We start from the raw sequence: 56565 nt of genomic DNA, 5'->3' as shown, positions 1-56565 counted from the left end.
CCCCACCACCACCGATCCCAGCAAAAATGGCTGCCACAACGTCGAGAGTTGGCCGCTGATCCACTCCCAGGTCAATTCATCCGGCAAATGCCGGGCAGGGACATCCATCAACCAGGCACCGGTCTGGTACGTACAGAAGAACACGGCCGGCATGGTGATCGGATTGGTCAGCCAGACCAGACTGACGGCGATCGGCATGTTGCCGCGCACGATGATGGCGAGGATGGCGGCCACCAGCATTTGCAAGGGGATCGGCAGAAAAGCCGCGAACAGACCCACTGCCATGGCCCGGGCGACGGAGTGTCGGTTGAGGTGCCAAAGGTTCGGGTCATGCAGCAAAGTGCCGAGAAAGCGTAAGGACTTGTGTTCCCTGATGCTCGTCGGGTCTGGCATGTAACGTTTGAATAAGCGCCGGGGCATAAGGCTTCTCGGTCGGTTAAGGCGGCAAGTATGTCTGGATTCCATGAACCGCCCATTCAGACTTTGTGACAATTGATAACCGCGCTCGTGCGATAAGCCGGCTATGCCTAGGGATGGAACTCTCAAGGACGGGCTTATGCGCATAGGGATGATGGCGCTGGCGCTGGGTCTGCTGACCCTGCGTTTTTTACCAATACTACCGCCGGTCTGGTTTTGGCTGTCGTTGCCGGTTGCGGCTTTGATGATGTTGCCGTTCAGGACTTATCCATTGGCATTTTTCCTGTTCGGCTTCAGTTGGACGTGTGCGAATGCGCAATGGGCGCTGGATGATCGCCTGCCCGTCAATCTGGATGGCCAAACCCGTTGGGTGGAAGGAAGGGTGGTGGGACTGCCGCAGAATGGTGGGGCGGTCGTGCGTTTCGAACTGGCAGACGCCCGCTCGCGACGCGAGGCCGTCCCGCCATTGTTGCGCCTGGCCTGGTACGGCGGGCCGCCGGTCAACAGCGGTGAACAGTGGCGACTGGCAGTGAAGTTGAAACGCCCCGCCGGGCTGCTCAATCCCCATGCCTTCGATTATGACGCCTGGCTGCTGGCGCAACGCATCGGCGCCACCGGGACGGTCAAGGATGGTATCCGTCTGAAGGAGGCCCGGTGGGCCTGGCGCGACGGCATCCGCCAACGCTTGCAGGCGGTGGATGCCCAAGGCCGAACGGGCGCGCTGACGGCCCTGGTGCTGGGGGATGGCGCCGGGCTCAGTCGTGAGGATTGGCAGGTGTTGCAAGACACCGGCACCGTGCATTTGCTGGTGATTTCCGGGCAGCACATCGGCTTGCTGGCGGGGCTGGTGTACCTGCTGATCGCCGGTCTGGCCCGTTATGGCCTGTGGCCGGGCCGTCTGCCCTGGCTGCCATGGGCGTGCGGCCTGGCCTTCACCGCAGCGCTCGGTTATGGGTTGTTGGCCGGCTTCGACGTGCCGGTGCGGCGGGCCTGCGTGATGATCGGTCTGGTGCTGTTGTGGCGGCTGCGCTTTCGTCACCTCGGAGCCTGGTGGCCGTTGTTGCTGGCGCTCAACGCCGTTCTGCTGCTGGATCCGCTGGCGAGTCTGCAACAGGGCTTCTGGTTGTCTTTCGCAGCGGTGGCCGTGCTGATCTTCATTTTCGGCGGCCGCCTGGGTCCCTGGCGCTGGTGGCAGTCCTGGACTCGCGCCCAGTGGCTGATCGCGATCGGTTTGGGCCCGATATTGCTGGTACTGGGATTGCCGATCAGCTTAAGCGGGCCCCTGGTCAATCTGCTGGCCGTGCCCTGGATCAGTCTGGTGGTGCTGCCGCCTGCCTTGCTGGGGACGCTGATGTTGCCCATCCCTTATGTGGGCGAAGGGTTGCTGTGGGTGTCGGGTGGCTTGATCGATCTGCTGTTCAGGGGCCTGGCTCTGATGGCCGGGCGTTTTCCCGCGTGGATGCCAGCGGCGGTACCCTGGTGGACAGGAGCCTTGGGCGCACTCGGTGCCTTGTTTCTATTAATGCCTCGAGGGGTGCCCCTTCGCCCGTTGGGTTGGCCGCTGCTGTTATTGCTGGTATTTCCACCCCGGCAGCTGTTACCGGAGGGCACGGCCGAAATCTGGCAACTGGACGTCGGCCAGGGGCTGGCCATTCTGGTGCGTACCCGTCATCACACGCTGTTGTACGACGCCGGGCCGCGTTTCGGTGATAACGACCTCGGCGAACGTGTGGTACTGCCGACGTTGCGCAAACTGGGCGTGAGCGGCCTCGACCTGATGCTGATCAGCCACGCCCATGCCGATCACGCCGGCGGGGCGCAGGCCGTCGCCAAAGGGTTGCCGGTGACGCGCGTACTCAGCGGCGAACCCTTGGAGTTGCCCGCCGAGCTGCAAGCCGAGGCCTGCGAGAGCGGCCGGCAATGGACCTGGGACGGCGTGCAGTTCGCGCTCTGGCAATGGGCGCAGGCCCGCGAAAGCAATCCAAAATCCTGCGTGTTGCAGATCGAAGCCAACGGCGAGCGGTTGCTGCTGACCGGCGACATCGACACCGCGGCCGAGCGGGCCCTGCTCGACAGTCCCCTGGCGGTGACCACCGATTGGCTGCAGTCGCCGCACCATGGCAGTCGCAGTTCATCTTCGCCGGCGCTGCTGGCCGCGTTGCAACCTGCGGCGGCGCTGATTTCCCGTGGGCAGGGCAATGCGTTCGGTCATCCCCATCCCACGGTCATCGCGCGTTACAGACAGCGTGGCATGGCGATTCATGATAGCGCCGAACAGGGTGCCATCCGTCTGCAACTGGGACAATTCAAGCCGGCCTGGACAATGCGTCAGGAACGGCGTTTCTGGCGGCCTGCACCCTGATCGCGGGTGAACGAAGCCAACCGGAGGCGACATCCCGGCCTTCGGTGCGCCCACCCCCTATGTTAGAGTGGCGCACTTTTTCGAGGGGACTGACACTGTGTGGGAATTGGTCAAATCCGGCGGCTGGATGATGCTGCCGATCATTCTGAGTTCCATCGCGGCCATGGCGATCGTTGCCGAGCGTCTCTGGACCCTGCGCGCCAGCCGTGTGACCCCGGAGCATTTGCTCGGGCAGGTCTGGGTCTGGATCAAGGACAAGCAACTCAATAAAGAGAAACTCAAGGAATTGCGCGCCAATTCGCCGTTGGGTGAAATCCTGGCGGCCGGACTGGCCAACTCCAAACATGGTCGCGAGATCATGAAGGAGTGCATCGAAGAGGCCGCCGCGCGGGTCATTCACGAACTCGAACGCTACATCAACGCCCTGGGCACCATCGCCGCCATGGCCCCTTTGCTGGGCTTGCTCGGTACGGTGCTGGGCATGATCGACATCTTCAGTGCGTTCATGGGCTCGGGCATGGGTACCAACGCTGCCGTGCTGGCCGGCGGTATTTCCAAGGCACTGATCACCACCGCCGCGGGCTTGATGGTCGGCATTCCGGCTGTGTTCTTCCACCGCTTCCTGCAACGCCGGATCGATGAGCTGGTGGTAGGCATGGAGCAGGAAGCGATCAAGCTGGTCGAGGTTGTGCAGGGTGATCGTGACGTGGACCTGTCCGAGGGCAAAAAAGCGTGAAATTCCGCCGCAAGCAACGGGAGAATGTGGACATCAACCTCGCGTCGCTGATCGACGTGGTGTTTATCCTGCTGCTGTTTTTCGTCGTGACCACCACCTTTACCCGTGAAACCCAGTTACGCGTCGATCTGCCGGAAGCGGTCAGCGGCGCGCCTGCCGAAGACCGACAGGTCAAGCAGCTGGATGTCGCCATCAGCGCCGAAGGGGTGTTCTCGCTGAACAATCAGGTACTGCCCAAGAATGACCTGGCGACCCTGATGGACGCGCTGCAGAAAGAATCCAGCGGTGACACCACGCTGCCACTGTCCATCAGCGCCGACGGCAAGACCCAGCACCAGGCTGTCATCACCGCCATGGACGCCGCCGGCAAACTCGGCTTCAGTCACCTGCGCATGACCACTGTCGAGGCGGCGCCGCCCGCACCCTGATGGCCATGTCCGATCGCTTGCTCGCCGCGTGGTACCAGGGTCATCCGGCCCTGAAGCTGTTGCAGCCGCTGGAGTGGTTGTATCGGCGCGTGGTCGACAACAAGCGCAAGCGCTTCCTGGCGGGTGAGGGCGAGATCTATCAGCCGCCGGTGCCGCTGATCGTGGTCGGTAACATCACCGTCGGCGGCACTGGCAAGACGCCCTTGATCCTGTGGATGATCCAGCACTGCCAGCGCAGCGGATTGCGGGTGGGCGTGGTCAGCCGCGGTTATGGCGCCAAACCGCCACACCTGCCGTGGCGGGTCGAAGCCGAGCAGGGTGCCGAAATCGCCGGGGATGAGCCTTTGTTGATCGTCCAGCGCACCGGCGTACCCTTGATGATCGATCCCGACCGCAGCCGCGCGGTCAAAGCCTTGCTGGCGAATGAACCGCTGGACCTGATCCTGTCCGACGACGGCATGCAGCATTATCGCCTGGCCCGCGACCTGGAACTGGTGCTGATCGACGCCGCACGCGGCCTTGGCAATAAACGCTGCCTGCCGGCCGGACCATTGCGCGAGCCGGCCGAGCGCCTGCAAAGCGTCGACGCGGTGCTGTACAACGGTGCCGCCGCCGACCGCGACGGCGGTTTTGCCTTTCAGCTGCAGCCCACCGCGCTGGTTAACCTGCACAGCGGCGAACGGCGTTCCCTCGACCACTTTCCCGCCGGCCAGGCCCTGCACGCGGTGGCGGGGATCGGCAATCCGCAGCGTTTCTTCACGACCCTCGAAACGCTACACTGGCAGCCAGTCCCCCACGCGTTTGCCGACCACGCCGAATACAGCGTCCAGGCCTTGAAATTCACCCCGTCGTTGCCGTTGGTGATGACTGAAAAGGACGCGGTGAAGTGCCGTGCCTTCGCCGCCGCCGATTGGTGGTACCTGGCGGTCGATGCTGCGCCATCACCGGCCTTCGTGGCCTGGTTCGATACGCAGCTGATGCGCCTGTTGCCGGCCCGACTTTTGCCTTGAAACCGATTTTATCCAGGGAATGCACATGGACACCAAATTGCTCGACATCCTCGCTTGCCCGGTCTGCAAAGGCCCACTCAAGCTCAGCGCCGACAAAACCGAGCTGATCAGCAAGGGTGCCGGCCTGGCCTACCCGATCCGCGACGGCATCCCGGTGATGCTCGAAACCGAAGCCCGCACCCTGACCACCGACGAGCGCCTGGATAAATGACCACAGCCTTTACCGTTGTCATTCCGTCGCGTTACGCCTCGACCCGTTTGCCGGGCAAACCGCTGCTGCTGATCGCCGGCAAGCCGATGATCCAGCACGTCTGGGAACAGGCCAGCAAGAGCAGCGCCGAGCGCGTGGTGGTGGCCACTGACGATGCGCGCATCGTCGAGGCTTGCCAGGGGTTTGGCGCCGAAGTGGTGCTGACCCGTGAAGATCACAACTCCGGCACTGACCGTCTGGCCGAGGTCGCGACGAAGCTGGGCCTGGCGCCGGACGCGATCGTGGTCAACGTCCAGGGTGACGAACCGCTGATCCCGCCAAGCGTGATCGATCAGGTCGCCGCCAACCTCGCCGCCCACACCGAAGCGCGCATGGCCACCCTGGCCGAGCCGATCGTAGACGTGCAAACCCTGTTCAACCCCAACGTGGTCAAGGTCGTCAGCGACCTCAACGGCCTGGCGCTGACGTTCAGTCGTGCCACTTTGCCATGGGCCCGGGATGCCTTCGCCAAGAGCCTCGAGCAATTGCCGGAAGGCGTGCCGTATCGCCGCCACATCGGCATTTATGCCTACCGCGCCGGTTTCCTGCATGACTTTGTCAGCTGGGGCCCGTGCTGGCTGGAAAACACTGAATCCCTGGAACAGCTGCGAGCCCTGTGGCATGGCGTGCGGATTCACGTCGCCGATGCCATGATTGCACCGCCCACCGGCGTCGACACCGTTGAAGACCTCGAGCGCGTTCGTCGCCTGTTGGAGGCCTGATGCGGGTCCTGTTCGTGTGTCTGGGCAATATCTGCCGTTCCCCCACGGCGGAAGGCGTGCTGCGGCATAAGCTGCGCGAAGCGGGGCTGGCCGATCACATCGAAGTCGCCTCCGCGGGCACCGGTGACTGGCACGTCGGCAAGGCGCCGGACCAGCGCAGCCAGGCCGCGGCCAGGTTACGCGGCTACGACCTGTCCGCGCAGCGCGCCCAGCAAGTCACCCGTGCCGATTTCGCCGCCTACGACCTGATCCTGGCAATGGACAACAGCAACCTGCGCAACCTCAAGGCCCTGCAACCGGCCAAGAGCAAGGCCGAGCTGGACCTGTTCCTGCGTCGCTACGAGTCGGAAGTCGACGAAGTCCCCGATCCGTATTACGACGGCGACCAGGGCTTTGAGCAAGTGCTCGACTTGATCGAGTGCGCCAGTGATCGGCTGGTGATCGAGTTGAAGGGGCGGTTATGAGTTTGCAAGTACTGCCCCAGGTGTCGCTCAAACCGTTCAACACCTTCGGCGTGGACGTTCAAGCCCGGTTGTTCGCCGAGGCCCACAGCGACGCCGACGTGCGCGAAGCCTTGGCCTATGCGGCGCAACATCAGGTGCCGTTGCTGGTAATCGGCGGCGGCAGCAACCTGCTGCTCACCGCCGATATCCAGTCGCTGGTGCTGCGCATGGCCACCCGCGGGATTCGCATCCTGAGCGATGACGGCAGCCAGGTCGTGATCGAAGCCGAGGCCGGCGAGCCTTGGCATCCGTTCGTGCAACACACCCTGGCCCAAGGGTTGTCGGGGCTGGAGAACCTCAGCCTGATTCCCGGCACCGTCGGCGCGGCACCGATGCAGAACATCGGCGCCTACGGTGTGGAGATCAAGGACGTGTTCGCCGGCCTGACCGCGCTGGATCGCCAGACCGGCCACCTGCGGGACTTCAGCCTGGAAGAATGCAACTTCGCCTATCGCGACAGCCTGTTCAAGCAGGAACCGGGGCGTTGGTTGATCCTTCGGGTGCGTTTCCTCCTCGACCGCGCCGCGCACCTGCATCTGGAATACGGCCCGGTGCGTCAGCGCCTGACCGAGCAGGGCATCGATCATCCTACGGCCACCGATGTCAGCCAGGCGATCTGCAGCATCCGCAACGAAAAGCTGCCGGACCCGGCGGTGCTCGGCAATGCCGGCAGTTTCTTCAAAAACCCCCTGGTGCCCGCCGCGCTCGTGGCGCAGCTGAAGGATGAATTCCCGGACCTGGTGGCCTACGCGCAACCCGATGGGCAAATGAAACTGGCGGCGGGCTGGCTGATCGAGCGCGCGGGATGGAAAGGTTTCCGCGAGGCCGACGCCGGCGTGCATAAACTGCAGGCGCTGGTGCTGGTCAACTACGGCAACGCCACCGGCCTGCAATTGCTGCATCTGGCGCAGCGTATCCAGAAAGACATTTGCGAGCGCTTCCACGTTGACCTGGAAATGGAGCCCAATCGTTATTGAGGCTAAGCTTCAATGGATGATTCCCAAGCCCTGCCCACTTTCAACTGTGCAGGGCTTTTTTGTTAATGCTGGGTTAACTTAGCCACCTAACGATGCAAACGTTTGCTCCACCAAAGGCCCGATGCGGACACTGCCGTGCGCATAAGAGAGCCCCTTTAGCCTGAGCCGATCTGCGTGATGCCAACCGCCCACCCCAGGCGGCAGATTGCTCGACCCCATAACCGATAACTATGCGGGCGTGCCCATGATTACCCTGAAGCTCAACGGTCAAGACCATCAACTCGACGTCACTGAGGATATGCCGCTGTTGTGGGCTATTCGCGATGTGGCCGGTTACAACGGCACCAAATTCGGCTGCGGCATGGGCCTGTGCGGCGCCTGCACCATTCATATCGAAGGCGCTCCGGCGCGCAGTTGCATCACGCCGATCGGCTCGGTGGTCGGCCAGAACGTCACCACCATCGAAAACCTGCATGCCGACCCGGTCGGCCAGGTCGTCCAGCAAGCGTGGCTCGACACCGCCGTGGCCCAATGCGGTTTCTGCCAGGGCGGGCAGATCATGTCCGCCACAGCGTTGCTCAAGATTCATCCGACCCCCAGCGACGAACAGATCGAAGAGGCGATGGTCGGCAACATTTGCCGTTGCGGTACTTACAACCGCATCAAGACCGCCATCCGCCAGGCATCCACTCACCTGAAGGAGGCCAAGGCATGAGCCGGTTACCCGATGATTTCGCCCTGAGCAACTTCAGTCGCCGTGGTTTTCTCAAAGGTGTCGGTGCCACCAGCGCCCTGGTGCTGGTGGCCAGCTGGGGCTGGCAGGACGCGTTCGCTGCCGAAGAACAGAAGAAATTCGGCGCCGACGGCATGCCCCACGGCTGGATCGATGATCCGAAGGTGTACATCAGCATCGCGGATGACGGCACGGTGACCGTGGTTTGCAACCGCTCGGAAATGGGGCAGGGGGTGCGCACCAGCCTGACCATGGTGGTGGCCGATGAGCTGGAAGCCGACTGGGCGATGATGAAGGTGCAACAGGCACCGGGCGACGAAGTACGCTTCGGCAACCAGGACACCGACGGTTCGCGCAGCATGCGCCACTGGTACGAGCCGATGCGTCGCTGCGGCGCGGCCGCACGGACCATGCTCGAACAGGCGGCCGCGCAGCAATGGAAGGTGCCGGTCAGCGAGTGCCGGGCGCAGCTGCATAAAGTGATTCACCAGCCAACCGGTCGCGAACTGGGGTACGGCGCCCTGGCCGCCGCTGCCGGAGCGCTGGCGGTGCCGGCCCGTGACAGCCTGCGGCTCAAGCAACCGTCGGAATTTCGCTACATCGGCAAGGAAGGCAGCAAGGCTATCGACGGTGACGACATCGTCAACGGTCGCGCGGTCTACGGCGCCGATGCGCATTTCGAGGGCATGCTCTACGCCACCATTGCCCGACCTGCGGTGTATGGCGGCAAGGTCAAATCCTTCGACGCCAGCGCGGCGATGAAAGTCCCCGGTGTGATCAAGGTCATTCAGATCGAAGATCGGCCGCTGCCGCTGGAGTTTCAACCGCTGGGCGGCGTGGCGGTGGTCGCCAGCAATACCTGGGCGGCGATCAAGGGGCGCGATGCGCTGAAAATCGAGTGGGATGACGGCCCTCACGCCAGTTACGACTCGATCGCCTACCGCAAGGAACTGGAAGCCGCGTCCCTCAAGCCCGGCAAAGTGGTGCGCAATACCGGCAACATCGAAGAGGCCATGGGCAGCGCCGACGGTACCCTGGAAGCGTCCTACTACCTGCCGCACCTGACTCAGGCACCGATGGAGCCGATGGTCGCCATCGCGCGCTTCAAGGACGGCGTGTGTGAAGCCTGGGCACCGAGCCAGGCGCCGCAAGTCACCCGTGAACGCATTGGCGAACGCCTGGGCATTCCCTTCGAAAAGGTCACCTTCAACGTGACATTGTTGGGCGGCGGTTTCGGCCGCAAGTCCAAACCGGACTTCATCATCGAAGCGGCGATTCTCGCCAAGGAATTCCCCGGCAAGGCGGTACGGGTGCAATGGACCCGTGAAGACGACATCCATTGTTCCTATTTCCATACGGTGTCGGCCGAATACCTGAAGGCGAGCCTGAGCAAGGACGGCCTGCCGTCCGCCTGGCTGCACCGCACCGTAGCGCCGAGCATCACGGCGCTGTTCGCGCCGGGGATGAATCACGAAGCGGCCTTCGAGTTGGGCATGGGCTTTACCAACATGGCGTACGCGATTCCCAACGTGCGCCTGGAAAATCCGGAAGCGGCGATCCACACCCGGGTCGGCTGGTACCGCTCGGTATCGAACATCCCCCACGGCTTTGCGATTCAGAGTTTTGTCGATGAGCTGGCGCACAAGGCCGGGCAGGACCCGCTCAAGTACCAGATCAAATTGCTCGGCCCGGACCGGCAGATCGATCCGCGCACACTGAGTGAAGAGTGGAACTACGGCGAATCGCCGGAGCGCTATCCGATCGACACCGGGCGGATGCGCACGGTGCTGGAAACCGCGGCCAAAGCCGCCGGTTGGGGCCGTGAATTGCCCAAGGGCCGGGGCCTGGGGCTGGCGGTGCACTACAGCTTCGTCACCTACGTGGCCGCGGTGATCGAGGTCGAAGTCAAAGACGACGGCACCTTGATCGTGCACAAGGCTGACATCGCCGTGGATTGCGGTCCGCAAATCAACCCGGAGCGGATTCGCTCGCAGTTCGAAGGCGCCTGCGTCATGGGCCTGGGCAACGCGGTGCTGGGCGAGATCAGCTTCAAGGATGGCAAGGTCCAGCAGGACAACTTCCATATGTACGAAGTGGCGCGCATGTCCCTGGCACCGAAGGACGTCGCGGTGCATCTGGTGACGCCGCCGGGCGATGTACCGTTGGGCGGGGTCGGCGAACCGGGCGTGCCGCCGATTGCGCCGGCGCTGTGCAACGCGATCTTCGCCGCAACCGGCAAGCGCATCCGCGATCTGCCGGTGCGTTATCAGCTGCAGGGTTGGCAGAAGGCTGAGGCCTGATGGACAGCGTCGATCTGAACGTATTGCGCAGCGTGCTGCAGTGGCGTCGCGCCGGTCAGCGGGTGGTGTTGTACAGCGTGGTCCAGACCTGGGGCACCGCGCCCCGGGCCCCTGGGGCCATGCTGGCTTTGCGTGAAGACGGGGTGGTGATCGGCTCGGTGTCGGGAGGCTGTGTCGAAGACGATCTGATCGCCCGGCTGCACGACGGACGGATTCCGGCCGATGGGCCGCCGGTGCAACTGATCACCTATGGTGTCACCCGTGAGGAAGCCGCGCGATTCGGTTTGCCCTGCGGCGGCACCTTGCGTCTGACCGAAGAGCGAGTCGCGGATCCGGCCTGGGTGGCCGATTTGCTGACACGTTGCGAGGCCCACGAAATCGTGGCGCGGGTGTTGGATCTCGCGACCGGTGAAGTGATCTTGCAACCGGCCAGCAAGACCGACGCGCTGACGTTCGACGGCAAGACCTTGCGCGCCATCTATGGTCCGCGCTGGCGGTTGTTGTTGATCGGTGCGGGGCAATTGTCCCGGTACGTCGCCGAGATGGCGCGGCTGCTGGATTTCGAAGTGCTGATCTGCGATCCACGCACCGAGTTCGTCTACGGCTGGGAAGAACAGCACGGGCGCTTCGTATCGGGTATGCCGGATGAAGCGGTGCTGAACATCCAGACCGACGAACGCACTGCCATCGTTGCCCTGACCCACGATCCTCGACTGGACGACATGGCGCTGCTCACGGCCCTGGACTCCAAGGCTTTTTATGTCGGTGCATTGGGTTCCCGGGTCAACAGCCAGAAACGCCGGAATAACCTGGCTCAGCTAGGCTTGTCTCAACAAGCTATCGAGCGCCTGCATGGCCCGATCGGTTTGCACATCGGCAGCCATACCCCGGCGGAAATCGCCTTGTCGCTGCTGGCGGAAATTGTCGCGATCAAGAACGGTATCGAGTTGAAACAGAAGAGGCCCTTGCAGGAGGACGTATGAGCGAACCCATCGGCGTGATCGTGCTGGCGGCGGGGCAGGGCAGGCGTTTCCGCGAGGTGGCGGGTGCCGGGAAGGACAAGTTGTTGGCGGACTGCACCGGGCGTGATGGCGCGGTTCATTCGGTGATCGAGCAGGTGTTGGTGAATTTACCCGCCAGCCTTGAAAAGCGCGTCCTGGTGACGACCGTCGATCGCCCGCAGGTGAGTCGCATGGCCAAGGCTTATGGGTGCGAGATAGTGCTGGTCGAATCCACCGGCCTGGGTGACAGCATTGCGGCCGGGGTGACGGCGTGTTCGCAGCTCGGTGGCTGGTTGATTGTGTTGGGGGATATGCCGTTTATTCTGCCGTCGAGCATTGAGCGGGTGGTGGCGGGGATTGCTGATGATTCTGTCTGTGTGCCGGTGCATGAAGGCCAGTATGGGCATCCGGTGGGTTTCGGGCGCACGTTCGGGTCGGGGTTGATGGCGTTAATGGGTGATCATGGCGCGAAACCGTTGTTTGCCCAGGCGCGGGTGGTTGAGATGGCGGTGGATGATCCCGGGGTGTTGTGGGATGTGGATGTGCCTGAGGCGTTGGTCTTTAAGTAGGCCTGGCGCCGCTCCCACACTGGTTCTCGGATGTTCAACGACATAAAAAAAGCCCCGCCTGGATCACCAGGCGGGGCTTTTTAATGGCCGATGGAATCAGGCGAGGGGTTTAGTCTCGTGCTCTTTTTCCAGGGCTTGCTCGCGTTGCTCTACCGCTTCCTGAACGGAACGCGGCGCTTCGTCGATCGCGGACTCGACCGGCTCGGCGGCGACTTCGGCGGCCGGGGCAGGAGCCGCCTCGACCACATCAGCAACAACCGGCTCGGCTTCGACCACAGCCGGTGCAGCAGCGGCCGCCAGTTCGGCTTCCTTCTGCAGACGCTCGGCTTCACGCTTGCGGCGACGCACTTCACGTGGGTCGTTCGGCGCACGGCCGCTCGGCGTCAGGGCGCTGACAGGCGTCGCTTCGACTTCAGGTGCCGCCACTTCGGCGACAACCGGCGCCGCAGCCTCGACTGCCGGAGCAGCTTCGATTACCGGGGCAGGCTCGGCAGCAGTCACCACGGGTTCGGAAACCATGGCTTCAGCTTCTGGCGCTTCGGCGGCGGTCGGCTCGGCAACCCAGTTGAACGCGGTTTGCTCTTCGCGAACTTCACGAACAGTTTCGGTCACGGTTTCGGCGACTGTCTCAGCGGTCGGCTCTGCAACCACGGCTGGTGCTTCGGCGGTTACTGCCGGCTCAGCCACAGCTTCAGCTTCAGGCTGGGCTTCAGGAGTCGGCGCGACTTCGATTTCCGGGGACGCGCTGGCTTCGATCGGCGTGGTCGCTTCAACCACTGGCGCTTCCACCGGAGCGGTTTCCTGGACGGCGGCAGTGGCGCGTTCGGCTTGCTCGTTGGCCTGGGCCTCTGCTGGCGCACTGATCACGCTGCTGGCAACGGCAGCGGTCACCGCCAGGCCAGCGGCCAGGTCGTCGGCGCTTGGCGCTTCGCGGGTTTCGCTGGTTTCGCCTTCGGCGGACTCATCCGAACCTTCGATCACATTGCCGTTGGCATCGCGTTGACGCTCGCGGCGGTTGCTGCGACGACGCTGGCCACGGGAGCGGCGGCGTGGACGATCGCCTTCGGCGCCTTCCTGACCGTCTTCCTGCAGCTGCTCTTCGTTACCGGTCAGCTCTTCTTCGGCAACGGCGGCAGCCGCTTGCTCGGCACGTGGTTGACGTTCTTCACGCGGTGGGCGTGGAGTGCGTTCTTCGCGTGGTTGACGGGCTGGACGTTCTTCGGCGGTAGCGGTAGCGGTGGCGGAAGCGGCAGCAGCGGCAGCGGCAGCAGCCGGAGCGGTGGCATCCAGAGGCTCACGCAGTTCACGAACCCGCTCTTCACGCTCGCCACGGGGCTTGCGGTCCTCGCGAGGAGCACGCGGTGCGCGTTCTTCACGAGGGGGGCGTGGCGCGCGTTCTTCGCGAGCGACGACGACCGGGGTCTCTTCACGGGCTTCGCGTGGTTGACGCTCTTCGCGTGGCTCGCGGGGTGCGCGCTCTTCACGCGGTGCACGTTCCTCGCGAGGCTTGCGCTCTTCGTCGCGGCGACCGTTACGGTTGCGGCTTTGCTGACGACCGTTGCGACGCTCTTCGTTGCGGGCCGGACGCTCAGTGGTTGCTGGCTTTTCAACCACAACCGGAGCGGCTGGCTCTTCCTTGGTCGCGAACAGGCTGATCAGCGACTTCACCAGGCCTTTGAACAGGCTTGGCTCTGGCGCGGCGGCCGGTGCGGCAACAGGCGCGGCAGCGACGACTTCGACTGGAACCGGAGCGTTGGCGCGGGCGGGTGCGGTCTTCACAGCGGCTTCCTGGCGAACCAGGGTGCGGGTCGCGGCGGCCGGCTGGACTTCTTCGACCTCGGCAGCGGCAGCAGCGATTTCGTAGCTGGACTGGCCGACTGCGGCTTCCGGGCTGTCATCGCGCAGACGCTGAACTTCGAAGTGCGGCGTTTCGAGGTGATCGTTCGGCAGGATGACGATGCGGGCCCGGGTGCGCAGTTCGATCTTGGTGATCGAGTTGCGTTTTTCGTTGAGCAGGAACGCGGCCACCGGGATCGGCACCTGGGCGCGAACTTCGGCGGTGCGGTCTTTCAGGGCTTCTTCTTCGATCAGGCGCAGGATCGCCAGCGACAGCGATTCGACGTCACGGATGATGCCGGTGCCGTTGCAACGCGGGCAGACGATGCCGCTGCTTTCGCCCAGGGACGGACGCAGGCGCTGACGGGACATTTCCAGCAGGCCGAAGCGCGAGATGCGACCGACTTGCACGCGAGCGCGGTCGGCTTCCAGGCATTCGCGGACTTTCTCTTCCACGGCGCGCTGGTTCTTGGCCGGGGTCATGTCAATGAAGTCGATGACGATCAGCCCGCCGATGTCGCGCAAGCGCAACTGACGGGCGATTTCTTCGGCGGCTTCAAGGTTGGTCTGCAGGGCGGTTTCTTCGATGTCGCTGCCTTTGGTGGCGCGCGCCGAGTTGATGTCGATGGACACCAGGGCTTCGGTCGGATCGATAACGATGGAACCGCCGGAAGGCAGTTCGACGACGCGCTGGAAGGCGGTCTCGATCTGGCTTTCGATCTGGAAACGGTTGAACAGCGGCACGCTGTCTTCGTACAGCTTGATCTTGCTGGCGTACTGCGGCATCACCTGGCGGATGAAGGTCAGGGCTTCGTCCTGGGCTTCAACGCTGTCGATCAGCACTTCGCCGATGTCCTGGCGCAGGTAATCGCGGATGGCGCGGATGATCACGTTGCTTTCCTGATAGATCAGGAACGGCGCGGAACGATCCAGCGAGGCTTCTTTGATGGCGGTCCAGAGTTGCAGCAGGTAGTCGAGGTCCCACTGCATTTCTTCGCTGCTGCGGCCAAGGCCGGCAGTGCGCACGATCAGACCCATGTCAGCCGGGGCAACCAGGCCGTTCAGGGCTTCACGCAACTCGTTGCGCTCTTCGCCTTCGATGCGACGGGAGATACCGCCGGCACGCGGGTTGTTCGGCATCAGTACCAGGTAACGACCGGCCAGGCTGATGAAGGTGGTCAGGGCGGCGCCCTTGTTGCCACGTTCTTCTTTTTCGACCTGAACGATGACTTCCTGGCCTTCGCTCAGGACGTCCTTGATGTTGACGCGGCCTTCAGGGGTTTTCTTGAAATATTCGCGGGAGATTTCTTTGAGGGGCAGGAAGCCATGGCGCTCAGAGCCGAAATCGACAAAGGCAGCCTCGAGGCTTGGTTCGATGCGAGTAATCCGGCCTTTATAGATGTTGGCCTTTTTCTGCTCGCGTGCACCGGATTCGATGTCCAGGTCGTAGAGGCGCTGGCCATCTACCAGTGCAACACGCAACTCTTCGGGTTGGGTTGCGTTAATCAGCATTCTTTTCATGTAGTACCGTCGGTTTCCGGGCTGCCGGAAACGGCGTTCGGCACACACGACTTCTCACGGTCGGTGTCAGGTGCGTCGGGAATGGTTGGCCATTCCCGTGTCCAGCGAAGTCCGGCCAATGTGGGCCTTCATCGCGACGTACGCGTCCTGCTTGCTGTGGCTACTTAAGCACTCAGTCAGGAGGAGGAATCAACCGGCGGCTGTGGACGAGATGAAGCGTCTTGATAAAGCCTAATGCTACACAGTCCAGCGGTTGTGCATCTCCACCCTACACGTATCCCTGATAATTCGGGTGCTGCCGCGCGCAGAATCCGCAGCGGGTTGGCATTTACCGTGAGCTCCGAAGGGGGAGGTCACGCATCATGGCTAATTTAGGCGTTGTTTCCGAAGCGTTCGCTCGGGGTTGTCCGTAGCTGACTGCACTTTGTGAACTGGCCGTGAATATTTGCTCGCAAGGCGAGTGAAAACTCTGCTTTGCGGCATGATTCAGGCCTCATGTCACCTGCGCTTGTTACACCTGCGAACTCTACCGTTACGTAGCGAAAGCCCCGTAGGACGGCCTCTCGTCCTCGTGAATTGCGATGGTCAGGGCCGGTTTTTGACCGTTGGTCCGCTGTCCAGGCCACTTTTGGCGGCGTTCGCGACTATAGCAGCAATGATTAAGTGCTTCAATTCCATAAAAAATTGTTATCATCGCGGCATGACGACTACTGCCCCTTCGACCCCAGCGGTACAACTGCTGGAGGTCTCGCCGGAATATGCCGGCCAACGAATTGATAATTTCCTGCTCGCTCGGCTCAAAGGCGTGCCCAAGACCTTGATCTACCGCATTTTGCGCAAGGGCGAAGTGCGGGTGAACAAGGGGCGGATCAAGCCCGAATACAAGCTGCAGGCGGGCGATATCGTCCGCGTGCCGCCGGTTCGCGTGCCTGAACGCGACGAACCGGTGCCGCTGGCCCAGGGCCTGTTGCAGCGGCTTGAAGCCTCGATCGTCTTCGAGGACAAGGCGCTGATCGTGATCAACAAGCCTTGCGGCATCGCGGTTCACGGTGGCAGCGGCTTGACTTACGGGGTGATCGAAGCCTTTCGTCAGTTGCGTCCCGATTGCAAGGAGCTCGAACTGGTTCATCGTCTCGACCGTGATACCTCCGGCCTGCTGATGATCGCCAAGAAGCGCAGCATGTTGCGCCATTTGCATACGGCCTTGCGTGGCGACGGTGTCGACAAGCGCTACATGGCGCTGGTTCGCGGTAACTGGGCGGCCTCGATCAAGCAGGTCCGGGCGTCGCTCGGCAAGAGCAACCTGCGCTCGGGCGAGCGCATGGTCGAGGTCGACGAAGAGGAAGGCAAGGAATCTGTGACCGTGTTCAAGGTCCTGCGTCGCTTCGGCGACTTTGCCACGATGGTCGAAGCCAGGCCGATCACCGGCCGCACCCACCAGATTCGGGTTCACACCTTGCATGCCGGGCATTGCATCGCTGGCGATACCAAGTACGGCGATGAAGGTTTCAGCAAAGAGATTCGCGACCTGGGCGGAAAACGCCTGTTCCTGCACGCCTACCTGTTGACCGTGCCGCTGCCCGATGGTGGCGAACTGAAATTGCAGGCGCCGGTCGATGAGATGTGGGCCAAGACCGTGGAGCGATTGAGTGCGCCCATCTGATTACAAGCTGCTGATTTTCGATTGGGATGGCACGCTGGCCGACTCCATTGGTCGGATTGTCGAGGCGATGCATGTGGCGTCCGAGCGATCCGGGTTTCCGTTGCGCGATGATTTTGCCGTCAAGGGCATCATCGGTCTGGGTTTGCCGGAAGCGATTCGTACGCTGTATCCGGAAATTGGCGACAATGAATTGGTCGCCTTTCGCCAGCACTATGCCGATCACTACATCGCCTCCGAAGCCGTGCCCTCGCCATTGTTCGAAGGTGTGGTCGAGTCCATGGAGGCGTTTCGCGCCGATGGGTATCACTTGGCAGTGGCCACCGGCAAGGCTCGTCGAGGGCTGGATCGGGTGCTGAAGTCCCATGGCTGGGAAGATTATTTCGACATCACCCGGGCCGCCGATGAAACGGCGAGCAAGCCCCATCCTCTGATGCTGGAACAGATCGTCGCGCATTGCGGTGTCCGTCCGGAGCAGGCGTTGATGGTGGGCGATTCGTCCTTCGACCTGCAAATGGCGCGCAACGCCGGCGTGGACTCGGTGGCCGTCAGTTACGGCGCGCAATCGATCGAGGCGCTGAAGCTGTTCGAGCCGCGCCTGGCGATTGACCGTTTTTCAGAATTGCATGCCTGGCTGAGCCAGGCTTAAACCGTTTTTGCTGGGGTAGATGTCATGGTTGACGAATGGAAAGCACCCGCCAAGGCGAGCGCAGAGAGCGGTGAAGAGAAAAGCTGGAAGCTGCTGGAGAAGACCTTGCTGGCCAGCGTGCAAGAGCAGCGCCGGTCCCGTCGCTGGGGGATCTTCTTCAAGTTGCTGACTTTTGTGTACCTGATTGGCGCGCTGATGCTGTTCTCGCCACTGATGGACATGGAAAAAGCCGCGACCCGCAGTGGCAACTACACCGCGGTGATCGACGTGACCGGCATGATTGCCGACAAGGAGCCCGCCAGCGCCGACAACATCGTCGGCAGCCTGCGTGCCGCCTTCGAGGATGAAAAGGTCAAGGGCGTCATCCTGCGAATCAACAGTCCGGGCGGCAGTCCGGTGCAGTCGGGTTACGTCTATGACGAGATTCGCCGTCTGCGCGGTCTGCATCCGGACACCAGGCTCTACGCGGTGATCTCCGACCTGGGCGCCTCCGGCGCTTACTACATCGCCAGTGCGGCCGATCAAATCTATGCCGACAAGGCGAGCCTGGTGGGCTCCATCGGGGTGACGGCGGCCGGTTATGGTTTTGTCGGGGCCATGGAGAAGCTGGGTGTCGAGCGACGTACTTATACCTCGGGCGAGCACAAGTCGTTCCTTGACCCGTTCCAGCCGCAGAAGCCTGAAGAAACGCAGTTCTGGCAGGGCGTGCTCGATACCACTCATCAGCAGTTCATCGCCAGCGTCAAGAAAGGGCGGGGCGAGCGCCTCAAGGACAAGGAGCACCCGGAGCTGTTTTCCGGCCTGGTCTGGTCGGGCGAGCAGGCGCTGCCGTTGGGGCTGATCGATGGCCTGGGGAGTGCCAGTTCCGTGGCGCGTGATGTGATCGGCGAGAAGGAATTGGTGGACTTCACCGTTCAGGAATCGCCGTTCGATCGCTTCTCGAAGAAGCTCGGCGCCAGTGTGGCGGAGCATCTGGCGATGTGGATGGGATTTCAGGGGCCGTCGCTGCGCTGAATTTTTGGATGTGTGGTGGGTGTCTCCCCCATTTGGGCCTCGCACCGATTAACTGTAGGAGCTGGCAAGCCAGCTCCTACAGGGGGGGGGCGGTGGGTCAGTTGATGTAAACATCGCCTGGATGGACGCTTTCGCTGGCAAGCCAGCTCCTACAGGGGGGCGGTGGGTCAGTTGATGTAAACATCGCCTGGATGGACGCCTTCGCTGGCAAGCCAGCTTCCACAGGGGGGTGGTGTCTCAGGGGATTTGCACGCCCTCGACCAGCAGCATGTCGATCAACCGAATCAACGGCAGGCCGACCAGGCTGGTGGCGTCAGGGCCTTCGGTGCTTTGAAACAGGCTCACCCCCAACCCTTCGGCCTTGAAGCTGCCAGCGCAGTCGTAGGGCTGTTCAGCGCGCAGGTAGCGCTCGATGCGCGCGATGTCGAGTGTGCGCATGTGGACGGTGAACGGCACGCAATCGACCTGGCAGGCGCCCGTCTGGCTGTTGAGCAGGGCCAGGCCGGTGAGGAAGGTCACGCTGGCGCCACTCGCGGCCAGCAATTGCTCCCGCGCCTTGTCGAAGGTATGAGGCTTGCCGATGATCCGCTCGCCCAGCACCGCGACCTGATCGGAGCCGACAATCAGGTGAGCGCAATGGCTATCAGCCAGTGCGCGGGCCTTGGCCTCGGCGAGGCGCTTGACCAGTTCGATGGCGGACTCATGCGGGCGATGGCTTTCGTCGATATCCGGTGAGCTGCAGGTGAACGGCAGCTGTAGGCGGGCCAGCAACTCCCGGCGATAGACCGAGCTTGAAGCGAGTAATAAAGGCAGCATGCGCATCTCCATAAGGCAGGTGCGAATTCTAGCGAGGTGACCAAGTGACGGACAGGGCTGAATTTCCTTTGACATGCCCGGGGGCATCCCTATAATGCTGCGCCTATGTTGAATGACCCGATTCCACCTCACGTTGACCCGCGCAAATTGGCTGACCGTGGCACCACCCTTCAAGGTGAACTGCTGCTGGCCGATTTGGAGAGACTCTGCGACCCGCTTTCCGACACTGTCGGTACGGTGCAGGCTAAATTCGTTTTTGAACGAGATGAACGTAAATCTGTGGTCATCCACAGCTTTATCGACACCGAAGTCAAAATGGTTTGCCAGCGTTGTCTTGAGCTGGTCACCCTGCCGATCCACAGCGAATGCAGTTACGCTGTGGTGAAAGAGGGTGCGAATACCCAGTCGTTGCCGAAAGGTTATGACGTGCTGGAACTGGGCGAAGATCCATTGGATCTGCAGTCACTGATCGAGGAGGAGCTTCTGCTCGCCTTGCCCATTGTGCCTGCTCATCATCCGGAAGAATGCCAGCAGCCGGCGGGTCTCGATGAGCCCGAACCGAGCGAGGACGAGGTAACGCGGTCCAACCCGTTCAGTGTATTGGCGCAGTTAAAGCGTGACCCAAACGTTTAGGAGTTAATCAATTATGGCTGTTCAGCAGAACAAAAAATCCCGCTCTGCCCGTGACATGCGTCGTTCGCACGACGCTCTCGAGGCTAGCACCCTGTCTGTAGAAAAAACCACCGGTGAAGTTCACCTGCGTCACCACGTATCGCCAGAAGGCGTATACCGTGGCCGTAAAGTGATCGACAAGGGCGCTGACGAGTAATCACTTGTCCGCTCAAGTCATCGCGATTGACGCAATGGGCGGGGACTTCGGTCCCCGCAGCATTGTTCAGGCCAGCCTTGCTTGTCTGAATGCCACGCCCTCGTTGCACCTGACCCTTGTCGGTCAACCCTCACTCCTTGAAGAACTGATCGCCAGCCAATCGGCTGTGGATCGTGCGCGTCTGTCGATTGCACCGGCGAGCGAAGTCATCACCATGGACGAAAAGCCGGCCCAGGCGTTGCGTGGCAAGCCTGATTCGTCGATGCGCGTGGCGCTGGAGCTGCTACGCGACGGCAAGGTCCAGGCGTGCGTCAGTGCCGGCAATACCGGCGCACTGATGGCGTTGTCGCGATTTGTCCTCAAGACGCTGCCGGGCATCGATCGGCCGGCCATGGTCGCGGCGATTCCGACGCAGAAGGGTTACTGCCAGTTGCTCGACCTGGGCGCCAACGTCGATTGCAGCGCCGAACATCTGTTGCAGTTTGCGGTGATGGGGTCGGTCGCGGCAGAAACCCTGGGTATCGTTCGTCCTCGGGTCGCGTTGCTGAACATTGGCACCGAAGACATCAAGGGCAACCAGCAGGTCAAGCTGGCGGCAACCTTGTTGCAGAATGCCCGCGGCATCAACTACATAGGTTTTGTCGAAGGTGACGGCCTGTACCGCGGCGAGGCGGACGTGGTGGTCTGTGACGGGTTTGTCGGCAATATCCTGCTCAAGTCCAGCGAAGGCCTGGCGACCATGATCGCCGGGCGCATCGAAGCCCTGTTCAAGAAAAACCTTGCATCAAAAGTGGTCGGCGCAATGGCGTTGCCACTGATGAAACGGCTGCAAGCCGATCTGGCGCCTGCCCGGCACAATGGTGCCAGTTTCCTCGGGTTGCAGGGGATTGTCGTGAAAAGCCACGGCTCGGCAGGGGTCCAGGGGTTTCAGAGCGCCATCTCGCGAGCCTTGATCGAGATCCAGGAAAATCTGCCGGAACGGATTCACGGTCGTCTGGAGGATTTGTTGCTTTAGGCGTTTTCGTCGGACAATGCTTAAATGTGACCGCTCAGTTCAATTGGCCATCCAATTGTCAGTTTTCTTGCGTCCCAGGGCGGGACGTCAATTCTTCGGCGACAAGATCATTAGGGGCTTGTTACATGTCTGCTTCCCTCGCATTCGTCTTTCCGGGACAGGGTTCGCAGTCCCTCGGCATGCTGGCCGAGTTGGGCGCGCAACATCCGCTTGTCCTCGACACCTTCAAAGAAGCTTCCGATGCCCTGGGTTACGACCTGTGGGCACTGACCCAGCAGGGGCCGGAAGAGCAACTCAATCAGACAGATAAAACCCAGCCGGCCATCCTGACCGCCTCGATCGCCTTGTGGCGCCTGTGGCTGGCTGAAGGCGGCGCGCGGCCGGCTTATGTCGCCGGTCACAGCCTGGGCGAATACAGCGCCCTTGTGGCGGCAGGCAGCCTGAGCCTGGGTGACGCGGTCAAGCTGGTCGAACGCCGCGGTCAGCTGATGCAGGAAGCCGTTCCGCCGGGGCAGGGCGGCATGGCCGCGATCCTCGGTCTGGAAGACGCCGACGTGCTGGCCGCCTGCGCCGAAGCGGCGCAAGGCGACGTGGTCAGCGCCGTCAACTTCAACTCCCCGGGCCAGGTGGTCATCGCCGGTGCCAAGGCGGCGGTCGAACGCGCCATCGAAGGCTGCAAGGCCCGTGGCGCCAAGCGCGCCATGCCATTGCCGGTCAGCGTGCCGTCGCACTGCGAGCTGATGCGTCCGGCAGCCGAACGTTTCGCCGAATCGATCGCGGCGATCGACTGGCAGGCACCACGGATTCCAGTGGTACAGAACGTCAGCGCCAACGTGCCGGCGGATCTGGAAACCCTCAAGCGCGATCTGCTTGAGCAGCTCTACAAGCCTGTGCGCTGGGTCGAGTCGGTCCAGGCGCTGGCTGAAAGGGGCGCGACCCAACTGGTCGAATGCGGCCCCGGCAAAGTGCTGGCCGGCCTGAACAAGCGTTGCGCCGAAGGCGTGTCGACATCCAACCTCAATACCCCAGATGCTTTCGCTGCCGCCCGTGCAGCGTTGGCCTGAATCAGGAGAAGCTTGCATGAGTCTGCAAGGTAAAGTTGCACTGGTCACCGGTGCGAGCCGCGGCATCGGCCAGGCTATCGCCCTGGAACTGGGTCGTCAGGGCGCTATCGTTATCGGCACCGCGACCTCTGCCGCGGGTGCCGAGCGCATCGCCGCGACCCTGAAGGACAACGGTATTCAAGGCACTGGCCTGGAACTCAATGTCACCAGCGACGAATCCGTCGCAGCGGTGCTGGCGAGTATCCAGGAACAGTTCGGTGCGCCGGCGATCCTGGTCAACAATGCCGGTATCACCCGCGATAACCTGATGATGCGGATGAAAGATGACGAATGGCATGACGTCGTCGATACCAATCTGAACAGTCTGTTCCGCCTGTCCAAGGGCGTTTTGCGCGGCATGACCAAGGCCCGTTGGGGACGAATTATCAGTATTGGTTCGGTTGTGGGTGCCATGGGCAACGCAGGCCAAGTAAACTACGCTGCCGCCAAGGCCGGTCTGGAAGGTTTCAGCCGTGCACTGGCGCGTGAAGTCGGCTCGCGTTCGATTACGGTAAACTCGGTGGCCCCAGGGTTCATCGACACCGATATGACCCGCGAACTGCCCGAGGCGCAGCGTGAAGCCCTGCAGACGCAGATTCCGCTGGGCCGTCTGGGACAAGCTCAAGAGATCGCGTCTGTGGTCGCTTTTCTTGCATCCGACGGTGCGGCTTACGTTACTGGGGCTACAATCCCGGTGAACGGCGGGATGTACATGAGTTAAATGTGACGGATCGTTTCAAAAAAATGTCATACGAGCTGTCTAAAATCCGTTATAAAGCTGCAATCTATTTATAGACAGAGGGCCACCGGGTCTGAGGAGTGAAGCTTTCAGTTGAAAAACTGAAAAGTCTTTCTATACACTTACCCACTGGCCAGCTGCCTGAATTTGTCCATTAGGAGTGAAAACAAGGTATGAGCACCATCGAAGAGCGCGTCAAGAAAATCGTTGCCGAGCAACTGGGCGTTAAAGAAGAAGAAGTGGTCAACACTGCTTCCTTCGTTGAAGACCTGGGTGCCGACTCCCTTGACACCGTTGAGCTGGTGATGGCTCTGGAAGAGGAATTCGAGACCGAAATCCCTGACGAAGAAGCCGAGAAGATCACTACTGTACAAGCTGCAATCGACTACGTTACCAACCACCAGGCGTAATAGCTTGTAGTCGTTGCTCGCTGTCATGGAAAAACCGCACTGCCATCATGGCGTGCGGTTTTTTCTTTAGGCCTGATGCAAAGTCGTCATTTGAAAAAGGAGAGTGCTGTGTCGCGTAGACGCGTCGTAGTCACCGGTATGGGTATGTTGTCGCCACTGGGTACGGATGTTCCGAGCAGTTGGCAGGGCATTCTGGCTGGCCGCAGTGGCATTGGTCTGATCGAACACACCGACCTTTCTGCCTATTCCACCCGTTTTGGCGGCTCGGTAAAGGGCTTCAATGTCGAGGAATACCTGTCGGTCAAGGAAGCTCGCAAGCTCGACCTGTTCATTCAGTACGGTCTGGCCGCAGGTTTTCAGGCTGTTCGCAACGCTGGCCTGGAAGTCACCGACGCCAACCGCGAGCGAATCGGCGTGGCCATGGGGTCGGGTATTGGCGGTCTGACCAATATCGAAGAAACCAGCCGCACCCTGCATGAATCCGGCCCGCGACGGATTTCTCCGTTTTTCGTGCCAGGCTCGATCATCAATATGATTTCCGGGTTCCTGTCGATCCACCTGGGTGCACAGGGACCCAACTACGCCATCGCCACGGCGTGTACCACCGGTACGCACTGCATCGGCATGGCGGCGCGCAACATCATGTACGACGAAGCCGACGTGATGATTGCCGGCGGTGCCGAAATGGCGGCCTGCGGCCTGGGCATGGGTGGCTTTGGTGCCTCTCGCGCACTGTCGACCCGCAATGACGAGCCGACCCGCGCCAGCCGCCCGTGGGACAAGGGCCGTGATGGCTTCGTGTTGTCCGATGGCGCCGGTGCGCTGGTGCTCGAAGAGCTGGAGCACGCCAAGGCGCGAGGCGCGACCATCTATGCCGAGCTGATCGGTTTCGGCACCAGTGGCGACGCCTTCCACATGACTTCGCCGCCGGCTGACGGTGCGGGCGCTGCACGCTGCATCACCAATGCCTTGCGCGATGCGAAGATCAATGGCGATCAGGTTCAGTACATCAACGCCCATGGCACCTCGACGTCGGCAGGCGATCTTGCCGAAGCCTGTGCGATCAAGTCGGTGTTCGGTGATCACGCCTACAAGCTGGCGGTCAGCTCGACCAAGTCCATGACCGGTCACCTGCTGGGTGCGGCGGGCGCGGTCGAAGCGATTTTCAGTGTGCTGGCGATCAACAGCCAGGTGGCGCCGCCGACCATCAACCTCGATGAGCCGGACGAAGGCTGCGATCTCGATTTCGTGCCCCACACCGCGCGCAATATGGATATCGATGTGGTGCTGTCCAACTCCTTCGGGTTTGGCGGTACCAACGGCTCGCTGGTGTTCCGCCGGTTTGCTGACTGATGGACAGCTGGGTCGACGGTCAGCCGGCTGACGCTCTGTCGCTGAAGGATCGCGGCCTGGCTTATGGCGATGGTCTGTTCGAGACCATTGCCGTGCACAACGGCGCTCCAGTGCTGCTGGACCGGCATCTGGTGCGCTTGGTCGAGGGTTGCCAGCGCCTGGCGCTCAACCTCGACCACAGTGCCTTGTGCACCGAATTATCGAGCTACGCCCAAGCGTTGGGCGAGGGCGTACTCAAGCTGATCGTCACCCGTGGCGACGGTCTGCGCGGTTACGCACCGGATCCTTTGGCGCAGGCGCGGCGCATCCTGCAAGGTAATCCTCCCGTAGCGTATCCGGTGGCGAACGCGGAGCAGGGCGTGCGTCTGTTTCCCTGCTCGACGCGCCTGGCCAGGCAGCCCTTGCTCGCCGGGCTCAAACATCTCAATCGCCTTGAACAGGTCATCGCCCATGCCGAGTGGCGAGACACCGAGCACGCAGAAGGGCTGATGCTCGATCAGGCCGGTCGCGTGATCGAAGGCGTATTCAGCAACCTGTTCCTGGTGCGCGACGGGGAATTGATCACGGCCGATCTCAAGCGCTGTGGCGTGGCCGGCGTGATGCGTGCGGAATTATTGTTTCAAGCCGAGTCATCGGGCATCCCTACGCACATCACCGACATCAGCCTTGACCAGCTGCAATGGGCCGATGAAGTCTTTGTCTGCAACAGTGTGTATGGCGTTTGGCCGGTACGCGCCTATGCAGCACTGCGCTGGCCGGTTGGGCCGCTCACCCGTAAACTGCAAAATATTGCCCGCGCGCTACTGGATACTTGATTCGTGAGACGTAAATTATTGCTGCTGCTGGAAACCGGATTGGTTCTGGCGGGGCTGTGTCTGGGCGCTTCTGCCTGGAAAATCCATTCGGCGCTGGAACAGCCGCTGAATATCACCCGGGAAGAACTGCTGGAAGTGCCCAAAGGCACCACGCCGACCCGCACCTTCTATCGACTCGAAGCCGATGGCGTGATCAAGGACGCGTTCTGGCTGCGCGTTTACTGGCGTTTCAATCTCGCCCGGCAACCCTTGCACAAGGGCGAATACCGCATGCAGCCCGGCATGACTGTCGAAGGGCTGATCGATCTGTGGAAGCGCGGGGAAATCGTTCAGTACAGCCTGACCCTGGTCGAAGGCTGGAATTTCCATCAGGTCCGTCAGGCCCTGGGCAAGGAAGAAAAACTCGAACAGACCCTCGAAGGTTTGAGCGATAGCCAGGTCATGGAGAAACTCGGTCACGACGGGATCTTCCCGGAAGGCCGATTCTTCCCCGATACCTATCGCTACGTGCGCGGCATGACCGACGTCGAACTGCTGAAGAAAGCCTACGACCGTCTCGACGAAGTCCTCGCCAAAGAATGGGGGCAGCGCTCGGCCGACGTGCCGTACACCGAACCCTACCAGGCGCTGATCATGGCTTCGTTGGTTGAAAAGGAAACCGGTGTGCCTCAGGAACGCGGGCAGATCGCCGGCGTGTTTGTGCGGCGCATGGAAATGGGCATGCTGTTGCAGACCGATCCGACCGTGATATACGGCCTGGGTGACCGCTACAACGGCAAATTGACCCGTGCCCACCTCAGGGAAGCGACCCCTTACAACACCTATATGATTTCCGGCCTGCCGCCGACGCCGATCGCCATGGTCGGTCGTGAAGCGATCCATGCTGCGCTAAACCCGGTGGCGGGCAACAGCCTCTATTTCGTGGCGCGGGGCGATGGCAGCCACGTGTTCTCCGATGATCTGGACGCCCATAACAACGCGGTGCGTGAGTTCCAGCTCAAGCGCCGCGCCGATTACCGCTCCAGCCCGGGACCTGCGACCGCGCCGGAAGCGCCGGATGCGCTGGACGAGCAGATGCCGATTCCGGCCGCCTCGCCCAACATCGCCCCTGAGGCGTTGGAGCCGGTGCCGCCGCAGGAGCCCGCCCAGGGGGCGTCACCCGAATCATCTGCGCCTGTCGATGAGCCGCCACAGCAGTCCTCACCGGAGCCGGCGCAGCAACCCGCTGAAGAACCCGCAGCCGCACCCGAGCCGGATGCGACTGCGCCGCGAAGCCCGCAATGACTTTGACTAAGGACTGCCTGTGACTGGCTTGTTTATTACCCTGGAAGGGCCGGAAGGCGCCGGCAAGAGCACCAACCGCGAATACCTGGCCGAGCGCCTGCGCGCCGCCGGTATCGAGGTGGTGCTGACCCGCGAGCCGGGTGGCACGCCCCTGGCCGAGCGGATCCGCGAGGTGTTGCTGGCGCCCGTCGACGAAGTCATGAACCCCGACACCGAATTGCTGTTGGTGTTCGCCGCGCGAGCCCAGCATATGGCCGAGGTGATTCGCCCGGCGCTGGCCCGCGGCGCCGTGGTTCTGTGTGATCGCTTTACCGACTCGACGTACGCCTATCAGGGCGGCGGCCGCGGATTGTCCCTGGAGCGCATCGCGACCCTGGAAAGCTTTGTCCAGGGCGACCTGCGCCCCGACCTGACGCTGATTTTCGATCTGCCGGTCGAAGTGGGTCTGGCGCGGGCCAGCGCTCGCGGTCGCCTGGACCGCTTCGAACTCGAAGGCCGGGCATTTTTCGATGCGGTGCGCAGTGCCTTTCTCAAGCGTGCTGAAGCGGACCCGGCGCGTTATGTCCTGGTCGATGCCGCCCAGCCACTGGCTCAGGTTCAGCAGGCGTTGGATACTTTGCTCCCGCGCGTGCTGGAGCTGACCCGTGGCTGAAGCCTACCCGTGGCAGGACAGCCTCTGGCAGCAGTTGGCCGGGCGCAAGCAGCACGCGCACGCTTATTTGCTGCATGGCCCGACCGGGATCGGCAAGCGCGCACTGGCCGAGCGCTTGATGGCCAGTTTATTGTGCCAGCGTCCGACCGCCCAGGACGCTTGTGGTGAATGCAAATCCTGCCTGTTGCTCAAGGCCGGCAGCCACCCTGACAACTACATCCTGGAGCCGGAAGAAGCCGACAAGGCGATCAAGGTCGATCAGGTGCGCGAACTGGTCGGTTTCGTGGTCCAGACCGCGCAGATGGGCGGACGCAAGGTGGTGTTGATCGAGCCGGCCGAGTCGATGAACGTCAACGCCGCCAATGCTTTGCTCAAAAGTCTCGAAGAGCCGTCCGGCGATACCGTGTTGCTGCTGGTCAGCCACCAGAGCAGTCGATTGTTACCGACCATCAAGAGCCGCTGCCAGCAGCAGGCGTGTCCGCTGCCCAGCGAGGCGATGAGCCTGGCGTGGCTGGCGCAGGCCCTGCCGGATTGTTCGCCGCAGGAACGGGTCGAGTTGCTGACACTCGCCGCCGGGTCGCCATTGGCCGCGGTCAAGTTGCAGGCCCGGGGTGTGCGTGAACAGCGGGCGCTGGTGGTCGATGGCGTGAAAAAACTGCTCAAGCAGCAACAGTCGCCGACCCAACTGGCCGAAGAATGGAAAACCATACCGCAGCTGCAGTTGTTCGACTGGTTCTGCGACTGGTCGAGCCTGATCCTGCGCTATCAGTTGACCCAGGATGAAGAAGGTCTGGGCCTGACGGACATGCGCAAGGTCATTCAATACCTGGCGCAGAAAACAGCTCAGGCCAAAGTGCTCGCCATTCAGGACTGGATTCTCGCCCAGCGTCAGAAAGTGATGAACAAAGCCAACCTCAATCCGGCGCTGTTACTGGAAGCCCTGTTGGTGCAATGGGCGTCCTTGCCTGGCCAGAAGTGACCGTTCGCGCCTAGACTCTGAACATCAGCCATGGAGATCAGCATGAATGAAGCCGTCAATCCGGGACCGCGCAACGGCATCTTGTCCCTGACGATCAAGGACAAGGCCGTGCTGTATGCGGCTTACATGCCGTTCATCAAGAACGGCGGCCTGTTTATCCCCACAAATAAAAGCTACAAGTTGGGCGACGAGGTATTCATGCTGCTGAACCTGATGGACGAGCCGGAAAAAATCCCGGTCGCCGGCAAAGTCACCTGGATCACCCCCAAGGGCGCCCAAGGCAACCGGGCCGCGGGGGTCGGCGTACAATTCAACGAAGGCGACGATACCGCGCGCAGTCGAATCGAAACCCATCTGGCCGGAGCCCTGAAGTCCGACCGTCCTACCCATACGATGTAAGTTGCAGCCCTTTTATGCTCGTAGATTCCCATTGTCACCTTGATCGCCTCGACCTCGCCGCTCACGACGGTTCACTGGATGCTGCGCTCGATGCCGCCCGTCAGCGCGGGGTCGGTCACTTTCTGTGTATCGGCGTCAGCGTCGACAACGCCGCCGAGGTCAAGGCCCTGGCCGAACGGTACGACGATGTCGATTGCTCGGTGGGTGTGCATCCGCTGGATGTGCAACCCGGTGCGGCACCAGCGCTGGAGTGGTTGCTGCAGGAATTGAATCATCCGCGCGTGGTGGCGATCGGTGAAACCGGCCTGGACTACCACTACGAACCGGAAGCGGCCGAGTTACAGCAGGATTCGTTTCGCCTGCACCTGCAGGCGGCACGGCAGACGGGCAAGCCGGTGATCATTCACACCCGTGGCGCCCGAGCCGACACCTTGAGTCTTTTGCGTGAAGCGGCGCTGCCTCAGGCGGGGGTCCTGCATTGCTTCACTGAAGACTGGGACATGGCGAAAGCGGCGCTGGACATGGGTTATTACATTTCCCTGTCGGGGATTGTCACGTTCCGCAATGCCGACGCGTTGCGCGATGTGGCGAGCAAGGTTCCGGCCGACCGCTTGCTGGTGGAAACCGACTCTCCATACCTGGCGCCGATCCCTTATCGTGGCAAACCCAACCTGCCGCAGTATGTGCGGGAAGTGGCAGAGTTTCTGGCGATGTTGCGCGGTGAGCCTTATGAGCGGTTTGCCGAGCAGACCACGGAAAACTTCAAACGATTGTTTCCATTGGCGCATGTCAGGGCATCGGCGTAACGCGAGTAAAGATCGGCGCCACAAACCTTCGGCAGACGACGGAGGCTCACTGAATCGCAGGCAAAAAAAACCCGGGTTCTGGGGGGTGAATCCGGGTTAAGACCATTAGGAGTAAAACAAAGGTACGCGGTCCGTTGGTACCTATATCGGCGTGACACTTGGGGGAGATGCCCCGCCGACATTTGAAGTATTGATCAGTATTGCGATGAGTCCAGTTTAGCAGGGCGGGTTTTTAAACAATTTTGGAATACGCACGCTTCGGAAGCGTTCTCATCAACCGGCTATCTGCGTGAAATCATCAAGAAACATAGATATGCTCGGATGATCCGTGCATTTTGTTGCAAGTTAGGCATAATACGCGGCTTCGAATTTTGACCCCTACAGACCTTTTCTTATGCATAAAGAACCTCGTAAGGTCCGTGAGTTTCGTCGCCGCGAGCAAGAAATTCTCGATACCGCGCTCAAGCTGTTCCTCGATCAGGGTGAAGACAGTGTCACCGTCGAGATGATCGCTGATGCCGTCGGTATCGGCAAAGGCACGATCTACAAGCACTTCAAGTCCAAGGCGGAGATTTATCTGCGTCTGATGCTCGATTACGAGCGCGACCTGAACGAGCTGTTGCATTCGGCCGATGTCGACAAGGACAAAGAGGCGCTGTCCCGGGCCTATTTCGAATTCCGCATGCGCGACCCGCAACGCTATCGGTTGTTCGACCGCCTGGAAGAAAAGGTGGTCAAGGGCAACCAGGTGCCGGAGATGGTCGAGGAACTGCACAAGATCCGCGCCTCGAACTTCGAACGCCTGACACTGCTGATCAAGGGCCGGATCAGCGAAGGCAAACTCGAAGACGTGCCGCCTTACTTCCATTACTGCGCAGCCTGGGCGCTAGTGCACGGCGCCGTTGCGCTGTATCACTCGCCGTTCTGGAGCAATGTGCTGGAAGATCAGGAAGGCTTCTTCCAGTTCCTGATGGAGATTGGCGTGCGCATGGGCAACAAGCGCAAGCGCGATAGCGACACCCAGAGTAGCTGAACCCGTCCAGTTGGCTTTATGCGCCATGATTTAGCTACATGGCGCAGTACCTCAGGAATATACTCAGGCATAGGACTTGCTAAAACTTGATTTGTGAGTCAAGTTTTACGCGTTCGAATTTCCTTTTGCCGGAGTGATCCATGATCGTTGACCGTCAAGGCAGGCGTTTTCGCAATCTGCGTATCAGCCTGACTTCAGCCTGCAATTACGCTTGCACCTACTGCGTGCCCAACGGCAAGCGGCTGGTGGCTGCGCAGGACGAGTTGTCGGCGGAAGCGATGGCACGGGGTGTGGCTTATCTGATTGAAGCCGCTGGTATCGAGCGCTTGCGCATTACTGGCGGTGAACCGCTGGTCAGCCCAAAACTGGAAGCCTTCATGACGGCTGTCGGTCAGATGGGCCTCGATGACATCAGCCTGACCACCAATGGCCAGTTGCTTGCCAAGAAGCTGCCACTGCTGGTGGACGCCGGTATTCGCCGCATCAACGTTTCCCTCGATACCCTGGATGCCAGCGCATTCCGCAGCATTGCCCGTGGCGGCGATCTGGCGACGGTGCTCAACGGCATGGACCAGGCCAGCGCGGCGGGGATGAAAATCAAAGTCAACATGGTGCCGCTGCGCGGGCAGAACCTCGATCAAGTGATGCCGCTGCTCGATTACTGCCTGGCGCGCGGCTATGAGCTGCGCTTCATCGAGCTGATGCGCATGGGCCACCTGGCCAGCGACTCCAATGCCTTCCTGCAGCAGTTTGTCAGTCTTGCGCAGTTGCTGAGCCTGATCGGCGAGCACCACGAATACTTGCAGGCCGATGCGCCCGTCGATGCCACTGCGGTGCGGTACGAGGTACCGGGGCAGGGCTACTTTGGCGTGATCGCCAACGAAAGCGTGCCGTTCTGCCGGACCTGTTCGCGTTTGCGCCTGTCGTCTACGGGGTGGCTGCATGGCTGTTTGTCGTCGAGCAATCGTCACTATGTCGGTGACCTGTTGGACAAGCCGCGCCATCAGGCATTGCCGGCCTTGCAACGGCTGTTGGTGAAGGCATTGGGCGACAAGCAGGAAGTGGCGTTCTCCGGCGGTGCGACCATCATGAAGATTATCGGCGGCTGACAGGCCTCCTTCACGAGCAAGCCCGCTCCGACAAGGGGTCGCGAACTCCTGTAGGAGCTGGCTTGTCGGATCGCCGCACCGCAGCGAAGGGGGCATGCCTGACACACCGCATCGCCTGGTTCGCCAGCAAGCCGGCTCCTACAGGGGCCTGCGTACACCTGAGCGAGGCTTGCCCGCGAAGGCATTCGAACAGGCGACGATGGACTTGAGCTGGCGCGGAAGCTGCATTCAACGCCCATTCGCCGGTTTTCCGTCACCGGCCTCTGGAGGGAAGGATGCGTAGCCTGCTTTTGCTGCTGGCCGTTTTGGTGCTCGGTGGCTGCATGAATGTCAGCGACATGGCCGAAGGCACGCGCTACCACATGAGCGACGCGGGCCTGCTCGACCATAGCGACAGCCGCCGCGCCAATAATCTGCGCATTCAGCCGGACTCCTTCGTCTACATCGCCCAAGGCGCCTTCGCGCCCCCGGGCAGTGCCTATCCACGACCCAACGTAATAGCCGAAATCGCCTTCGATGGCTTTATCGAATACTTCCCCATGGTACGCCGTGCCCGGGTGCCGGAAGGTCTCGACCAGGCCATGCGGGACGCCCGTGCCGCCGGTGCGCATTACCTGCTCTACACCCGTTTTGCCAAGGCTGACGACCGTATCGGCAACTCCGACGAATGGCTCGACCAGGAAGCCGTGGATCGACTCGGTATCGACAGTGGCGTCATTCAGATCATGTTGATCGAGACCAGCACCCAGTATTTGATTGATACTGCACGTATCAAGAGTCGTGGCGGTTTGCTGACGTTCCACGACGCCAAGCCGGAAGACCTGATGGGCCCGCCGCTGGAGCAATATGCTCGTAGCTTGCTGGGGCTCAGCGACCACTAATTCAAGAAGGAGAACGCCATGAGTGGCCCGCAAAAAGCCAACGACCTGTTGGGGCAAATCCCCAAGACCAAAGGCTTGCCACCGGTCCACCTGTGGAATCCCGATTTCTGCGGCGACATCGACATGCGCATCGCCCGCGACGGCACCTGGTATTATCTGGGCACGCCGATAGGGCGCAAGCCGATGGTCAAGCTGTTTTCCACCATCATTCGCCGCGACGGCGATGATTACTTCCTCATTACCCCGGTGGAGAAGGTCGGGATCAAGGTGGACAATGCGCCTTTCGTCGCGATTGCCGTGGAAGTGGAAGGCGAGGGCGAAGCGCAGGTCTTGCGCTTTACCACCAATGTCGAGGAGACCGCCGAGGCCGGTGCCGAACACCCGATGCGAGTGGTGATCGACCCGGTGACGCAAGAGCCGGCGCCGTATGTGCATGTGCGCACCAACCTCGAAGCCTTGATCCACCGCAATGTGTTCTATCAGTTGGTAGAACTTGCCGTGACCCGCGAAATCGACGGGCAACGCTGGCTTGGTGTCTGGAGCGGCGGTGAATTCTTCCCCATAGGCCTCGAGCCCTGACGCATACCCTTGTGGGAGCGGGCTTGCTCCCACATTGGATCTGCGCTCTCTTCAAAAATCAATTTGACAGCCAATCATATGATGATTAGCGTGAACACCTATCGCGAACGGCCCTGTGCCGTCCCAGCATCGAGGTGTCCATGTCCAGCAGTTTTCACGCGTCGACCGTCGATTGGCTGGGGTGCTGGATCGCCACGGGCCAAGTGAAGCCCGGTGAAGCCCTCAAGGTCGAAGCCGACCTCGGCGAACAGCTGGGTGTCAGCCGCACGGTCATCCGCGAAGCGATCAAGACCCTGGTCGCCAAAGGCATGCTCGAAGTCGGGCCCAAGGTGGGCACGCGGGTGTTGCCGGTGCGGCGTTGGAACCTCTTCGATCCGCAAGTCGTCGGCTGGCTGTCGCGCAGCGGGCTGCCTGAAAACTTCGTCGACGACCTGCTCGACCTGCGCCGCACCATCGAACCGATGGCCGTGCGTTGGGCCTGCGAGCGCGCCAGCGCCGAACAGGTGCGCGCCATACTTCAAGCGTACAACGCACTGGAGAGGGCGGTGGACAGCGGCATTGACTACAACCGCGCCGACCAGTTCTTCCACGAATGCATCCTCGCCGCCAGCCACAACCAGTTCATCGAACAAATGGTCCCGGCCCTCGGCGCGCTGCTGGCGGTGTCCTTCGAGGTATCCGCCGCCGATCCGGCCGAGCTGCGCCGCACACTGCCGATTCACAAGGACATGGCCGATGCCATCGCCTCGCGGGATAGCGCGCGGGGCGTCTGGGCCTGCATGACCCTGATCGACAACGCCGACCTGGCCATCAAGCGCTACTACCCCCAGGTCATGGCCGACAGGGTAGGAGCGAGCTTGCTCGCGAAGGAGTGTCAATCGACATCGATTTAGCTGATACACCATCGCGAGCAAGCTCGCGCCTACAAAAACAAGAATAATGCAGGAGGTTTCATGGAATGGACCGCAGTGACCGAGCACCGGGCCCAACTCGGCGAAGCCCCGTTCTGGGATACACCGACCCAAGCCCTGTACTGGGTCGACATCGCCGGCCGGCAAGCGCTGCGATTGATCGGCGCCAACGTACAGATCTGGCAGATGCCAGAGCACGTGTCCGCCTTCATTCCCTGCGAAAGTGGCGACGCGTTGGTGACCTTGAGCAGCGGAGTCTATCGGCTGGACCTGGACTCCCCTGGCCTGGAGCCACGCCTCACCTTGTTCTGCATCGCCGATCCGCAACCCGGCAACCGTGCCAACGAAGCCCGCTGCGATGCCCAGGGCCGGCTCTGGCTCGGCACCATGCAAAACAACATTGGCCAAGGCGAAGACGTGCCCATCGTGCATCGCAGCGGCGGCCTGTTTCGTATCGATCGCGATGCCCGGGTCACGCCGTTGCTCCGGGGCTTGGGCATTCCCAACACCCTGCTGTGGAGCGATGACGCCACCAGCCTGTATTTCGCCGACAGCCTCGATCGCACGATCTCTCAGTATTTCATCCGCCCCGATGGCAGCCTGGGGCCAGCCAGACCCTGGTTCGGCCCCCATGAGCGCGGCGGCCCTGATGGCTCGGCGATGGATGCCATGGGTTATCTCTGGAACGCTCGGTGGGACGGCAGCTGTCTGTTGAGATTGACGCCGCAGGGGCAGGTCGATCGTGTGCTCGAACTGCCGATCAGTCGTCCCACCAGTTGCGTGTTCGGTGGTGAAGACCTCAAGACGCTGTACATAACCAGCGCTGCAAGCCCGCTCAATCATCCCCTGGATGGCGCGTTGCTGTCGATTCAGGTCGATGTGCCCGGAAAGGTCTGTCAGAGATTCGGCGGATAAATCCCTAAATATGGGATCTAAAATTATATATTGAGATTTTATAAGGGCCGGGTTTATAGTCGGCCCCATCAGCTACACGCACTCACACTTAAAAAAACAAAACAGGTGAAGTGATGCAGGGATTTTCCTCAAAGCCTTTTGACCGGACATCGATCGATGCCCGGTTTTTGTCGTGCCTGCAAAAAGGAGTCTTGATTCATGGCTGAACCTCTTTCCTTACCTCCCGTGCCCGAGCCGCCCCAGGGCGAGCGCCTGAAAAACAAGGTGGTGTTGCTGACCGGCGCCGCCCAGGGCATTGGCGAAGCGATTGTGGCAACTTTTGCGTCCCAGCAGGCCCGAATGATCATCAGCGACATCCAGGGTGAGAAAGTCGAAAGGGTCGCCGCCGGTTGGCGCGACAAAGGCTTCGATGTCCAGGCGATCAAGGCTGACGTGTCCAGCCAGCAGGACCTGCATGCCATGGCCCGGCTGGCGATCGAGCGTCACGGCCGGATCGACGTGCTGGTCAATTGCGCCGGGGTCAACGTGTTCCGCGACCCGCTGGAAATGACCGAGGAAGACTGGCGCCGCTGTTTCGCCATCGACCTGGACGGTGCCTGGTTCGGCTGCAAGGCGGTACTGCCGCACATGATCGAGCAGGGCATCGGCAGCATCATCAACATCGCCTCGACCCATTCCACTCACATCATTCCGGGCTGCTTCCCGTACCCCGTGGCCAAGCACGGCTTGCTCGGCCTGACCCGCGCCCTGGGCATCGAATACGCGCCGAAGGGCATTCGAGTCAACGCCATTGCGCCGGGCTACATCGAAACCCAACTCAACGTCGATTACTGGAACGGTTTCGCCGACCCCCATGCGGAGCGTCAGCGGGCTTTCGACCTGCATCCACCACGGCGCATCGGTCAGCCCATCGAAGTGGCCATGACCGCGGTATTCCTGGCCAGCGATGAAGCGCCGTTCATCAACGCTTCCTGCATCACCATCGACGGTGGCCGCTCGGTGATGTACCACGACTGAGCAACCGCGGTTCCAGGCGCAAGGCTACGCCTGACATTCAATCATCATATGATATGACTATTAGCTACAGACATGACTGCTGCACCGGCTTGAACAAATAACGCTCAACAACAATAACAAGGAGTCTGCTTATGAATCGTCGTCGTGGGATCCGTTCCCTTTGCTGTGCCGCTTTGGCGGTCACTGCGGTCAGCCTGGGCAGTTCATTGCTCGCGGCCGAGGAAGTAAAAATCGGGTTTTTGGTCAAGCAGGCGGAAGAGCCCTGGTTCCAGACTGAATGGGCATTCGCCGAAAAGGCTGGCAAGGAGAAGGGCTTCACGGTGATCAAGATCGCCGTGCCTGATGGCGAGAAAACCCTCTCGGCCATCGACAGCCTGGCGGCTAATGGCGCCAAGGGCTTCGTGATCTGTCCGCCGGATGTGTCCCTGGGCCCTGCGATCATGGCCAAGGCCAAGCTCAACGGCTTGAAAGTGATCGCGGTCGATGACCGTTTCGTCGATGCCAGCGGCAAGTTCATGGAAGACGTGCCGTACCTGGGCATGGCCGCCTTCGAAGTCGGCCAGAAACAGGGCGATGCCATGGCCGCCGAGGCGAAAAAACGCGGCTGGGACTGGAAAGACACCTACGCGGTGATCAACACCTACAACGAACTCGACACCGGCAAGAAACGCACCGACGGCTCGGCCAAGGCCCTGGAAGACGCCGGGATGCCCAAAGACCACATTCTGTTCTCGGCCCTGAAAACCCTCGACGTGCCGGGCAGCATGGACGCCACCAACTCGGCCCTTGTGAAGCTGCCGAGCGCGGCGAAGAACCTGATCATCGGCGGCATGAATGACAACACCGTCCTGGGCGGCGTGCGCGCTACCGAAAGCGCCGGTTTCGCCGCGGCCAACGTCATCGGCATCGGCATCAACGGCACCGATGCCATCGGCGAACTGAAAAAAGCCAACAGCGGTTTCTTCGGCTCGATGCTGCCGAGCCCGCACATCGAGGGCTACAACACCGCGAGCATGATGTACGAGTGGGTCACCACCGGCAAAGAACCACCCAAATACACGGCGATGGACGACGTGACACTGATCACGCGCGAGAACTTCAAGCAGGAACTGGAAAAGATCGGCCTGTGGAACTGAGGCGCGGTTGATTTCATCAGCGGCCCCGGGGACGGGGTTGCCTGGACTGTGTGAAGAGGTGGGTTATGCACGCGCAAACAAAAATACAACAACACAACGGCTGTTCTTTTAGCGGCAGTGGCAGCTTGCGCTTCAACGGGATCGGCAAGACCTTTCCCGGGGTCAAGGCGCTGGACGGCATCAGCTTCGTTGCCCACCCGGGGCAAGTGCACGCCTTGATGGGCGAGAACGGTGCCGGCAAGTCGACGCTGCTGAAAATCCTCGGCGGTGCCTACATCCCGAGCAGCGGCGATCTGCAGATCGGCGAGCAGACCGTGGTCTTCAAATCCACCGCCGACAGCATTGGCAGTGGCGTCGCGGTGATCCATCAAGAGTTGCATCTGGTGCCGGAAATGACCGTGGCCGAAAACCTCTTCCTGGGTCATCTTCCCGCCCGTTTCGGCCTGATCGATCGTGGCGCGTTACGGCAACAGGCACTGGCCTGCCTCAAGGGCCTGGCCGATGAAATCGAGCCTCAAGAGAAAGTCGGGCGCCTGTCCCTCGGTCAGCGGCAGTTGGTGGAAATTGCCAAGGCGTTGTCCCGTGGCGCGCACGTGATTGCGTTCGACGAACCGACCAGCAGCCTGTCGGCGCGGGAAATCGATCGGTTGATGGCAATCATCGGGCGCCTGCGGGACGAGGGCAAAGTGGTGCTTTATGTCTCTCACCGCATGGAAGAAGTGTTCCGCATCTGCAACGCGGTGACAGTGTTCAAGGATGGCCGCTTCGTGCGTACGTTCGAAGACATGAGCGAACTGACCCACGACCAGTTGGTGACCTGCATGGTCGGTCGCGACATTCAGGATATCTACGACTACCGCCCCCGTCAGCGTGGCGCGGTGGCGCTCAAGGTCAACCGGTTGCTGGGGCCGGGCCTGCGCGAGCCGGTGAGTTTCGAGGTGCACAAGGGCGAGATATTGGGTCTGTTCGGCCTGGTCGGTGCCGGGCGCACGGAACTGTTTCGCATGCTTAGTGGCCTGGTGCGCAGTACCGCCGGACACCTGGAGTTGCGAGGTCATGAATTGAGGTTGCGTTCACCGCGCGATGCGATTGCCGCGGGGATCCTGCTGTGTCCCGAGGACCGCAAGAAGGAGGGCATCATGCCGCTCGCCAGCGTCGCGGAAAACATCAACATCAGCGCGCGCGGTGCCCATTCCACGTTCGGCTGCCTGTTGCGCGGCCTGTGGGAAAAGGACAACGCAGATAAACAGATCAAGGCGCTGAAAGTGAAGACGCCGAACGCTGCACAGAAAATCATGTACCTGTCCGGCGGCAATCAGCAGAAAGCGATTCTTGGACGCTGGCTGTCGATGCCGATGAAAGTCCTGCTGCTCGATGAACCGACCCGTGGCATCGACATCGGCGCCAAAGCCGAAATCTACCAGATCATCCATGACCTGGCCGCCAGCGGCGTCGCGGTGATCGTGGTCTCCAGCGACCTGATGGAAGTCATGGGCATTTCCGACCGCATCCTGGTGCTCTGCGAAGGCGCGATGCGCGGCGAACTGTCCCGCGAACAGGCCAATGAATCCAACCTGCTGCAACTGGCTTTGCCACGCCAACGCGCCGCCGGCGTGGCGAACTGAGAGGTGACTATGACTATTCAAAACAACGCTTTGCCAACACCGCGCAAACCTCTGGACCTGCGGCGATTTCTCGATGACTGGGTGATGCTGCTGGCGGCCGTCGCGATCTTCATACTCTGCACGCTGCTGATCGACAACTTCCTGTCGCCGCTGAACATGCGGGGGCTGGGCCTGGCGATTTCCACCACCGGAATTGCGGCGTGCACCATGTTGTATTGCCTGGCGTCGGGGCACTTCGATTTGTCTGTGGGTTCGGTCATCGCCTGTGCCGGCGTAGTCGCGGCGGTAGTGATGCGCGACACCGACAGCGTGTTTCTTGGTGTAGCGGCAGCATTGGCGATGGGGCTGATCGTCGGGCTGATCAATGGCATCGTGATTGCCAAGCTGCGGGTCAACGCGTTGATCACCACGCTGGCGACCATGCAGATCGTTCGCGGCCTGGCCTACATTTTTGCCAACGGCAAAGCGGTGGGCGTGTCACAGGAGTCGTTCTTCGTCTTCGGTAACGGCCAGTTGTTCGGCGTGCCGGTGCCGATCCTCATCACCATCGTCTGCTTTGTGTTTTTCGGCTGGCTGCTGAACTACACCACCTACGGGCGCAACACCATGGCCATCGGCGGCAATCAGGAGGCGGCGTTGCTGGCCGGGGTTAACGTAGACCGGACCAAGATCATCATCTTTGCCGTGCACGGGGTGATAGGGGCGTTGGCCGGGGTGATCCTCGCCTCGCGCATGACTTCCGGGCAACCGATGATCGGTCAGGGCTTCGAACTGACGGTGATCTCGGCGTGCGTATTGGGCGGGGTATCGCTCAGTGGCGGGATTGGCATGATCCGGCATGTGATTGCCGGGGTGCTGATATTGGCGATCATCGAGAATGCGATGAACCTGAAGAACATTGATACGTTTTATCAGTATGTGATTCGGGGTTCGATATTGCTGTTGGCGGTGGTGATTGACCGTTTGAAACAACGGTAACCCTCATTTCCTGTGGGAGCGAGCCTGCTCGCGAAGGCGCCGGCACATCCAACATCATTTTGTTAGATCCGACGCCTTCGCGAGCAGGCTCGCTCCCACAGTAGGTTTGCGTCGCGCACTAACGTTGTGTTCCCCCCAATTCCCTGACAAACGCCTACCCCTCCCGTCATTTCCCTGAAATATTCCTTGATCGTCTAACGATATTTCGGTTATTACGCTGTACATGATTAGACAGGTACGATTTGACAAGAAACAACGGGTGGTCGATGAACTCATTCGGCGCATTGAAAGCGGCCTCCTTGAGGACGGCCTTCTATTACCGGGCGAGCATCAGTTGGCTCAAGAATTCAAGGTCAGCCGAGGCACGCTGCGCGAAGCCCTGGCCGAATTGAAACGGCGCCATTACATCGCGACGCAAAGCGGGGTCGGCTCCATCGTCACGTTCGACGGTGTCATGCTCGATCAACGCAACGGCTGGGCCCAGGCCCTGGCCGACAGCGGGGCGCTGATCAATACCGAAGTGCTGCGGCTGGAGGCGGTAACCCGTCCTGACCTGCTGCCGCGTTTCGGCACCGACCAATTCATCACCCTCGACCGCCGCCGCCGTTCCACCGACGGCAAGCTGGTCTCCCTCGAACGCTCACTGATGCCCGCCACCGGAGGCCTGGAAAGCCTGCCACGGGTCGGACTGATCGATAATTCCCTGACCATCACCCTGGCCGCCTACGGCTACATCGGTGAGCGCGGCGATCAATGGATCGGCGCCGAACCGTTGAGCGCCGAAGACGCCGAATTGCTGGGCCGTGCGCCCGGTACGGTATTTCTCAAAGCCTTGCGCACCACCTACGACCGGCAAAACCGCTTCATGGAACAGGTCGAAAGCTTGCTCGATCCCGTGCATTTTCGGCTGCACCTGCAATTTGGACCTACACAATGACCGAGCTTGACCATGCCCTGGGCGCATTTTATGGACTGGCCCTGGGCGATGCGTTGGGCATGCCGACGCAATCGCTGAGCCGCGTCGAGATCAAGACGCGCTTCGGAGAGATCCACGATTTGCAGGATGCCGGTCCGGATCAGCCGATCGCCGCGAACATGCCCAAGGGCTCGATCACCGACGACACCGAACAGGCGATTCTGGTCGGTCAGTTGTTGATCGATGGCGCGGGTCGGATCGAAGCGTCGATGCTCGCGCAACGCCTGATCGAATGGGAAGCCGCGATGCAGGCCAAGGGCTCGCAGGATTTGCTCGGGCCGTCGACCAAGCGGGCGATCGAGATGATTCTCGCTGGCCAATCTGCCCAAGAGTCGGGGCGCTATGGCACCACCAACGGTGCAGCCATGCGCATCACGCCCGTCGGGATCGCGGCGAATGTCGCCGATCCTGTACCTTTCATCAATGCCGTGGTGCAGGCCTGCCAGGTCACCCATAACACCACGCTGGGCATTTCCAGCGCGGCGGCGGTGGCGGCGGTGGTCTCGGCCGGGATCAACGGCATGGACCTGGGCGAGGCCTTGAACCTTGGCCAGCAAATGGCATTGCAAGCCGAAGGGCATGGCCACTGGGTCGCGGGCGGGCGCATCGCGTCGCGCATCGGCTGGGCACGGACCCTCAGTGTCGACAACGATCGGGCGACGCTCGCCGATTTGCTTTACGACGTGATCGGCACCTCGGTGGCGTCACAGGAATCGGTGGTGGTGTCGTTCGCCCTGGCCCAGCAAGTGGCCGTTGGCGAAATGAATGCCTTCGAAGCGCTGTGCATGGCTGCGAGTCTTGGGGGGGACACTGATACCATTGCCGCGATCCTCGGGGCGATGCTTGGGGCTTGCCTGGGGCTTGAGAGCTGGCCGCCGGCGATGATCGAGCAGATAAAGGCCGTTAATCATCTGGAGCTGGAACCTCTGGTGCAGGGGCTGTTGGCCTTGCGTTGACTGGACTGGCCTCTTCGCGAGCAAGCCCGCTCCCACAAGGGAGTGCAAACCTTAAGGTATACGCGGTCCTGTGGGAGCGGGCTTGCTCGCGAAGGGCGCGCCGCGCACTCAATTTTTCACCCGCAATGGAACGCACGAATACGGCCAGGACCGCCGGGATGTTGTTTCGTCTTCCGAAATTGCCCACATCCACAACAAAGGCAAACAGGAGTATTTTTTTCATGAGTTCATCGACCGCCGGGCCAAGCGCCGGGCAACTGGAGACCCGGGGCATCGAACCGGTGCCGGAGGCGGAGTGCAACGGTCATCCGCTGCAATTGTTCTGGGTCTGGTTCGCCGCCAACATTTCCATCCTCGGCCTGCCGTTGGGGGCGACCCTCGTGGCGTTTCGCGGCCTGGCGATCTGGCAGGCGGTCATCGTCGCGATCCTCGGCGCCGCCGGTTCGTTTGCGGTGGTCGGCATCATCTCCATCGCCGGCCGTCGGGGCCGGGCACCGAGCCTGACCCTGTCTCGAGCGATCTTCGGCGTACGCGGCAATATCGGCCCGACCCTGGTCTCATTGATGTCGCGCCTGGGCTGGGAAACCGTCAACACCACCACGGCCGCCTTCGTGTTGCTGTCGCTGTGTTCGATCCTGTTCGGCTCGCCGGTGGAAGCCAAAAGCGCTCCGCTGTTGACCCTGGTGTTCATCGCGATTTTCGTGCTGCTGACGTTGTCGGTCTCCGGCCTCGGCCATGCCACCTTGCTGGTGATCCAGAAGTGGGCGACCTATGTGTTCGGTGCGCTGAATATTCTGGTGGGCGGTTTTCTCTGCGCGACCATCGACTGGAGCGCCGTGTTCAACGCCACGCCGGCACCGCTGAGCGCCATGATCATCGGTATCGGCACCATGGCCGCCGGCACCGGCATCGGTTGGGCCAACGCCGGGGCCGACATGTCGCGTTACCAGCACCGCAGCGTCAAGGCCGTGCGCGTGGTGGCGTCGGCGGCGTTCGGTGCGGGGATCCCGCTGGTACTGTTGATCACCCTCGGCGGGCTGCTGTCGGTGGGCAACAACGACCTGGCCTCGGCCACCGATCCGATTGTCGCGATCCGCGACATGCTGCCGACCTGGATGGCGGTACCGTACCTGATCACTGCGTTCGGCGGGCTGCTGCTGTCGAACAACCTGTCGGTGTACTCCGCCGGTTTGACCACCTTGACCCTCGGCCTGAAGGTCAAGCGCGTCTATGCCGTGGTGGTCGATATCGTCGCGATCTTCGCCGGTTCGATCTACTTCATGCTGATCGCGGACAGCTTCTACGGTCCATTCATTACCTTCATTTCACTGCTGGCAGTGCCGATCACCGCATGGGTCGCGATCTTCGTGGTCGACCTGATTCATCGCCATTACTACAGCCCCAAGGACCTGCTGGACGTCAGCCCGAGCAGCGCCTACTGGTATCGCGGCGGTGTCGAGTGGCGTGCGTTCGGTGCGTGGGCGGTGGCGATCGTGCTGGGTTTGAGCTTCACCACCATCGGCACGACGGCAGAAAACGTATGGTTCAAAGGCTTCCTGTCCGACTCGTGGCTGGGGCATAACGGCCTCGGCTGGATCGTGACCTTTGTGGTGGCCGGTGGCATTTACCTGGTACTCGGTGGGGCGAAGGATCGTCGCGTCGCACAGGTCGGGAATGCTCATGCCTAGATTGCTGCACACCGGCCAGGTCATCATCGACCTGGTCATGGCCGTGGATAAGCTGCCTCAGCCGGGCGGTGACGTGCTGGCGCAATCGGCCCGTTTCGAAGCCGGTGGCGGCTTCAATGTGATGGCTGCCGCCCAGCGTAACGGGTTGTCGGTGGTTTACCTGGGTCGACACGGTACCGGACGTTTCGGCGACCTGGCCCGAGAGGCCATGAATGCGCAAGGCATCCGCGTCGGCATCGCTGACCGCGCCGAGCACGATACCGGGCTGTGCGTTGCGGTGACGGACGCGTCGGCCGAGCGCAGTTTCATCTCCTATATCGGCGCCGAGGGCGAGCTGACCGCCGAGGACCTGGCGAGTGTAACGGCCGAGGCGGGTGATTATGTCTACGTCAGTGGCTACAGCCTGCTGCAGGTCGGCAAGGCGCAGGCGCTGGTGGATTGGGTGCTGGCGTTGCCGGGGGGCATCAAGGTGGTGTTCGATCCGGGCCCGCTGGTGGAGTCGCCGGATGCGCCGCTGATGCAGGCCTTGCTGCCGCGCATTGATGTATGGACCAGCAACAGTGTCGAGGCGCAGCGGTTTAGCGGAGCACCGGACATCGGCGAGGCATTGGACCGGTTGGCTGTTCTTCTGCCGGCCGAGGCATTGACGGTAGTCCGCGATGGTCCGCAAGGATGCTGGGTCAGTCGGCGCGGCGAGCATCGGCATGTGCCGGGGTTCAAGGTCGAGGCGGTGGACAGTAATGGTGCCGGGGATGCGCATGCCGGGGTGTTTGTGGCCGGGTTGGCGCAGGGGTTGTCAGCGGGTGAGGCGGCGCGGCGGGCGAATGCGGCTGCGGCGTTGGCGGTGACCCGGTGGGGGCCGGCGACATCGCCTGGGGCTGTTGAAGTGGATGAGTTGATCGGTAGCATCTCCGGCGCCTGATCTATCGCTTTCGCGAGCAGGCTCGCTCCCACAGGGTTTTGTGCTGGCCACCAATATTTGGTCAGACGCAGATCCCCTGTGGGAGCGAGCCTGCTCGCGAAGGGGCCCTTGAATTCAACACAAAACCAGGGCGTCAACCCGCCTTGCGCAACGCCTCGATCAACTCCTGCTTACGCATGCTCGACCTCCCCGGAATCTTCTTCGCCGAGGCTTCCTTGCGCAAACTGTCCACAGTCTGGGTATCGCGCGAAGCCTTGCTGTTACGCGAATGGCCCTCTCGGCTGGCCACCGCGCGCCGGGAAGATTCCTTGCGATCTTCGGACTTGGCACTCGCCGGTTTCTTGCGCCCGGAACCGCCTTTGCGGTCACCGCCACCCGACTGCTTGTTGACCGTCGCCCAGGCGCGAGCTTCTGCTTCATCCTTGGAGACACCTTTGTTTTCGTAGCTGTCTTCGATGTGCTCGGCCCTGCGCTTCTGTTCGGCGCTGTACTTGTCTTTGCTTCCACGAGGCATGGGATTTCTCCTGCTGCTCGTAGGAGCTGCCGCAGGCTGCGATTTTTTGCCTTGATGCTTGAAGATCAAAAGATCGCAGGCGTCGCCAGCTCCTACATCGTTTAAACGTCCAGCTTGCGTGCTGCTTCAACCCCGGCAGCACTGAGTTTGATCGGCAAGTTCAACGAGTGCTCACCGGCTTCGTTGCAGGTCACATGACCATGTTGAATCAACCCACGGTCCTGCAGCGTGGCGAGCGCGCTGGCCACGACTTTTTCCCCCCGGTAATTGTCCAGGACCTCCTTGCCCAGCCCATTCGGGTGGGCGTGCAGCAGGCGGGTGAGGACTTCTTTCTCAAGGTTTTTATCGACGTTCATGCTTACCTCTTCATGGATGTGGATAGGTATTGCTCGTCAGTCGCGTGGGCGAACTATTGGCTGGCACCGCCTTCGGAACCGGAACCACCGGTGGTGGTTTTCGAACCGATGCCGGTGTCGGCGTTATCGGGTGTCCGGCTGTCCGGCTGGTTCATGCCACCTTGACGGCCTGCGTCGTTGCCCTGAATCCGGGGGTCAGTGCCGGTGGAGGGCGGCAGGCTGCTGTCGACGCCCGTGCCGTTGGTGTTCATGCCGGGTGTGCTTTGAATGGCGGGTGCTTTCGGGCCTTCGACCGGATTGGTCGGACCGGTGCCGGAGACAGTGTTGGCGGCGAAGGCGGCAGAGGACATCAGGACGGTGAGAGCGAGGGCGGACAACCTGGACGTGAGCATGCTGGTGTCTCCATTTTCTATTGAGAGTCCTTACTGGATATTGGTCAGCCGCCGACCTGGTTTGGTGCCTGATGAACGACGAACGGTCCAGGCCTGCCGCGGCGCCGATCAAGTCTCCTGGCCAAAGGGATTTTCTGATGTGACGAGCGTCGCTCGTGGACTTAGTATGGCGTTTTCAACTTTGACGAAGGCACGTCCATGACCATCGAGATTCGCCCGGCGACCCCCAGCGATGCACCGCAAATCCTCGCCTTCATCACTGAACTGGCCGACTACGAACGTGCCCGTCACGAGGTCATCGCCAGCGTCGCCGACATCGAGCGCAGTCTGTTCAGCGAAGGCGCCACGGCCCACGGTCTGATCTGCCTGCGCGACGGCTCGCCGATCGGCTTCGCGGTGTTCTTTTTCAGCTATTCCACCTGGCTTGGCAGCAATTGCCTGTACCTCGAAGACCTCTACATCACCCCGCAACAGCGCGGTGGCGGTGCGGGCAAGACCTTGCTGCGCCATCTGGCAAAAATCGCCTGCGCCAATGATTGCGGGCGCTTCGAGTGGAGCGTGCTGGACTGGAACAAACAGGCGATCGAATTCTACAAATCCCTGGGCGCGCAGCCGCAGGAGGAGTGGGTGCGTTATCGGATGGATGGGGCGGTGTTGCGGGATTTTGCCGAGGGTAACTGAGCATATGCGTCACGCTTAAAAGGTCGCAGCCTTCTGCAACCCCTGCACGGACCGTGGTCGACCGCAACTAGTGCGGCGTATCTCGAATGCGTAGGCGCTGTCGAAGGCTGCGTTTTTTTGTCTTTATCCCTGTATGTGGGATATGTATTTATATATTGAGATTTTCCCGGCGCGGGTTTACAGTCCAGCTCACTCACTGCCAATAACCAAAACAGGTGAATCGATGCTGGCGCAATTGATCGCGCTCGATTGGGGGACAACCTCATTACGTGCTTACAAACTGGGCCCGGATGGCCAAGTGCTCGAACAGCGCTCGCTGTCGTCGGGCATCATGCAGCTGCCCAAAGCGCAACGAATCATCGCCGGCCGCGAATGCACCGATGGTTTTGAACTGGCCTTCGATGCGGCCTGCGGTGACTGGCTCGACGCGCAGCCCGATGTGCCCGTGATTGCCTGCGGCATGGTCGGCAGCGCCCAGGGCTGGTGCGAAGCGGCCTATCGCGATACCCCGGCAAACGTCGCCAGTCTCAGCGCCTCCCTGCAAACCATCCGCAGTATTCGTGGGGTCGATGTGCACATTGTGCCGGGCGTAATCCAGCGCTCGCCATTGCCGAATGTAATGCGCGGCGAAGAAACCCAAGTGCTGGGCGTGCTGCATAACCTGCCATTGGATGGCGGCGACGACCTATTGATCGGCCTGCCGGGCAGTCATTCGAAATGGGTGGAGGTCGCCGACGGCTGCATCGTGCATTTCGATACTTTCATGACCGGCGAAATCTTCGCCGTGCTCAGCGAACACAGCATTCTCGGTCGCACCCAGCAACGCGGCGGGGCTTTCGATGGCGCCGCCTTCGACCGCGGTGTGCAAGTGGCCTTGTCGGCGGATGGCGAGATCGGTCCGCTGTCGACCCTGTTCAGCGCCCGCAGCCTGGGGCTGACCGGCGAACTGAGCGCCAGTGCCCAACCGGATTACCTGTCCGGCCTGTTGATCGGCCATGAGCTGTCGGCCCTGGCCGACCTGCAGCGTCGGCGCCGCAACAGTGTGCACCTGCCCTCGATCATTCTTATCGGCAACGCCCAATTATGTGCTCGCTACTCCCGGGCACTCGACGCCTGTGGTTTCGCCCGGGTAACCCTGGCCGAGCAGGCTACCGAATGCGGGTTGTGGCGGTTGGCGATCGCCGCCGGACTGATTACCGAAAACCCATCCCGTTAAACCTGACTGGAGGTCTGACATGCTCAAGCAAGCACTGGCGCAAAACGGTCTGATCGCGATCCTGCGCGGCCTGCGTCCGCAAGAGGCGGCGGCTATCGGGCAAGTCCTGTATGCCGCCGGATTTCGCGTCATCGAGGTGCCGCTCAATTCCCCCGAGCCGTACGACAGCATTCGCATCCTGCGCCGTACCTTGCCTGCCGATTGCCTGATCGGTGCGGGCACGGTGCTGACGCCGGAGCAGGTCGAGCAAGTGAAAGCCGCAGGCGGCCAGGTGATCGTCATGCCCCACAGCGATCCCAAGGTGTTGCGTGCGGCGAAGGCGGCGGGGTTGTTCCTGTCGCCGGGTGTGGCGACGCCGACCGAAGCCTTCGCCGCATTGGCCGAAGGGGCGGACGTGCTGAAGATGTTTCCGGCCGAGCAGATGGGGCCAGCCGTCGTCAAAGCCTGGCTTGCGGTGCTGCCTGCCGGAACGATTCTGGCGCCAGTCGGTGGTATCACGCCGGACAACATGCAGGTGTTTATCGACGCGGGCGTCAAAGGCTTCGGCCTCGGTTCCGGGTTGTTCAAACCGGGCATGACGCCTGAAGACGTGGCGCTTAACGCCAAGGCTTATGTGGCTGCCTGGAAAGCCCTTCGCTAAGACAGTCTGGCGCTGCGAGCGCTGCATCTAATAAGAGAGACGACATGAAAATCACCAAACTGACCACCTTCATCGTTCCACCGCGCTGGTGCTTCCTCAAGATCGAAACCGACGAAGGCGTCACCGGTTGGGGCGAGCCCGTGGTCGAAGGCCGCGCCCACACGGTCGCGGCTGCCGTCGACGAATTGTCCGATTACCTGATCGGCAAAGACCCACGCAACATCGAAGATATCTGGACCGTGCTCTACCGCGGCGGTTTCTACCGTGGCGGCGCGATCCACATGAGCGCGCTGGCCGGCATCGACCAGGCGCTGTGGGACATCAAGGGCAAGGCCCTGGGGGTGTCGGTCAGTGATTTGCTCGGCGGCCAGGTGCGCGACAAGATCCGCGTCTACTCCTGGATTGGCGGCGACCGGCCGGCGGACACCGCTCGCGCGGCGAAAGAGGCCGTCGAGCGGGGGTTCACTGCGGTGAAAATGAACGGCACCGAAGAGCTGCAATTTCTCGATTCCTTCGAGAAAGTCGACCTGGCCCTGGCCAACGTCGCCGCCGTGCGCGACGCGGTGGGGCCGAACGTCGGCATCGGCGTCGACTTCCATGGCCGGGTGCACAAACCCATGGCCAAGGTGCTGATGAAGGAACTCGATCCGTACAAACTGATGTTCATCGAAGAGCCGGTACTCAGCGAAAACTACGAAGCGCTGAAGGAGCTGGCGCCGCTGACCAGCACCCCGATTGCCCTCGGCGAGCGGCTGTTCTCGCGCTGGGATTTCAAGCGTGTACTCAGTGAAGGTTACGTCGACATCATCCAGCCCGATGCCTCCCACGCCGGCGGCATCACCGAAACCCGCAAGATCGCCAACATGGCCGAAGCCTACGATGTGGCGCTGGCGCTGCATTGCCCGCTCGGCCCGATTGCGTTGGCGGCGTGCCTGCAACTGGACGCCGTTTGCTACAACGCGTTCATCCAGGAGCAGAGCCTGGGCATCCACTACAACGAGAGCAACGACCTGCTGGATTACGTCAAGGATCCGCGGGTGTTCGACTACGACAAAGGCTTCGTCAAGATCCCCAACGGCCCAGGTCTGGGGATCGAAATCAACGAGGAATACGTGATCGAACGCGCGGCCGTCGGTCACCGCTGGCGCAACCCGATCTGGCGCCATGCCGATGGCAGTTTTGCCGAGTGGTGAAATCTCACTGACCCACCGCAAATCCCCTGTAGGAGCTTGCTTGCCAGCGAAGGCGACGGCACATTCAGCATTGATGTGACTGACAGGACGCTTTCGCTGGCAAGCCAGCTCCTACAGGGGGTCAGCGCCAGTCTTTGGACCGCCTTCAACAAACATAAAAAGAGGCCCCCCATGCAACCGCAAACCCTTACCGGGCAGGCGTCGTTGGTGACGCCCAGTCGCAAGCGTTTTTTCATCATGGTCCTGCTGTTCATCACCGTGGTGATCAACTACCTGGACCGCAGCAACCTGTCGATTGCCGCCCCGGCTCTGACCAGCGACCTGGGCATCGATCCGATCCATGTCGGGCTGATCTTCTCCGCGTTCGGCTGGACCTACGCCGCCATGCAGATCCCCGGCGGCTGGCTGGTGGATCGGGTCCCGCCCAGGATTCTCTATAGCGTCGCGCTGCTGCTGTGGTCGATCGCCACGGTGATGCTCGGCTTCGCGGCCAGCTTCATCGCACTGTTCGTCTTGCGCATGGCGGTCGGTGCGCTGGAAGCGCCGGCGTATCCGATCAACAGTCGTGTGGTCACCACCTGGTTTCCCGAGCGTGAGCGCGCCACCGCCATCGGTTTCTATACCTCCGGGCAGTTTGTCGGCCTGGCCTTCCTCACCCCGGTACTGGCCTGGTTGCAGCATCAATATGGCTGGCACATGGTGTTCGTCAGCACCGGTGCAGTGGGCATTCTCTGGGCGGTGATCTGGTACGCGGTGTATCGCGAACCACGGGATTTCAAGGGCGCCAACGAGGCTGAAATCGAACTGATTCGCGAGGGCGGCGGGCTGGTGGATATCCAGGCCGAACAAGCCAGGGTCAAGGCGAAATTCAGCTGGACCGACCTCGGAATCGTTCTGACCAAACGCAAGTTGTGGGGCATCTACCTCGGCCAGTTCTGCCTCAACTCGACACTGTGGTTTTTCCTGACGTGGTTCCCGACCTACCTGGTGAAATATCGCGGCATGGACTTCATCAAGTCCGGCCTGCTGGCATCGCTGCCATTTCTCGCCGCCTTCGTCGGGGTGTTGTGCTCGGGGTTCTTCTCTGATTGGTTGATCCGGCGCGGCTACACGGTGGGTTTTGCCCGCAAGTTGCCGATCATCGGCGGCCTGCTGATTTCCACCTCGATCATCGGCGCCAATTTTGTCGAGTCGACACCGCTGGTGATTGCCTTCCTCGCGCTGGCGTTTTTCGGTAACGGGCTGGCCTCGATCACCTGGTCGCTGGTGTCGACCCTGGCCCCGGCGCGTTTGTTGGGCCTGACCGGCGGGGTGTTCAACTTCATCGGCAACCTGTCGGCCATCACCACGCCCATCGTCATCGGCTTTCTCGCCACCGGTGATTCGTTTGCCCCGGCCATCACCTATATCTCGGTCCTGGCGTTGATCGGCGCGCTTTCCTACATCTTGCTGGTGGGCAAGGTCGAGCGTATCAAGTTGTAGTTGCAGGCGTCGGGCGACCATAATGCCGCCCGTTCACTCGCTCAACGGTAAAGGCTGGATATGCAGGAAGACGCCCCGAAAATCGCCAAGGACGCCGCGCCGACCGGCACCCAGACACTGCTTCGCGGCCTGGGTGTGGTTCAGGCGGTGGCCAGTGGCGCCCGTGATCTCAAGGAAATTGCCCGGCTGATCGGCACCACGCGCAGCACCACCCATCGCCTGGCCAGCTGCCTGGTGGATGAGCGTTACCTGCGGGTGGTGCCGCAAATCGGCTATCTGTTGGGGCCGAAGCTGATCGAGCTGGGGTTTCAGGCTCGCGAAGAACTGCCGTTGGTGACCCTGGCCGGGCCGTACCTGGATGAGCTGTCGGCATTGACCGGCGACACCATTCACCTGGCGATTCGTGAAGGCGACGAGGTGCTGTACCTGCACAAGAATCCGGGACGCAACGGCCCGGAGATGCGTTCGCGGGTCGGCCATCGCATGCCGTTGGCGCGTACCGGGATCGGCAAAGCGCTGATGCTGGATGACACGCAGGAAGAATGGCGGCGGCTGTACGAAGTCAGCCTGCCCGCAGGTGGGAAAAATCAGTTCTGGCCACAGCACCCGGAGCAATCCTGGGAACAGTTCCAGCAGCGCATGTTCGATTATGTCGCGGGCGGTTACGCCTTCGACCTGGAAGACAACGAACCGTCGATCCGCTGTGTGGCGGCGCCGATTCGCGATGCCAGCAAGCGCATTGTCGCTGGCATCAGTATCGCCAGCACCGTGCCCTACATGCCGCTGGAAAAAATGTCCGAGCTGATCCCCTTGATCAAAGGGGTTACAGCCCGGCTGTCGGCGGAGTTGGGCCTGAAGGTTTAGATCTTCAGCGTCGCCATGTCGATCACGAAGCGGTATTTCACATCACCGGCGATCATGCGGCTGTAGGCCTCGTTGATCTGGCGGATGTCGAGCATTTCGATGTCGCAGGTGATGGCGTGCTCGGCGCAGAAATCCAGTACTTCCTGGGTTTCGGCAATGCCGCCGATCAGCGAGCCGGCCAGTACGCGACGGCTCATCACCAGTTTGCCGGCATGCACCGGTGGCTCGACCGGTTCGATCAGGCCCACCAGAATGTGCACGCCGTCGAACCGCAGGGTGTCGAGGTAGGGGTTGAGGTCGTGCTGCACCGGAATGGTGTCCAGCAGGAAGTCGAAATGACCGGCCGCCGCCTTCATCTGTTCGGCATCGGTGGACACAATCACGTGGTCCGCACCCTGACGCCGAGCTTCGTCGGCCTTGCTTGCCGAGCGGGTGAACAGCGTCACTTCGGCGCCCATGGCCTTGGCGAACTTGATGCCCATGTGCCCGAGGCCGCCCATGCCGAGAATGCCGACCTTGTCGCCAGCCTTCACCCCGTAGTGCTTGAGCGGCGAGTAGGTGGTGATACCGGCGCAGAGAATCGGCGCGGCGCTGGCCGGGTCGAGTTTTTCAGGGATGCGCACCACGAAGTGTTCGCTGACCACGATACTGTCGGAATAGCCGCCCATGGTGTTGCTGCCATCGATCCGGTCCGGGGTGGCGTAGGTCATGGTCGGGCCTTCGAGGCAGTATTGCTCGAGGTTCGCCTGGCAGGCTTCGCAGCTGCGGCAGGAATCGACCATGCAGCCGACGCCGACCAGGTCGCCGACCTTGTGCCTGGTGACATTCGTACCGATGGCGGTCACCTTGCCGACGATCTCGTGGCCGGGCATTAGCGGGTAAACGGCAATGCCCCACTCGTTGCGGGCCTGGTGGATGTCGGAATGGCAAACGCCACAGTAGAGAATATCGATGGCAACATCGTCCGCCCGAGGACTGCGGCGCTCGAATTTCACAGGGGCGAGGGGCGTTGTGGCCGATTGGGCGGCGTATCCGATGGCGGTGTACATGAGGAACCTCGCATTAGCAGTGACAAGTGAGGTGGCGCATTTTGGGCGTCGGGCCTGCCACCGGCCATGGCGATTCCTACGGGTGTCATGCCTAATCCTCCGGCATGTGCCTCGGCGGAGTCGCATTGGCCATCAGACCTGCGATGATGCTTTCATCCCGATTTGCGCGACTTTTTCTGCAATTTTTTTTGTGAAGAGCGGCCCATGCTGTTGACCCGTCATCTCGATGCCAATGCCACCCTGGTTTCATTGATCCAGCCGCTGACCACCCGCGACGGTTTCGCGCCCACCGCGTTGCCGGGTGTCCAGGTGTTGCGCGCCAGCTGCGATGTGGCCCGTGGCCCCCAGATCTATGAACCAAGCCTGGTCATCATCGCCCAGGGCAGCAAACTGGCGTATCTGGGGCCGCGTACCCTGGAGTACGGTGCCGGGCACTATCTGATTCAGGCCTTGCCGGTCCCGTTCGAGTGCGAGACGTTTTCGGCGCCGGACGGGCCGATGCTCGGGGTGTCCATCGCCATCGACCGGGTGCTGCTCGGTGAATTGGTGTTGGCCATGGGGCTGGTGTCGGGACGCACGATTGCTGCACAGACGCCGGAGTCCATGACCTCGGCGGTGCTCGACGACGCGATGCGTGGCTGTGTGGAACGGCTGCTGCGTTGCCTGCACGATCCGCTGGAATGCCAGGTGATGGGCCAGGCCCGATTGCGCGAATTGTTGTTCGTCGCCTTGCGCGGGCCACAAGCCGATGTGCTGCGGGCACTGGTCGAGCAGCAGGGCCAGTTCGCCCGGATTGCGGCATCGCTCAGTCATCTGCATGCGCATTACACCGAGCCGTTGAACGTCGACACCCTGGCCGGTTGCGCGAACATGAGTGCGTCGACCTTTCACGAGCATTTCAAGCGCAGCACCTTGTTGTCACCGGTCCAGTATTTGAAGCGTTTGCGTTTGCTCAGGGCCCAGCAGTTGTTGCTGGGCGAGGGGTTGGGCGTGGCCCAGGCGGCGCACCGGGTGGGGTATCAGAGCACGTCGCAGTTCAGTCGTGAGTACAAGCGCTACTTCGAGCGCAGCCCAGGCGACGAACGCGCCGCCTGACACACCGCAAATCCCCTGCAGGAGCCGGCTTGCCGGCTCCTACAAGGGTTTTGTAGTGTGGCTTGAATCGCAGGCAACAAAAAAGGCCCCCATTTCGGGAGCCTTTGGTGTTCAGCGATGCGACTTACATGTTCGGATAAGTCGGCCCGCCAGCGCCTTCCGGCGCCACCCAGGTGATGTTCTGTGCAGGGTCCTTGATGTCGCAGGTCTTGCAGTGAACGCAGTTCTGGGCGTTGATCTGGAAGCGCTTCTCGCCGTCTTCCTTGGTCACCACTTCATACACACCGGCCGGGCAGTAACGCTGGGCAGGCTCATCGTACATCGGCAGGTTCTTGGCGATCGGGATGCTCGGATCGGTCAGCTTCAGGTGGCACGGCTGCTCTTCTTCATGGTTGGTACCCGAGATGAACACCGAACTGAGTTTGTCGAAGCTGATTTTGCCGTCTGGTTTCGGGTAATCGATCTTCTTGCAATCGGCGGCGAGCTTCAGGCACGCGTAATCCGGCTTGGTGTCGTGCAGGGTGAACGGCAGTTTGCCGCCAAAGATGTTCTGGTCGAGCCAGTTGAAACCACCACCGACGATCGCGCCGAACTTGTGGATCGCCGGGCCGAAGTTACGGCTTGCGAACAATTCGTCGTAGAGCCAGCTCTTCTTGAACGCGTCCACGTAGGTGGTCAGCTCTTCAGTGCCATCCTTCTCGGCGAACAGTGCGTCAGCCACGGATTCCGCAGCGAGCATCCCGGACTTCATCGCGGTATGGCTGCCCTTGATCTTGGCGAAGTTCAGGGTGCCAAGGTCGCAACCGATCAGCGCGCCGCCCTTGAACACCATTTTCGGCAGCGAGTTCAGGCCGCCCTTACAGATGGCCCGCGCGCCGTAACTGATGCGCTTGCCGCCTTCCAGGTACTGCTTGAGCACCGGGTGATGCTTGAGGCGCTGGAACTCGTCGAAGGGCGACAGGAAGGTGTTGCTGTAGGACAGGTCGACGATCAGACCCACGACCACCTGGTTGTTTTCCAGGTGATAAAGGAAGGAGCCGCCGGTGTTCTCGGTGCCCATGATGTCCAGCGGCCAACCGGCGGTGTGCACCACCAGGCCTGGCTGATGCTTGGCCGGGTCGACTTCCCAGATTTCTTTCAGGCCAATGCCGTAGTGCTGGGCGTCGGCCTCGCTGTCGAGGTTGAAACGCTTGATCAACTGCTTGCCGATGTGGCCGCGGCAACCTTCGGCGAATAGCGTGTACTTGCCGCGCAGTTCCATGCCCGGGGTGTACAGGCCTTCCTTGGGGTGACCTTCGCGGTCGACGCCCAGGTCGCCGGTGATGATCCCGCGCACCACGCCGTTTTCGTCGATCAGCGCTTCCTGAGCGGCGAAGCCAGGGTAGATCTCCACACCGAGGTTCTCGGCCTGCTGGGCCAGCCAGCGGCACAGGTTGCCCAGGGAGATGATGTAATTGCCTTCGTTGTGCATGGTCTTGGGCACAAAGAAGTCAGGAATTTTCTGCGCGTTGTCGGCGTTCTTGAGCACGAAGATGTCATCGCGGGACACCGGCGTGTTCAGCGGCGCGCCGAGTTCCTTCCAGTCCGGGAACAGTTCGTTCAGGGCGCGGGGTTCGAAGATCGCGCCGGAAAGAATGTGTGCGCCGACTTCGGAGCCTTTTTCGACCACGCAGACGCTGATTTCCTTACCGGCTTCGGCGGCCTTCTGTTTCAAGCGGCAAGCGGCGGAAAGACCCGCGGGGCCGGCACCGACGATGACCACGTCGAATTCCATGTATTCGCGTTCCACAGGTTATCTCCTACTCAAGGCTCAACAGTTTTTTTTCTAATTGGAGGTTGGGTGTCGCATCCATGAATGCCTGCGCGAGGCAGGAAAAGGACAATCGAATAAACCACCTTTCTCTCTAAGGTGGCGCATTATATCTACACCACTCCCAGCGTCCAATACAAACGTTTGTTTGAATCGGCGCAAAGCCAGAGAAATCAAAGTCACGCGGCTAATGACTGGCCATTTTGCCGTATTGACCGGAATAGGTGTTCCGGTCAAGATACGGGCGGTTTTGCGCTCGCCGTAGGCTGACTGTAGGTTTCAAGAGCACCTCTAAAGACAGGGCGGTGGCACGTTCAAGGTGATGCGTTTGCGACCCCCGGGGCGCAGTTTACACGCCGCGATAACGAATGACTCGTCGGTCACCCCTGACGAACGGTCTTCAACCTCGTGAGCAAGGTTCACCTGATTCACCTGCCAGCGTTTTTAGAGGTGCCCTTGCGCCGATGAGTAACAAACCGCCAGGTTCGCCTAGGCGACTTCTTTTCACCGGAGAGTAACGAGGAATCCATGAAGGTTCTTGTAGCTGTCAAACGCGTTGTGGATTACAACGTCAAGGTTCGCGTCAAGGCGGACAATTCCGGCGTCGACCTCGCCAACGTCAAGATGTCGATGAACCCGTTCTGCGAAATCGCAGTGGA

57 protein-coding genes and 1 pseudogene (1 of these 58 only partly in view) are annotated in these 56565 nt (G+C 61.4%); 50 read left to right on the top strand and 8 right to left on the bottom strand.

Annotated elements, in window-relative coordinates:
* Positions 1-420 carry the 5' portion of a DUF2062 domain-containing protein gene (locus J2W17_RS26915; RefSeq protein ID WP_307341949.1) on the bottom strand. The gene continues 99 nt to the left of window position 1, outside the view, so only the first 420 of its 519 coding nucleotides appear in the window; the start codon lies at positions 418-420; its stop codon lies off the left edge, out of view.
* 136 nt (positions 421-556) lie between these two features.
* Between J2W17_RS26915 and J2W17_RS26910 the strand changes: the two genes are divergently transcribed.
* The 12 genes from J2W17_RS26910 to J2W17_RS26855 all read left to right on the top strand — a co-directional run bounded on the left by J2W17_RS26910 (position 557) and on the right by J2W17_RS26855 (position 12008).
* Entirely contained in the window at positions 557-2779 is a 2223-nt protein-coding gene (locus tag J2W17_RS26910) for a DNA internalization-related competence protein ComEC/Rec2 (protein ID WP_307341946.1), read from the top strand.
* Between the two features lie 97 nt (positions 2780-2876).
* Positions 2877-3515, top strand: coding sequence for a MotA/TolQ/ExbB proton channel family protein (locus J2W17_RS26905; RefSeq protein WP_064676332.1), 639 nt, complete (start codon positions 2877-2879; stop codon positions 3513-3515).
* Positions 3512-3943, top strand: coding sequence for an ExbD/TolR family protein (locus tag J2W17_RS26900; protein ID WP_064676333.1), 432 nt, complete (start codon positions 3512-3514; stop codon positions 3941-3943). The genes J2W17_RS26905 and J2W17_RS26900 overlap by 4 nt, the downstream gene beginning before the upstream one ends.
* Positions 3943-4953: a tetraacyldisaccharide 4'-kinase gene (gene lpxK, locus J2W17_RS26895; protein WP_307341942.1), complete on the top strand. Its 1011-nt coding sequence runs from the start codon at positions 3943-3945 to the stop codon at positions 4951-4953. Before J2W17_RS26900 ends, lpxK begins: the two co-directional genes overlap by 1 nt.
* Positions 4954-4978: 25 nt before the next feature.
* On the top strand, positions 4979-5164 hold the full coding sequence (locus tag J2W17_RS26890) for a Trm112 family protein (protein WP_007945752.1): 186 nt from the start codon (positions 4979-4981) through the stop codon (positions 5162-5164).
* Positions 5161-5925: a 3-deoxy-manno-octulosonate cytidylyltransferase gene (gene kdsB / locus J2W17_RS26885; RefSeq protein ID WP_307341937.1), complete on the top strand. Its 765-nt coding sequence runs from the start codon at positions 5161-5163 to the stop codon at positions 5923-5925. The genes J2W17_RS26890 and kdsB overlap by 4 nt, the downstream gene beginning before the upstream one ends.
* Positions 5925-6389 (top strand): low molecular weight protein-tyrosine-phosphatase, encoded by a 465-nt coding sequence (locus tag J2W17_RS26880; RefSeq protein WP_307341934.1) that lies wholly within the window; start codon positions 5925-5927, stop codon positions 6387-6389. The genes kdsB and J2W17_RS26880 overlap by 1 nt, the downstream gene beginning before the upstream one ends.
* A complete protein-coding gene (gene murB, locus J2W17_RS26875; protein ID WP_307341931.1) occupies positions 6386-7405 on the top strand; it encodes a UDP-N-acetylmuramate dehydrogenase in 1020 nt (339 codons plus the stop codon). The genes J2W17_RS26880 and murB overlap by 4 nt, the downstream gene beginning before the upstream one ends.
* Positions 7406-7649: 244 nt before the next feature.
* Complete coding sequence (locus J2W17_RS26870) at positions 7650-8120, top strand: (2Fe-2S)-binding protein (protein ID WP_307342163.1); 471 nt, start codon at positions 7650-7652, stop codon at positions 8118-8120.
* Positions 8117-10438, top strand: coding sequence for a xanthine dehydrogenase family protein molybdopterin-binding subunit (locus J2W17_RS26865; protein WP_307341928.1), 2322 nt, complete (start codon positions 8117-8119; stop codon positions 10436-10438). The genes J2W17_RS26870 and J2W17_RS26865 overlap by 4 nt, the downstream gene beginning before the upstream one ends.
* Complete coding sequence (locus J2W17_RS26860) at positions 10438-11421, top strand: XdhC family protein (RefSeq protein WP_307341925.1); 984 nt, start codon at positions 10438-10440, stop codon at positions 11419-11421. The genes J2W17_RS26865 and J2W17_RS26860 overlap by 1 nt, the downstream gene beginning before the upstream one ends.
* Positions 11418-12008 (top strand): nucleotidyltransferase family protein, encoded by a 591-nt coding sequence (locus J2W17_RS26855; protein WP_307341923.1) that lies wholly within the window; start codon positions 11418-11420, stop codon positions 12006-12008. Before J2W17_RS26860 ends, J2W17_RS26855 begins: the two co-directional genes overlap by 4 nt.
* Before the next feature lie 96 nt (positions 12009-12104).
* Here J2W17_RS26855 and rne read toward each other — a convergent pair whose 3' ends face one another.
* Entirely contained in the window at positions 12105-15365 is a 3261-nt protein-coding gene (gene rne / locus J2W17_RS26850) for a ribonuclease E (protein WP_307341920.1), read from the bottom strand.
* A gap of 700 nt (positions 15366-16065) precedes the next feature.
* On the opposite strand from rne, the gene rluC reads away from it, so the two are divergent.
* The 3 genes from rluC to J2W17_RS26835 are packed head-to-tail and all read left to right on the top strand — an operon-like array spanning position 16066 to position 18688.
* Complete coding sequence (gene rluC, locus J2W17_RS26845) at positions 16066-17028, top strand: 23S rRNA pseudouridine(955/2504/2580) synthase RluC (protein ID WP_307341918.1); 963 nt, start codon at positions 16066-16068, stop codon at positions 17026-17028.
* Complete coding sequence (locus tag J2W17_RS26840; RefSeq protein ID WP_307341915.1) at positions 17015-17674, top strand: HAD-IA family hydrolase; 660 nt, start codon at positions 17015-17017, stop codon at positions 17672-17674. The genes rluC and J2W17_RS26840 overlap by 14 nt, the downstream gene beginning before the upstream one ends.
* Positions 17675-17698: 24 nt before the next feature.
* Complete coding sequence (locus tag J2W17_RS26835; protein WP_307341912.1) at positions 17699-18688, top strand: S49 family peptidase; 990 nt, start codon at positions 17699-17701, stop codon at positions 18686-18688.
* Positions 18689-18925: 237 nt separating this feature from the next.
* On the opposite strand, the gene J2W17_RS26830 is transcribed toward J2W17_RS26835, so the two are convergent.
* Entirely contained in the window at positions 18926-19504 is a 579-nt protein-coding gene (locus J2W17_RS26830) for a Maf family protein (protein WP_307341909.1), read from the bottom strand.
* Positions 19505-19609: 105 nt separating this feature from the next.
* Between J2W17_RS26830 and J2W17_RS26825 the strand changes: the two genes are divergently transcribed.
* The 27 genes from J2W17_RS26825 to J2W17_RS26695 all read left to right on the top strand — a co-directional run bounded on the left by J2W17_RS26825 (position 19610) and on the right by J2W17_RS26695 (position 44614).
* The gene (locus J2W17_RS26825; protein WP_004371317.1) at positions 19610-20137 is read left to right on the top strand and encodes a YceD family protein; all 528 of its coding nucleotides are present in this window, start codon (positions 19610-19612) and stop codon (positions 20135-20137) included.
* Positions 20138-20150: 13 nt separating this feature from the next.
* Positions 20151-20333: a 50S ribosomal protein L32 gene (gene rpmF, locus J2W17_RS26820; protein WP_003179396.1), complete on the top strand. Its 183-nt coding sequence runs from the start codon at positions 20151-20153 to the stop codon at positions 20331-20333.
* Positions 20334-20337: 4 nt separating this feature from the next.
* On the top strand, positions 20338-21348 hold the full coding sequence (plsX, locus tag J2W17_RS26815) for a phosphate acyltransferase PlsX (RefSeq protein WP_307341906.1): 1011 nt from the start codon (positions 20338-20340) through the stop codon (positions 21346-21348).
* Between the two features lie 125 nt (positions 21349-21473).
* Positions 21474-22412, top strand: a complete 939-nt coding sequence (gene fabD, locus J2W17_RS26810; protein ID WP_307341903.1) for an ACP S-malonyltransferase — start codon at positions 21474-21476, stop codon at positions 22410-22412.
* 16 nt (positions 22413-22428) lie between these two features.
* Positions 22429-23172 carry a 3-oxoacyl-ACP reductase FabG gene (fabG, locus tag J2W17_RS26805; RefSeq protein ID WP_307341901.1) on the top strand — a complete coding sequence of 248 codons (744 nt, stop codon included), beginning with the start codon at positions 22429-22431 and terminating at the stop codon, positions 23170-23172.
* A 191-nt stretch (positions 23173-23363) separates the two neighbouring features.
* Positions 23364-23600 carry an acyl carrier protein gene (acpP, locus tag J2W17_RS26800; RefSeq protein ID WP_003442511.1) on the top strand — a complete coding sequence of 79 codons (237 nt, stop codon included), beginning with the start codon at positions 23364-23366 and terminating at the stop codon, positions 23598-23600.
* Between the two features lie 108 nt (positions 23601-23708).
* Positions 23709-24953, top strand: coding sequence for a beta-ketoacyl-ACP synthase II (gene fabF / locus J2W17_RS26795; protein WP_307341898.1), 1245 nt, complete (start codon positions 23709-23711; stop codon positions 24951-24953).
* Complete coding sequence (pabC, locus tag J2W17_RS26790; protein ID WP_307341896.1) at positions 24953-25768, top strand: aminodeoxychorismate lyase; 816 nt, start codon at positions 24953-24955, stop codon at positions 25766-25768. The genes fabF and pabC overlap by 1 nt, the downstream gene beginning before the upstream one ends.
* A gap of 3 nt (positions 25769-25771) precedes the next feature.
* A complete protein-coding gene (mltG, locus tag J2W17_RS26785; protein ID WP_307341893.1) occupies positions 25772-27052 on the top strand; it encodes an endolytic transglycosylase MltG in 1281 nt (426 codons plus the stop codon).
* A 19-nt stretch (positions 27053-27071) separates the two neighbouring features.
* Positions 27072-27704 (top strand): dTMP kinase, encoded by a 633-nt coding sequence (tmk, locus tag J2W17_RS26780; protein WP_307341890.1) that lies wholly within the window; start codon positions 27072-27074, stop codon positions 27702-27704.
* On the top strand, positions 27697-28683 hold the full coding sequence (locus tag J2W17_RS26775; RefSeq protein ID WP_307341886.1) for a DNA polymerase III subunit delta': 987 nt from the start codon (positions 27697-27699) through the stop codon (positions 28681-28683). The genes tmk and J2W17_RS26775 overlap by 8 nt, the downstream gene beginning before the upstream one ends.
* Before the next feature lie 42 nt (positions 28684-28725).
* Positions 28726-29082, top strand: coding sequence for a PilZ domain-containing protein (locus tag J2W17_RS26770; RefSeq protein ID WP_307341885.1), 357 nt, complete (start codon positions 28726-28728; stop codon positions 29080-29082).
* Positions 29083-29096: 14 nt separating this feature from the next.
* A complete protein-coding gene (locus J2W17_RS26765; RefSeq protein ID WP_307341882.1) occupies positions 29097-29888 on the top strand; it encodes a TatD family hydrolase in 792 nt (263 codons plus the stop codon).
* Positions 29889-30282: 394 nt separating this feature from the next.
* A complete protein-coding gene (locus tag J2W17_RS26760) occupies positions 30283-30921 on the top strand; it encodes a TetR/AcrR family transcriptional regulator (protein WP_307341877.1) in 639 nt (212 codons plus the stop codon).
* A gap of 140 nt (positions 30922-31061) precedes the next feature.
* Entirely contained in the window at positions 31062-32030 is a 969-nt protein-coding gene (locus J2W17_RS26755; RefSeq protein WP_307341874.1) for a GTP 3',8-cyclase MoaA, read from the top strand.
* A gap of 275 nt (positions 32031-32305) precedes the next feature.
* Positions 32306-32911, top strand: coding sequence for a DUF4823 domain-containing protein (locus J2W17_RS26750; protein ID WP_307341871.1), 606 nt, complete (start codon positions 32306-32308; stop codon positions 32909-32911).
* A gap of 18 nt (positions 32912-32929) precedes the next feature.
* On the top strand, positions 32930-33490 hold the full coding sequence (locus J2W17_RS26745; RefSeq protein WP_307341868.1) for a DUF1285 domain-containing protein: 561 nt from the start codon (positions 32930-32932) through the stop codon (positions 33488-33490).
* Positions 33491-33630: 140 nt separating this feature from the next.
* Positions 33631-34383 carry a FadR/GntR family transcriptional regulator gene (locus J2W17_RS26740; RefSeq protein WP_307341865.1) on the top strand — a complete coding sequence of 251 codons (753 nt, stop codon included), beginning with the start codon at positions 33631-33633 and terminating at the stop codon, positions 34381-34383.
* 60 nt (positions 34384-34443) lie between these two features.
* The gene (locus tag J2W17_RS26735; protein WP_307341862.1) at positions 34444-35316 is read left to right on the top strand and encodes an SMP-30/gluconolactonase/LRE family protein; all 873 of its coding nucleotides are present in this window, start codon (positions 34444-34446) and stop codon (positions 35314-35316) included.
* 198 nt (positions 35317-35514) lie between these two features.
* Positions 35515-36333 carry an SDR family oxidoreductase gene (locus tag J2W17_RS26730; RefSeq protein WP_307341858.1) on the top strand — a complete coding sequence of 273 codons (819 nt, stop codon included), beginning with the start codon at positions 35515-35517 and terminating at the stop codon, positions 36331-36333.
* A gap of 131 nt (positions 36334-36464) precedes the next feature.
* Entirely contained in the window at positions 36465-37469 is a 1005-nt protein-coding gene (locus J2W17_RS26725) for a substrate-binding domain-containing protein (protein WP_307341855.1), read from the top strand.
* A gap of 65 nt (positions 37470-37534) precedes the next feature.
* Positions 37535-39094, top strand: a complete 1560-nt coding sequence (gene araG / locus J2W17_RS26720) for an L-arabinose ABC transporter ATP-binding protein AraG (protein WP_307341851.1) — start codon at positions 37535-37537, stop codon at positions 39092-39094.
* A gap of 9 nt (positions 39095-39103) precedes the next feature.
* A complete protein-coding gene (araH, locus tag J2W17_RS26715) occupies positions 39104-40072 on the top strand; it encodes an L-arabinose ABC transporter permease AraH (protein WP_307341847.1) in 969 nt (322 codons plus the stop codon).
* A gap of 223 nt (positions 40073-40295) precedes the next feature.
* Entirely contained in the window at positions 40296-41009 is a 714-nt protein-coding gene (locus J2W17_RS26710) for a GntR family transcriptional regulator (RefSeq protein ID WP_307341844.1), read from the top strand.
* Positions 41006-42004: an ADP-ribosylglycohydrolase family protein gene (locus J2W17_RS26705; RefSeq protein WP_307341840.1), complete on the top strand. Its 999-nt coding sequence runs from the start codon at positions 41006-41008 to the stop codon at positions 42002-42004. Before J2W17_RS26710 ends, J2W17_RS26705 begins: the two co-directional genes overlap by 4 nt.
* A 221-nt stretch (positions 42005-42225) precedes the next feature.
* Positions 42226-43692 (top strand): purine-cytosine permease family protein, encoded by a 1467-nt coding sequence (locus J2W17_RS26700; RefSeq protein ID WP_307341837.1) that lies wholly within the window; start codon positions 42226-42228, stop codon positions 43690-43692.
* Positions 43685-44614, top strand: a complete 930-nt coding sequence (locus J2W17_RS26695) for a PfkB family carbohydrate kinase (RefSeq protein WP_307341834.1) — start codon at positions 43685-43687, stop codon at positions 44612-44614. Before J2W17_RS26700 ends, J2W17_RS26695 begins: the two co-directional genes overlap by 8 nt.
* A gap of 133 nt (positions 44615-44747) precedes the next feature.
* Here the strand turns inward: J2W17_RS26695 and J2W17_RS26690 are convergent, their stop codons facing one another.
* From J2W17_RS26690 to J2W17_RS26680, 3 genes are all read right to left on the bottom strand, one after another.
* Complete coding sequence (locus J2W17_RS26690) at positions 44748-45128, bottom strand: Rho termination factor N-terminal domain-containing protein (protein WP_307341831.1); 381 nt, start codon at positions 45126-45128, stop codon at positions 44748-44750.
* A gap of 101 nt (positions 45129-45229) precedes the next feature.
* A complete protein-coding gene (locus J2W17_RS26685) occupies positions 45230-45484 on the bottom strand; it encodes a hypothetical protein (RefSeq protein ID WP_307341828.1) in 255 nt (84 codons plus the stop codon).
* A 53-nt stretch (positions 45485-45537) separates the two neighbouring features.
* Complete coding sequence (locus J2W17_RS26680) at positions 45538-45876, bottom strand: hypothetical protein (protein WP_307341825.1); 339 nt, start codon at positions 45874-45876, stop codon at positions 45538-45540.
* Positions 45877-46074: 198 nt separating this feature from the next.
* On the opposite strand from J2W17_RS26680, the gene J2W17_RS26675 reads away from it, so the two are divergent.
* The 6 genes from J2W17_RS26675 (at position 46075) to J2W17_RS26650 (ending at position 51952) form a co-directional block, all read left to right on the top strand.
* Positions 46075-46557, top strand: a complete 483-nt coding sequence (locus J2W17_RS26675; RefSeq protein WP_064676430.1) for a GNAT family N-acetyltransferase — start codon at positions 46075-46077, stop codon at positions 46555-46557.
* 223 nt (positions 46558-46780) lie between these two features.
* Positions 46781-47773 (top strand): 2-dehydro-3-deoxygalactonokinase, encoded by a 993-nt coding sequence (locus J2W17_RS26670; protein WP_307341821.1) that lies wholly within the window; start codon positions 46781-46783, stop codon positions 47771-47773.
* A 19-nt stretch (positions 47774-47792) separates the two neighbouring features.
* Positions 47793-48413 (top strand): 2-dehydro-3-deoxy-6-phosphogalactonate aldolase, encoded by a 621-nt coding sequence (locus J2W17_RS26665; protein WP_307341818.1) that lies wholly within the window; start codon positions 47793-47795, stop codon positions 48411-48413.
* Positions 48414-48457: 44 nt separating this feature from the next.
* Entirely contained in the window at positions 48458-49606 is a 1149-nt protein-coding gene (gene dgoD, locus J2W17_RS26660; protein WP_154853602.1) for a galactonate dehydratase, read from the top strand.
* A gap of 171 nt (positions 49607-49777) precedes the next feature.
* On the top strand, positions 49778-51088 hold the full coding sequence (locus J2W17_RS26655) for an MFS transporter (RefSeq protein WP_307341813.1): 1311 nt from the start codon (positions 49778-49780) through the stop codon (positions 51086-51088).
* Between the two features lie 60 nt (positions 51089-51148).
* Positions 51149-51952, top strand: a complete 804-nt coding sequence (locus J2W17_RS26650; protein ID WP_307341810.1) for an IclR family transcriptional regulator — start codon at positions 51149-51151, stop codon at positions 51950-51952.
* Here the strand turns inward: J2W17_RS26650 and J2W17_RS26645 are convergent.
* Positions 51949-53001: an NAD(P)-dependent alcohol dehydrogenase gene (locus J2W17_RS26645; protein WP_307341807.1), complete on the bottom strand. Its 1053-nt coding sequence runs from the start codon at positions 52999-53001 to the stop codon at positions 51949-51951. The two genes, J2W17_RS26650 and J2W17_RS26645, sit on opposite strands and share 4 nt — an antisense overlap.
* A gap of 204 nt (positions 53002-53205) precedes the next feature.
* Between J2W17_RS26645 and J2W17_RS26640 the strand changes: the two genes are divergently transcribed.
* The gene (locus J2W17_RS26640; protein WP_307341802.1) at positions 53206-54096 is read left to right on the top strand and encodes an AraC family transcriptional regulator; all 891 of its coding nucleotides are present in this window, start codon (positions 53206-53208) and stop codon (positions 54094-54096) included.
* Positions 54097-54220: 124 nt separating this feature from the next.
* Here J2W17_RS26640 and J2W17_RS26635 read toward each other — a convergent pair whose 3' ends face one another.
* Positions 54221-55885 (bottom strand): electron transfer flavoprotein-ubiquinone oxidoreductase, encoded by a 1665-nt coding sequence (locus J2W17_RS26635; RefSeq protein ID WP_307341799.1) that lies wholly within the window; start codon positions 55883-55885, stop codon positions 54221-54223.
* 549 nt (positions 55886-56434) lie between these two features.
* Here J2W17_RS26635 and J2W17_RS26630 point away from each other — a divergent pair.
* Positions 56435-56565, top strand: a pseudogene (locus J2W17_RS26630) (electron transfer flavoprotein subunit beta/FixA family protein); the annotation flags it as partial.

This window comes from Pseudomonas lini, from assembly GCF_030812475.1.
Classification (GTDB): Bacteria; Pseudomonadota; Gammaproteobacteria; order Pseudomonadales; family Pseudomonadaceae; genus Aquipseudomonas; species Aquipseudomonas lini_A.
Note: the sequence above shows the minus strand (reverse complement) of the source record. Positions and strands in the feature narration are given on the sequence as shown.

Coding starts and splice junctions, on each gene's coding strand:
- J2W17_RS26910 (WP_307341946.1), top strand. CDS start 557: ATGCGCATAGGGATGATGGCGCTGGCGCTGGGTCTGCTGACCCTGCGT.
- lpxK (WP_307341942.1), top strand. CDS start 3,943: ATGGCCATGTCCGATCGCTTGCTCGCCGCGTGGTACCAGGGTCATCCG.
- J2W17_RS26890 (WP_007945752.1), top strand. CDS start 4,979: ATGGACACCAAATTGCTCGACATCCTCGCTTGCCCGGTCTGCAAAGGC.
- kdsB (WP_307341937.1), top strand. CDS start 5,161: ATGACCACAGCCTTTACCGTTGTCATTCCGTCGCGTTACGCCTCGACC.
- J2W17_RS26880 (WP_307341934.1), top strand. CDS start 5,925: ATGCGGGTCCTGTTCGTGTGTCTGGGCAATATCTGCCGTTCCCCCACG.
- murB (WP_307341931.1), top strand. CDS start 6,386: ATGAGTTTGCAAGTACTGCCCCAGGTGTCGCTCAAACCGTTCAACACC.
- J2W17_RS26870 (WP_307342163.1), top strand. CDS start 7,650: ATGATTACCCTGAAGCTCAACGGTCAAGACCATCAACTCGACGTCACT.
- J2W17_RS26865 (WP_307341928.1), top strand. CDS start 8,117: ATGAGCCGGTTACCCGATGATTTCGCCCTGAGCAACTTCAGTCGCCGT.
- J2W17_RS26860 (WP_307341925.1), top strand. CDS start 10,438: ATGGACAGCGTCGATCTGAACGTATTGCGCAGCGTGCTGCAGTGGCGT.
- J2W17_RS26855 (WP_307341923.1), top strand. CDS start 11,418: ATGAGCGAACCCATCGGCGTGATCGTGCTGGCGGCGGGGCAGGGCAGG.
- rne (WP_307341920.1), bottom strand. CDS start 15,365: ATGAAAAGAATGCTGATTAACGCAACCCAACCCGAAGAGTTGCGTGTT.
- rluC (WP_307341918.1), top strand. CDS start 16,066: ATGACGACTACTGCCCCTTCGACCCCAGCGGTACAACTGCTGGAGGTC.
- J2W17_RS26835 (WP_307341912.1), top strand. CDS start 17,699: ATGGTTGACGAATGGAAAGCACCCGCCAAGGCGAGCGCAGAGAGCGGT.
- J2W17_RS26830 (WP_307341909.1), bottom strand. CDS start 19,504: ATGCTGCCTTTATTACTCGCTTCAAGCTCGGTCTATCGCCGGGAGTTG.
- J2W17_RS26825 (WP_004371317.1), top strand. CDS start 19,610: ATGTTGAATGACCCGATTCCACCTCACGTTGACCCGCGCAAATTGGCT.
- rpmF (WP_003179396.1), top strand. CDS start 20,151: ATGGCTGTTCAGCAGAACAAAAAATCCCGCTCTGCCCGTGACATGCGT.
- fabD (WP_307341903.1), top strand. CDS start 21,474: ATGTCTGCTTCCCTCGCATTCGTCTTTCCGGGACAGGGTTCGCAGTCC.
- fabG (WP_307341901.1), top strand. CDS start 22,429: ATGAGTCTGCAAGGTAAAGTTGCACTGGTCACCGGTGCGAGCCGCGGC.
- acpP (WP_003442511.1), top strand. CDS start 23,364: ATGAGCACCATCGAAGAGCGCGTCAAGAAAATCGTTGCCGAGCAACTG.
- pabC (WP_307341896.1), top strand. CDS start 24,953: ATGGACAGCTGGGTCGACGGTCAGCCGGCTGACGCTCTGTCGCTGAAG.
- J2W17_RS26770 (WP_307341885.1), top strand. CDS start 28,726: ATGAATGAAGCCGTCAATCCGGGACCGCGCAACGGCATCTTGTCCCTG.
- J2W17_RS26765 (WP_307341882.1), top strand. CDS start 29,097: ATGCTCGTAGATTCCCATTGTCACCTTGATCGCCTCGACCTCGCCGCT.
- J2W17_RS26760 (WP_307341877.1), top strand. CDS start 30,283: ATGCATAAAGAACCTCGTAAGGTCCGTGAGTTTCGTCGCCGCGAGCAA.
- J2W17_RS26755 (WP_307341874.1), top strand. CDS start 31,062: ATGATCGTTGACCGTCAAGGCAGGCGTTTTCGCAATCTGCGTATCAGC.
- J2W17_RS26750 (WP_307341871.1), top strand. CDS start 32,306: ATGCGTAGCCTGCTTTTGCTGCTGGCCGTTTTGGTGCTCGGTGGCTGC.
- J2W17_RS26745 (WP_307341868.1), top strand. CDS start 32,930: ATGAGTGGCCCGCAAAAAGCCAACGACCTGTTGGGGCAAATCCCCAAG.
- J2W17_RS26740 (WP_307341865.1), top strand. CDS start 33,631: ATGTCCAGCAGTTTTCACGCGTCGACCGTCGATTGGCTGGGGTGCTGG.
- J2W17_RS26735 (WP_307341862.1), top strand. CDS start 34,444: ATGGAATGGACCGCAGTGACCGAGCACCGGGCCCAACTCGGCGAAGCC.
- J2W17_RS26730 (WP_307341858.1), top strand. CDS start 35,515: ATGGCTGAACCTCTTTCCTTACCTCCCGTGCCCGAGCCGCCCCAGGGC.
- J2W17_RS26725 (WP_307341855.1), top strand. CDS start 36,465: ATGAATCGTCGTCGTGGGATCCGTTCCCTTTGCTGTGCCGCTTTGGCG.
- araG (WP_307341851.1), top strand. CDS start 37,535: ATGCACGCGCAAACAAAAATACAACAACACAACGGCTGTTCTTTTAGC.
- araH (WP_307341847.1), top strand. CDS start 39,104: ATGACTATTCAAAACAACGCTTTGCCAACACCGCGCAAACCTCTGGAC.
- J2W17_RS26710 (WP_307341844.1), top strand. CDS start 40,296: ATGATTAGACAGGTACGATTTGACAAGAAACAACGGGTGGTCGATGAA.
- J2W17_RS26705 (WP_307341840.1), top strand. CDS start 41,006: ATGACCGAGCTTGACCATGCCCTGGGCGCATTTTATGGACTGGCCCTG.
- J2W17_RS26700 (WP_307341837.1), top strand. CDS start 42,226: ATGAGTTCATCGACCGCCGGGCCAAGCGCCGGGCAACTGGAGACCCGG.
- J2W17_RS26695 (WP_307341834.1), top strand. CDS start 43,685: ATGCCTAGATTGCTGCACACCGGCCAGGTCATCATCGACCTGGTCATG.
- J2W17_RS26690 (WP_307341831.1), bottom strand. CDS start 45,128: ATGCCTCGTGGAAGCAAAGACAAGTACAGCGCCGAACAGAAGCGCAGG.
- J2W17_RS26685 (WP_307341828.1), bottom strand. CDS start 45,484: ATGAACGTCGATAAAAACCTTGAGAAAGAAGTCCTCACCCGCCTGCTG.
- J2W17_RS26680 (WP_307341825.1), bottom strand. CDS start 45,876: ATGCTCACGTCCAGGTTGTCCGCCCTCGCTCTCACCGTCCTGATGTCC.
- J2W17_RS26675 (WP_064676430.1), top strand. CDS start 46,075: ATGACCATCGAGATTCGCCCGGCGACCCCCAGCGATGCACCGCAAATC.
- J2W17_RS26670 (WP_307341821.1), top strand. CDS start 46,781: ATGCTGGCGCAATTGATCGCGCTCGATTGGGGGACAACCTCATTACGT.
- J2W17_RS26665 (WP_307341818.1), top strand. CDS start 47,793: ATGCTCAAGCAAGCACTGGCGCAAAACGGTCTGATCGCGATCCTGCGC.
- dgoD (WP_154853602.1), top strand. CDS start 48,458: ATGAAAATCACCAAACTGACCACCTTCATCGTTCCACCGCGCTGGTGC.
- J2W17_RS26655 (WP_307341813.1), top strand. CDS start 49,778: ATGCAACCGCAAACCCTTACCGGGCAGGCGTCGTTGGTGACGCCCAGT.
- J2W17_RS26650 (WP_307341810.1), top strand. CDS start 51,149: ATGCAGGAAGACGCCCCGAAAATCGCCAAGGACGCCGCGCCGACCGGC.
- J2W17_RS26645 (WP_307341807.1), bottom strand. CDS start 53,001: ATGTACACCGCCATCGGATACGCCGCCCAATCGGCCACAACGCCCCTC.
- J2W17_RS26640 (WP_307341802.1), top strand. CDS start 53,206: ATGCTGTTGACCCGTCATCTCGATGCCAATGCCACCCTGGTTTCATTG.